Source organism: Streptomyces sp. NPDC037054 (assembly GCF_055606745.1).
Window position 1 is genome coordinate 513167 of the sequence record NZ_JBVJSJ010000003.1, and the last position, 57671, is coordinate 570837.

The 57671-nt window shown below is 71.3% G+C and carries 47 protein-coding genes and 3 pseudogenes (1 of these 50 cut by a window edge); 29 read left to right on the top strand and 21 right to left on the bottom strand.

The genetic code is table 11. The features are described from left to right. Positions 1-367 precede the first annotated feature (367 nt). Positions 368-1093 carry a DUF4241 domain-containing protein gene (locus ACZ7D7_RS10475; RefSeq protein ID WP_470823602.1) on the bottom strand — a complete coding sequence of 242 codons (726 nt, stop codon included), beginning with the start codon at positions 1091-1093 and terminating at the stop codon, positions 368-370. Between the two features lie 394 nt (positions 1094-1487). On the opposite strand from ACZ7D7_RS10475, the gene ACZ7D7_RS10480 reads away from it, so the two are divergent. Further along, positions 1488-2045 carry a dihydrofolate reductase family protein gene (locus ACZ7D7_RS10480; protein ID WP_470823603.1) on the top strand — a complete coding sequence of 186 codons (558 nt, stop codon included), beginning with the start codon at positions 1488-1490 and terminating at the stop codon, positions 2043-2045. A gap of 120 nt (positions 2046-2165) precedes the next feature. On the opposite strand, the gene ACZ7D7_RS10485 is transcribed toward ACZ7D7_RS10480, so the two are convergent. After that, complete coding sequence (locus ACZ7D7_RS10485; RefSeq protein ID WP_470823604.1) at positions 2166-2414, bottom strand: hypothetical protein; 249 nt, start codon at positions 2412-2414, stop codon at positions 2166-2168. 88 nt (positions 2415-2502) lie between these two features. Continuing rightward, entirely contained in the window at positions 2503-4002 is a 1500-nt protein-coding gene (locus ACZ7D7_RS10490) for a SulP family inorganic anion transporter (RefSeq protein WP_470823605.1), read from the bottom strand. 397 nt (positions 4003-4399) lie between these two features. Here ACZ7D7_RS10490 and ACZ7D7_RS10495 point away from each other — a divergent pair, with 397 nt between their 5' ends. After that, complete coding sequence (locus tag ACZ7D7_RS10495; RefSeq protein ID WP_470823606.1) at positions 4400-5917, top strand: SulP family inorganic anion transporter; 1518 nt, start codon at positions 4400-4402, stop codon at positions 5915-5917. A 25-nt stretch (positions 5918-5942) separates the two neighbouring features. Here the strand turns inward: ACZ7D7_RS10495 and ACZ7D7_RS10500 are convergent. Together ACZ7D7_RS10500 and ACZ7D7_RS10505 are read right to left on the bottom strand one after the other, a co-directional pair. Then, positions 5943-6221: pseudogene (locus ACZ7D7_RS10500) on the bottom strand (arsenic resistance protein); the annotation flags it as partial. A gap of 7 nt (positions 6222-6228) precedes the next feature. After that, entirely contained in the window at positions 6229-7437 is a 1209-nt protein-coding gene (locus ACZ7D7_RS10505; protein ID WP_470823607.1) for a S8 family peptidase, read from the bottom strand. A 374-nt stretch (positions 7438-7811) separates the two neighbouring features. On the opposite strand from ACZ7D7_RS10505, the gene ACZ7D7_RS10510 reads away from it, so the two are divergent. From ACZ7D7_RS10510 to ACZ7D7_RS10520, 3 genes are read left to right on the top strand one after another with little or no spacing between them, the layout of a single operon-like run. Then, complete coding sequence (locus ACZ7D7_RS10510; protein WP_470823608.1) at positions 7812-8672, top strand: ABC transporter ATP-binding protein; 861 nt, start codon at positions 7812-7814, stop codon at positions 8670-8672. After that, positions 8669-9652: an iron-siderophore ABC transporter substrate-binding protein gene (locus ACZ7D7_RS10515; RefSeq protein WP_470823609.1), complete on the top strand. Its 984-nt coding sequence runs from the start codon at positions 8669-8671 to the stop codon at positions 9650-9652. Before ACZ7D7_RS10510 ends, ACZ7D7_RS10515 begins: the two co-directional genes overlap by 4 nt. A 4-nt stretch (positions 9653-9656) precedes the next feature. Then, positions 9657-11720: an iron ABC transporter permease gene (locus ACZ7D7_RS10520; RefSeq protein WP_470823610.1), complete on the top strand. Its 2064-nt coding sequence runs from the start codon at positions 9657-9659 to the stop codon at positions 11718-11720. 69 nt (positions 11721-11789) lie between these two features. Here the strand turns inward: ACZ7D7_RS10520 and ACZ7D7_RS10525 are convergent, their stop codons facing one another. Further along, positions 11790-12368: a TetR/AcrR family transcriptional regulator gene (locus ACZ7D7_RS10525; RefSeq protein WP_470823611.1), complete on the bottom strand. Its 579-nt coding sequence runs from the start codon at positions 12366-12368 to the stop codon at positions 11790-11792. 91 nt (positions 12369-12459) lie between these two features. Here ACZ7D7_RS10525 and ACZ7D7_RS10530 point away from each other — a divergent pair, with 91 nt between their 5' ends. Further along, positions 12460-12900, top strand: coding sequence for an anthrone oxygenase family protein (locus ACZ7D7_RS10530; protein WP_470823612.1), 441 nt, complete (start codon positions 12460-12462; stop codon positions 12898-12900). A gap of 57 nt (positions 12901-12957) precedes the next feature. Here the strand turns inward: ACZ7D7_RS10530 and ACZ7D7_RS10535 are convergent, their stop codons facing one another. Next, positions 12958-13455, bottom strand: coding sequence for an SRPBCC family protein (locus ACZ7D7_RS10535; RefSeq protein WP_470823613.1), 498 nt, complete (start codon positions 13453-13455; stop codon positions 12958-12960). 63 nt (positions 13456-13518) lie between these two features. Between ACZ7D7_RS10535 and ACZ7D7_RS10540 the strand changes: the two genes are divergently transcribed. Beyond that, positions 13519-14118 carry a TetR/AcrR family transcriptional regulator gene (locus tag ACZ7D7_RS10540; protein ID WP_470823614.1) on the top strand — a complete coding sequence of 200 codons (600 nt, stop codon included), beginning with the start codon at positions 13519-13521 and terminating at the stop codon, positions 14116-14118. A gap of 147 nt (positions 14119-14265) precedes the next feature. Here ACZ7D7_RS10540 and ACZ7D7_RS10545 read toward each other — a convergent pair whose 3' ends face one another. From ACZ7D7_RS10545 to ACZ7D7_RS10565, 5 genes are all read right to left on the bottom strand, one after another. Next, positions 14266-15558 (bottom strand): FG-GAP repeat domain-containing protein, encoded by a 1293-nt coding sequence (locus tag ACZ7D7_RS10545; RefSeq protein WP_470823615.1) that lies wholly within the window; start codon positions 15556-15558, stop codon positions 14266-14268. Beyond that, positions 15555-16400 (bottom strand): myo-inosose-2 dehydratase, encoded by an 846-nt coding sequence (gene iolE, locus ACZ7D7_RS10550; RefSeq protein WP_470823703.1) that lies wholly within the window; start codon positions 16398-16400, stop codon positions 15555-15557. Before iolE ends, ACZ7D7_RS10545 begins: the two co-directional genes overlap by 4 nt. After that, positions 16304-17425, bottom strand: a complete 1122-nt coding sequence (locus ACZ7D7_RS10555; RefSeq protein ID WP_470823616.1) for a hypothetical protein — start codon at positions 17423-17425, stop codon at positions 16304-16306. The genes iolE and ACZ7D7_RS10555 overlap by 97 nt, the downstream gene beginning before the upstream one ends. 426 nt (positions 17426-17851) lie before the next feature. Then, a complete protein-coding gene (locus tag ACZ7D7_RS10560) occupies positions 17852-18232 on the bottom strand; it encodes a MazG-like family protein (RefSeq protein ID WP_470823617.1) in 381 nt (126 codons plus the stop codon). Between the two features lie 77 nt (positions 18233-18309). Beyond that, positions 18310-20256 (bottom strand): ATP-binding cassette domain-containing protein, encoded by a 1947-nt coding sequence (locus ACZ7D7_RS10565; RefSeq protein WP_470823618.1) that lies wholly within the window; start codon positions 20254-20256, stop codon positions 18310-18312. A gap of 407 nt (positions 20257-20663) precedes the next feature. On the opposite strand from ACZ7D7_RS10565, the gene ACZ7D7_RS10570 reads away from it, so the two are divergent. Continuing rightward, complete coding sequence (locus ACZ7D7_RS10570; RefSeq protein ID WP_470823619.1) at positions 20664-21308, top strand: TetR/AcrR family transcriptional regulator; 645 nt, start codon at positions 20664-20666, stop codon at positions 21306-21308. A 133-nt stretch (positions 21309-21441) separates the two neighbouring features. Continuing rightward, positions 21442-21669: pseudogene (locus tag ACZ7D7_RS10575) on the top strand (MFS transporter); the annotation flags it as partial. A gap of 389 nt (positions 21670-22058) precedes the next feature. Here the strand turns inward: ACZ7D7_RS10575 and ACZ7D7_RS10580 are convergent. Continuing rightward, on the bottom strand, positions 22059-23546 hold the full coding sequence (locus ACZ7D7_RS10580; protein WP_470823620.1) for a hypothetical protein: 1488 nt from the start codon (positions 23544-23546) through the stop codon (positions 22059-22061). Positions 23547-23810: 264 nt separating this feature from the next. Here ACZ7D7_RS10580 and ACZ7D7_RS10585 point away from each other — a divergent pair, with 264 nt between their 5' ends. Then, positions 23811-25289 (top strand): hypothetical protein, encoded by a 1479-nt coding sequence (locus ACZ7D7_RS10585; protein WP_470823621.1) that lies wholly within the window; start codon positions 23811-23813, stop codon positions 25287-25289. Between the two features lie 88 nt (positions 25290-25377). On the opposite strand, the gene ACZ7D7_RS10590 is transcribed toward ACZ7D7_RS10585, so the two are convergent. Together ACZ7D7_RS10590 and ACZ7D7_RS10595 are read right to left on the bottom strand one after the other, a co-directional pair. Further along, complete coding sequence (locus ACZ7D7_RS10590) at positions 25378-27054, bottom strand: HAL/PAL/TAL family ammonia-lyase (protein WP_470823622.1); 1677 nt, start codon at positions 27052-27054, stop codon at positions 25378-25380. Positions 27055-27278: 224 nt separating this feature from the next. Continuing rightward, positions 27279-28520 carry an MFS transporter gene (locus tag ACZ7D7_RS10595; RefSeq protein WP_470823623.1) on the bottom strand — a complete coding sequence of 414 codons (1242 nt, stop codon included), beginning with the start codon at positions 28518-28520 and terminating at the stop codon, positions 27279-27281. Positions 28521-29111: 591 nt separating this feature from the next. Between ACZ7D7_RS10595 and ACZ7D7_RS10600 the strand changes: the two genes are divergently transcribed. Continuing rightward, positions 29112-30041, top strand: a complete 930-nt coding sequence (locus ACZ7D7_RS10600; RefSeq protein ID WP_470823704.1) for a TauD/TfdA dioxygenase family protein — start codon at positions 29112-29114, stop codon at positions 30039-30041. Here ACZ7D7_RS10600 and ACZ7D7_RS10605 read toward each other — a convergent pair. Then, entirely contained in the window at positions 29981-32215 is a 2235-nt protein-coding gene (locus ACZ7D7_RS10605; RefSeq protein ID WP_470823624.1) for an acyltransferase family protein, read from the bottom strand. The two genes, ACZ7D7_RS10600 and ACZ7D7_RS10605, sit on opposite strands and share 61 nt — an antisense overlap. Before the next feature lie 140 nt (positions 32216-32355). On the opposite strand from ACZ7D7_RS10605, the gene ACZ7D7_RS10610 reads away from it, so the two are divergent. Then, entirely contained in the window at positions 32356-33048 is a 693-nt protein-coding gene (locus ACZ7D7_RS10610; protein ID WP_470823625.1) for an RNA polymerase sigma factor, read from the top strand. Next, positions 33045-33995 carry a CU044_5270 family protein gene (locus ACZ7D7_RS10615; RefSeq protein ID WP_470823626.1) on the top strand — a complete coding sequence of 317 codons (951 nt, stop codon included), beginning with the start codon at positions 33045-33047 and terminating at the stop codon, positions 33993-33995. Before ACZ7D7_RS10610 ends, ACZ7D7_RS10615 begins: the two co-directional genes overlap by 4 nt. 34 nt (positions 33996-34029) lie before the next feature. On the opposite strand, the gene ACZ7D7_RS10620 is transcribed toward ACZ7D7_RS10615, so the two are convergent. Further along, complete coding sequence (locus tag ACZ7D7_RS10620; RefSeq protein WP_470823627.1) at positions 34030-35451, bottom strand: hypothetical protein; 1422 nt, start codon at positions 35449-35451, stop codon at positions 34030-34032. 228 nt (positions 35452-35679) lie between these two features. Between ACZ7D7_RS10620 and ACZ7D7_RS10625 the strand changes: the two genes are divergently transcribed. The 10 genes from ACZ7D7_RS10625 (at position 35680) to ACZ7D7_RS10670 (ending at position 47747) form a co-directional block, all read left to right on the top strand. Then, complete coding sequence (locus ACZ7D7_RS10625; RefSeq protein WP_470823628.1) at positions 35680-36309, top strand: GNAT family N-acetyltransferase; 630 nt, start codon at positions 35680-35682, stop codon at positions 36307-36309. A 264-nt stretch (positions 36310-36573) separates the two neighbouring features. Further along, positions 36574-37251 carry a hypothetical protein gene (locus ACZ7D7_RS10630; protein WP_470823629.1) on the top strand — a complete coding sequence of 226 codons (678 nt, stop codon included), beginning with the start codon at positions 36574-36576 and terminating at the stop codon, positions 37249-37251. A gap of 924 nt (positions 37252-38175) precedes the next feature. Next, positions 38176-39603 carry an aspartate aminotransferase family protein gene (locus ACZ7D7_RS10635; protein WP_470823705.1) on the top strand — a complete coding sequence of 476 codons (1428 nt, stop codon included), beginning with the start codon at positions 38176-38178 and terminating at the stop codon, positions 39601-39603. Further along, on the top strand, positions 39597-40694 hold the full coding sequence (locus ACZ7D7_RS10640; RefSeq protein ID WP_470823630.1) for an NAD-dependent epimerase/dehydratase family protein: 1098 nt from the start codon (positions 39597-39599) through the stop codon (positions 40692-40694). Before ACZ7D7_RS10635 ends, ACZ7D7_RS10640 begins: the two co-directional genes overlap by 7 nt. Positions 40695-40879: 185 nt before the next feature. Next, the gene (locus tag ACZ7D7_RS10645) at positions 40880-41941 is read left to right on the top strand and encodes an endonuclease/exonuclease/phosphatase family protein (protein ID WP_470823631.1); all 1062 of its coding nucleotides are present in this window, start codon (positions 40880-40882) and stop codon (positions 41939-41941) included. A 56-nt stretch (positions 41942-41997) separates the two neighbouring features. Continuing rightward, positions 41998-43134 carry a glycosyltransferase gene (locus ACZ7D7_RS10650; protein WP_470823632.1) on the top strand — a complete coding sequence of 379 codons (1137 nt, stop codon included), beginning with the start codon at positions 41998-42000 and terminating at the stop codon, positions 43132-43134. A gap of 188 nt (positions 43135-43322) precedes the next feature. Continuing rightward, entirely contained in the window at positions 43323-44189 is an 867-nt protein-coding gene (locus tag ACZ7D7_RS10655; RefSeq protein ID WP_470823633.1) for a UbiA prenyltransferase family protein, read from the top strand. A 53-nt stretch (positions 44190-44242) separates the two neighbouring features. Continuing rightward, positions 44243-45616 (top strand): glycosyltransferase family 4 protein, encoded by a 1374-nt coding sequence (locus ACZ7D7_RS10660; RefSeq protein ID WP_470823635.1) that lies wholly within the window; start codon positions 44243-44245, stop codon positions 45614-45616. Beyond that, entirely contained in the window at positions 45609-46580 is a 972-nt protein-coding gene (locus ACZ7D7_RS10665) for a lysylphosphatidylglycerol synthase domain-containing protein (RefSeq protein ID WP_470823636.1), read from the top strand. Before ACZ7D7_RS10660 ends, ACZ7D7_RS10665 begins: the two co-directional genes overlap by 8 nt. A gap of 159 nt (positions 46581-46739) precedes the next feature. Further along, positions 46740-47747 (top strand): winged helix-turn-helix domain-containing protein, encoded by a 1008-nt coding sequence (locus tag ACZ7D7_RS10670; RefSeq protein WP_470823637.1) that lies wholly within the window; start codon positions 46740-46742, stop codon positions 47745-47747. Between the two features lie 65 nt (positions 47748-47812). On the opposite strand, the gene ACZ7D7_RS10675 is transcribed toward ACZ7D7_RS10670, so the two are convergent. The 3 genes and pseudogenes from ACZ7D7_RS10675 to ACZ7D7_RS10685 form a co-directional block, all read right to left on the bottom strand. Further along, positions 47813-48085: an alpha/beta fold hydrolase gene (locus tag ACZ7D7_RS10675; RefSeq protein ID WP_470823709.1), complete on the bottom strand. Its 273-nt coding sequence runs from the start codon at positions 48083-48085 to the stop codon at positions 47813-47815. Positions 48086-48248: 163 nt separating this feature from the next. Beyond that, positions 48249-48404 (bottom strand): annotated as a pseudogene (locus ACZ7D7_RS10680) (alpha/beta fold hydrolase); the annotation flags it as partial. Positions 48405-48564: 160 nt separating this feature from the next. Next, the gene (locus tag ACZ7D7_RS10685) at positions 48565-50118 is read right to left on the bottom strand and encodes a glycoside hydrolase family 32 protein (RefSeq protein WP_470823639.1); all 1554 of its coding nucleotides are present in this window, start codon (positions 50116-50118) and stop codon (positions 48565-48567) included. A gap of 158 nt (positions 50119-50276) precedes the next feature. Between ACZ7D7_RS10685 and ACZ7D7_RS10690 the strand changes: the two genes are divergently transcribed. The 4 genes from ACZ7D7_RS10690 to ACZ7D7_RS10705 are packed head-to-tail and all read left to right on the top strand — an operon-like array spanning position 50277 to position 54901. Beyond that, a complete protein-coding gene (locus tag ACZ7D7_RS10690; protein ID WP_470823640.1) occupies positions 50277-51680 on the top strand; it encodes an extracellular solute-binding protein in 1404 nt (467 codons plus the stop codon). Further along, a complete protein-coding gene (locus ACZ7D7_RS10695; RefSeq protein ID WP_470823641.1) occupies positions 51677-52627 on the top strand; it encodes a carbohydrate ABC transporter permease in 951 nt (316 codons plus the stop codon). The genes ACZ7D7_RS10690 and ACZ7D7_RS10695 overlap by 4 nt, the downstream gene beginning before the upstream one ends. Positions 52628-52643: 16 nt before the next feature. Further along, positions 52644-53498 (top strand): carbohydrate ABC transporter permease, encoded by an 855-nt coding sequence (locus tag ACZ7D7_RS10700; protein WP_470823642.1) that lies wholly within the window; start codon positions 52644-52646, stop codon positions 53496-53498. Further along, positions 53495-54901, top strand: coding sequence for a glycoside hydrolase family 32 protein (locus ACZ7D7_RS10705; RefSeq protein WP_470823643.1), 1407 nt, complete (start codon positions 53495-53497; stop codon positions 54899-54901). Before ACZ7D7_RS10700 ends, ACZ7D7_RS10705 begins: the two co-directional genes overlap by 4 nt. Here the strand turns inward: ACZ7D7_RS10705 and ACZ7D7_RS10710 are convergent. Further along, positions 54861-55925 (bottom strand): LacI family DNA-binding transcriptional regulator, encoded by a 1065-nt coding sequence (locus ACZ7D7_RS10710; protein WP_470823645.1) that lies wholly within the window; start codon positions 55923-55925, stop codon positions 54861-54863. The genes ACZ7D7_RS10705 and ACZ7D7_RS10710 overlap by 41 nt on opposite strands. A gap of 412 nt (positions 55926-56337) precedes the next feature. On the opposite strand from ACZ7D7_RS10710, the gene ACZ7D7_RS10715 reads away from it, so the two are divergent. Further along, entirely contained in the window at positions 56338-56601 is a 264-nt protein-coding gene (locus ACZ7D7_RS10715; RefSeq protein WP_470823646.1) for a hypothetical protein, read from the top strand. A 274-nt stretch (positions 56602-56875) separates the two neighbouring features. Beyond that, a protein-coding gene (locus ACZ7D7_RS10720; RefSeq protein WP_470823647.1) for a glucose 1-dehydrogenase crosses the window boundary here: on the top strand, positions 56876-57671 show its 5' portion. The gene runs 251 nt beyond the window's last position; 796 of the gene's 1047 nt are visible here — the first part of the coding sequence; its start codon is at positions 56876-56878; its stop codon lies beyond the right edge, outside the window.

A 57671-nucleotide genomic window follows, 5' to 3' on the forward strand; every position in this document is an offset into this window, starting at 1 on the left:
GGAAGACCGTCGGATCCGGGTTGGGTCCCTCGTTGGCGCCGACGACGCCGGGCTGACGGTTGCGCTTGGCCGTTCGCTCGTGCCGCTCGCGAACGGGGCCGCATTCGGGCTGATGGCCGACCTGGTCTTGGCACTCATGTACGCCGTCATGGACGGGGCGCGCCACGCAGACCGTCGCGCGTCCGCATGCGGATGGTGAACGCTCTCGCGAACGGGCTCCTGGACGGCTCGACGATCAGGCGAAACCTCTCGTCCGCGCCGCTTCTCGGGTAGCCGGGAGAGCCAGGGTTGACGCCGACACGGTGACGGGGACCTTGACCTCGCCGGGGACCGGGCTCGGGGCCGGCTCGGGCGAGGTCGGGCAGGGTCAGGCCTTGGCGCCGGGCAAGCCGCTGGTGACGACGATCGCGGCCACGTCTGCGGACCCGGTACGGCCCAGCCAGACGACGCCCCCCGACTGCGCGGTGAACGTCACCAGGTCGGCTTGATGCGACTCGTCGCTCACCCGCTCGCACCAGTCGGGCAGCTTCTCGGAGTCGCGCGGCACCGGCATGCCGTCCACGTACGCGCGAAACGGCGCGGCCAGCGCCGTCCACGCGCCGGCGTCGGCGAAGCAGCCCACATTGGCGTCGGAGAAGAAGCGGACCTGCTCGCCCGGCTGAAGCCGTTCGATGTCGTCGTCGACGCCCAGGCCCATCTCCCACCCGATCACGGGGTCGTCACTGATGCGCAAGCGCGTGGCGGCGCACGCGACGCCGTCGTGCTGCTCCCCGAAGAACTCGTACGGCCCCGCCGTCCACGCGAGCTCCACCGGGTATGCGCCCGCCGGAATGCGCACGGCAAGCTCGCGCGGTGGGCTCGTCGGCAGTCCTCGCTCGTAGTCCCGGGCTTCGTCGTCGTGCCACGGCGCATCCACGACGAGACGGCCGCTGGGCACGCGGATGGTGGTTATTTCTTCGATCCCCGTGACCATGACCGGCGTCGTCGGATCGTCGTACACCGTCCCGAGCTGCGCCCCGGGTGTGAACGCCGTGTCGAGATACCAGGCGGCCTCCGGCCCGGCCGCCAGCCGGGCGTCCCCGATCCACTCCACGTCCCATCCTTCCGTCGGCCACCCCCGCCGGGCGGTCCACCGAAACGGTACGCGGGCCCACTGACATCGGCAGTTGGCACATCGGACCACACGGAGCTCTCGTCGCCCAAGGCCGTCCACCACGCCGACCGGGCCTCCTCGCTCACGCCGGCGTCCGCGCTGAGCACTCGGCGTTCAACGCCGGTACCGCGGCGGGCTCGTGGTCTGCGGCGGGCTTCCCCCTCGAACCGACGCTCGGCGCGACGGGCCCGCTGATCGGCGGGACGCCGTCGCGGCGCTGTACCTCGTCCCGCCCGGCCTCCTGGCGGCCCGCGATCGACAGCGCGCAGGTACTGCTGGGCGAACTATGATCCGTACGAGGCCCTCCAACTCCTTGGAGAAGACGTGAAGCCCCATGAGTGACGAGACGACCGCCGGCACCGGCAAGGTGGCCGTGATCAGGGCGATGTCGCTGGACGGATTCATCGCCGGGCCCGACCACGCGATGGACTGGATCTTCGAGCACATGACCGCGGACATGTTCCCGGAGGTCATGGCGGCCACGGGCGCGATGCTGGTCGGCCGGGGCACGTACGAGGTCGCCAAGCGCATGGCCGACGAGGACACCGCCTACGACGGGGGACCGCAGTTCGTCCTCACGCACGAGGCTCCGGACGAGCCGGACCCCACCGTCACCTTCCTCAGCTGCGACATCGAGGAAGCCGTCGCCACGGCACGCGGCGCGGCGGGCGGCAAGAACCTGGAGATCCTCGGCGCCGACGTGGCAGCGCAGTGCCTGCGGCGCTGTCTCGTCGACGAGATCGTGGTCTACGTCCTGCCGGTCCTCCTCGGCGACGGCGTCCGCTTCTCGCCGGCGGGCCTCGGCAGGATCGACCTCGAGCCCTTGAGCAACGTCCGGTCGGGCGCCGTCACAATGCTCCGCTTCCGCGTGCGGAAAGAGACGCAGAAGTAGACGAGGAACGCCGTCGGTCGGTCCCCGACGCGGTGCACGGCCGAGGCCCGGTGGGCAGCTCGACGAACCGGTCGCGCGGCGGCGTGCCCATGTTCCGGCAGCGGAAACGCGGTCACGCCGTCACCCCCGCCGGGCCGAGGCCGGCGCCGGAGCGAAACGCAGCTCCGGATCGACGACGCTGTCCGCGCGGAGCAGTCTGACGTCGTCCCGGTAGTCCATCGACGTCAGCCACGGCATCCGGTCGCCCTGGCGGGGCAGGGAGTCGACGGCGCGCCGGATGCAGCCGGCGCCGAAGTCCAGGAACGGCCGGGTCGCCATGCCGGGGTCGGCCGGCTCCGGGCGGCAGATGCCGGACCCGTGGGTGTCCATGTGCTTCAGCAGCCGGCAGAAGCGCTCGCAGAGCAGGCCGGCAGGTCACGGCCGGTCACCACCGCAGCGTGTGTCCCGCCGGCAGCCCCTAACGCAGTTCGGCCGGACGCTCCTCGACCACGCTTCCGAGCCTGTCCCGTTGCTCGTCGCTCGCGAGGGCGATCAGCCTGTCCGCCACGTGCGGGGGCAGGTCCTTGAGGCCGAGTTCTACGCCGTCCTTGTGCGAGTGGTCGATGAAGGTCAGCAGTGCCTTGGCTCCGGACATGTCCATGTACGTCACGTCCTTCAGGCTCAGCGACAGGTTCGACCGGTCGGTGCGCAGTGCGGTGAAGACGTGGTCGACGGAGAGGAAGGACAGGGGGCCTTCGATGCGGTAGGTCTCGGCGCCGTCGTGGACGATCGCGGCTTTCCGGCGCCGGGACTTCAGGCCGTGCACGACGAGGGCCAGGAGGACGCCGACGGCGACCGCCACGGTCAGGTCGACGACGACCGTGACGATCATGGTCACGAACATCACGACGACGTCGCCCCTGGGGGAGACGTGCGCCTTGCGGAGGCTCTCCCAGTCGAACATGCCGACCGCGGTCAGGATCAGGATCCCGGACAGCACCGCGAGGGGGATGTACTGCACGACGGCCCCGAGGCCGACCACGAGGGCGAGGAGGATGACGCTGTGCGTGGCGGCCGACACCGGGGTGCGGCCACCGCTGCGAATGTTGACCACCGACCGGACGGTCGCACCGGCGCTGGCCAGGCCGCCGAACAGCCCGCTGACGGCGTTGCCCAGCCCCTGGCCGATCAGCTCCTTGTTGCTGCGGTGCCGGTTGCCGGTGATGTTGTCCATGACGACCGAGGTCAGCAGCGAGTCGATGGAGCCGAGCAGGGCGATGCTGAGGGCGGGCAGGAGGAGCGTGGCGACGAGCGATCCGCTGAACTCCGGGACGACGATTGACGGAATCGACTCCGGGATCTGTCCGATGTAGTCGATCGTGGTGTTGAGCGCGACGGGTCCGACGTGCAGGTCCTGCAGCGCCGCGTCCACGAGCCGCAGGATCAACGTCATGATCACGAGCGCGACGAGGCTCGCCGGAACCGACTTGATCACTCGCGCGGACACGAGCATGAGCACAATCGTTCCTGCGACCACCAGGAAACTTCTCTCCACCTGGTCCAGTTCGCCCAGGATGATGATCAGCGCGATCCCGCCCATGAAACCCGACACCACGGGGTGGGGTATGTAGCGGATGAGCGAGCCGAGCCTGCACACTCCGAACAGGATCTGGAACGCGCCGGCCATGACGAACGCGAGGAACGCGCCCTCGAGTCCGTGCTCGGCGATGACTCCGGTGGAGACGACGGTGATGGGGCCCGTGGGGCCGGTCACCTGGCCGGGCGTACCGCCGAACACCGCCGCGAAGAATCCGGCGAAGATCGCTCCGTACAGCCCGACGAGTGCGCCCTCGGGAGTGCCGGTCGCCGTGATGCCGAAGGCGATCGCCAAGGGCAACGCCACGATGGCCACGGTCAGCCCGGACAAGGTCTCTCGCGCGATGCGCTGGAACATGGTCACCTTTTCGGTCGACGACATGACTGAATCGCCCCCTGTCGAGGGGCGATTGCCGACCAGGCTTCCCGGCACACCGTTGGTAAAGGTGACGTACAGATCGCGTCAAGACAAGGCCAAAGATCGCCAAGCAGAATGCGCCACTCGCCGTGGCGCCGTGCGGTGTCGCGGCCGGGGCTCCACCCTGCCCCCATCTCTACCCTCACGTCAGGATAGAGTTGTTGCGGTCAGGGCCGGGTGAACATGTCCGGTGAACGTACGGCCCCCGACCCTGCTCCGGCCCCAGCCCTTGCCCGGGCCTTCCGCAGAATGCCGTCCGACACCCCAGGCCCTCGGCCCGCAAGCCCGCAAGCCCGCAAGTCCCTTTCGCGCGCCCCGCTCGCCCGACGGCCGCGCCCGAGCACGACAGGCAGTCGCTCCCTTGTCCTTCACCGCGTCGTCCGCCACCCCTTCTCCCGGCAGCCGGTTGCGCTCCCTTTGTCCGGACTGGCTGCGTGACCCGAAGGTGTGGCGCACCGAGGTGCTGGCCGGGCTGGTGGTCGCGCTCGCGCTGATTCCCGAGGCGATCTCCTTCTCCGTCATCGCCGGGGTCGATCCGGCGATCGGCCTGTTCGCCTCGTTCACCATGGCCGTCACCATCGCCGTCGTCGGCGGACGCAGGGCGATGATCTCGGCCGCCACCGGAGCGGTCGCCCTCGTGATCGCACCGCTGAACCGCGAGCACGGCCTGGGGCACCTCGTCGCCGCGGTCATCCTCGCCGGCGTCCTCCAGGTGATCCTCGGCGCGCTCGGCGTGGCGAAGCTGATGCGGTTCGTCCCGCGCTCGGTGATGGTCGGCTTCGTCAACGCCCTCGCCGTCCTCATCTTCATGGCCCAGGTCCCCGAGCTGACCGGTGTGCCCTGGCCGGTGTATCCGCTGATCGCGGCCGGTCTGGCGCTGACGGTGTTCTTCCCGAAGGTCACCACGGTGGTGCCCGCGCCGCTGGTCTCCATCGCCGTCCTGACCGCACTCACCGTCGCAGCCGGCATCGCTGTGCCCACGGTCGGCGACAAGGGCCAACTGCCCTCCTCGCTGCCGGTGCCGGGCCTGCCGGACGTGCCCTTCACGCCGGACACCCTGACGACCATCGCCCCGTACGCCTTCGCCATGGCGCTGGTCGGCCTCATGGAGTCGCTGATGACCGCGAAGCTCGTCGACGACCTCACCGACACCCACTCCAGCAAGACCCGCGAGTCCATCGGGCAGGGCATCGCCAACATCGTCACCGGCTTCTTCGGCGGCATGGGCGGCTGCGCCATGATCGGCCAGACGATGATCAACGTGAAGGTGTCCGGGGCCCGCACCCGGCTCTCGACCTTCCTGGCCGGCGCGTTCCTGATGGTGCTGTGCATCGCCCTCGGGCCGGTCGTCTCCGACATTCCGATGGCCGCCCTGGTCGCGGTCATGATCATGGTGTCGTTCGCGACGTTCGACTGGCACTCCGTCGCGCCGAAGACCCTCAGGCGCATGCCGGCCGGGGAAATCGCCGTCATGGTGATCACGGTCGTCTGCGTGGTGGTCACCCACAACCTCGCCGTCGGCGTCGTCGTCGGCTCGATCACCGCGATGGCGGTCTTCGCCAAGCGGGTCGCCCACCGGGCGGAGGTCACCGCGGTGACCGATCCCGACGGCACGAGCGTGGTCTACCGCGTGAGCGGTGAGCTGTTCTTCGCCTCCTCCAACGACCTCGTCGGCCGGTTCGACTACGCGGGCGACCCCGACCGGGTCGTCATCGACCTGTCCGCCGCGCACATCTGGGACGCCTCCTCGGTCGCCGCCCTCGACGCCGTCGAGACCAAGTACGCCCAGCGCGGCAAGAGCGTCGAGATCGTCCACCTCGACGAACCGAGCGCTCATCTCCACGACAGGCTCAGCGGCGAACTCACCGCCGGGCACTGACGCACCGCCCGCTGCGAGAGGTGCGTCAGTCCTCCCGCGCCGGAGCCGTCAGCTGCCGCCCCGCCGCGAACTTCCGGCGCCAGGCGAGCGAGACGTACACCAGGGCGACCAGCACCGGCACCTCGATGAGCGGGCCGACGACGCCGGACAGCGCCTGCCCGGACGTGACGCCGAAGGTGGCGATGGCGACCGCGATGGCGAGCTCGAAGTTGTTGCTCGCCGCGGTGAACGCGAGGGTGGCGGTGCGGTCGTAGGCCAGGCCGACCGCCTTGCCGAGGGCGAAGGTCCCGAACCACATCACCGCTGGGCGGTCAGAAGAGCGAGTGCAGCAGCTTGTTCGGTGAGCCGCTGCCGGCCCGCTGCACCACGCCGTTCGTGGCGTTGGCCGTCAGGGCGTCGGCGACCTGCGCCGGGGTGGCCGACGGGCGACCGGCCAGGTGGAGCGCGGCGACGCCCGCGACGTGCGGCGTGGCCATCGACGTGCCGCTGATCGTGCTGGTGGCGCTGTCGCCGGTGCTCCACGCCGAGGTGATGCCGACGCCCGGGGCGAACAGGTCCAGGCACGTGCCGTAGTTGGACCAGGACGCCTTCGTGTCGGTCCTGTCGGTCGCGCCGACGGTGAGGGCCTCGGGGACACGGGCCGGTGAGTACTTGCAGGCGTCCTGCGCCCTGCCACCGGTGTTGCCGTTGCCCGCGGCGATCGCGTAAGTGACGCCCGAGGCGATGGAGTTCTGCACCGCCGTGTCGAGGGTGGAGTTGGCGCCGCCGCCGAGACTCATGTTGGCCACCGCGGGCTTGACGGCGTTCGCGGTCACCCAGTCGACGCCGGCGACGACACCCGAGAAGGTGCCCGAACCGTTGCAGTCGAGGACCCGCACGCCGACGACCGAGGCGGCCTTGGCGACGCCGTACGTCGATCCCGCGGCGGTTCCGGCAACATGGGTGCCGTGGCCGTTGCAGTCGTTGCCGTTCTGGCCGTCGCCGACGGTGTCGGTGCCGATGCTCGCGCGACCGCCGAACTCGCTGTGGCCGACGCGGACTCCGGTGTCGATCACGTACAAACGGACCCCGGACGCCGTGGTGTTGTACGTGTACGAGCCGTCCAGGGGAAGCAGGCGCTGGTCGATGCGGTCCAGGCCCCAAGTGGCGTCGGCCTGCACGGTGTTGATCCTGACCCGGGCGTCCTGCTCGACGTAGTCGACGCGCGGGTCGGCGGCGAGCCGGTGCGCCCGGGCGGCGGTCATCCGCGCGGCGAATCCGCGCACCGAGGAGCGGTAGACGTGGGTGACGTCGGCGTTGTGCGCCGCGGCGAGGTCACGCGCGGCGGCGCGGACCAACTCCTGGGGCGTGTCCTTGAGGACCACGATCCAGCCGTCGGACACGGCGGTGCCCACCGGGGCGAGACGGACATCGGGAGCGGGAGCGGCCGTTGCCGGGGCGGCGGGGGTGGCCGCGAGGAGTCCCGCGGCGAGAGCGGTGGCGGGAACGAGCGCGCGGAGTCGTCGAGTGGGGAATCTCATCGGTCAACCAGACCCTTCGTTGTCCGGGTTGCGGGCAAGTGCAGGCCGTGCGGTGGAACTGCCGCCCGGGGTGGCCGGGTGGCTTCGGCGGACGGTTGGTCAGGCCCTTCGCCGGGACGCGCGTCGTCACGCGCCCGCCGGTTCCGTCGTCCGGGCGGGCGGGGCGACGCCGCGCAACATTGACATGCGCACATCGGTGGCGGCAAGGGTGCGGCGCCCTTCCGCCGCGCGTGGGGGAGGGGAGACCTCCGGTGCGCCGGAGTCCTGTCGGCATCCTGCGGGGCCATCGCTTCGGACTCGGCCGGATTTCCCCTTGCGTTCGACAGCCGACCCCTTGTTCCGTGATGTGCTTAGGTTAGGCTAACCTCTGCGGCGTGCGAGTTGATGAAGAGACCCCGGCAGCCGTCCGGCCACGCGGTCATGAACTTTCGGCCACGGGCGTCACCGTGGCGTACGACGGCGTCGACGTCGTCCATGACGCCTCACTGGCACTGCGACCCGGTGAGGTGACCGTCCTGGTCGGGCCGAACGGCAGCGGGAAGTCGACACTGCTGCGCACCATCGCCCGCCTGCAGCGGCCGCGGACCGCCACCCTCGTCATCGACGGCGACACCGACGGACTCGCCCTGAGCCCGCGGGAGTTCTCCCGCCACACGGCGCTGCTGACGCAAGGCCGCCCCACCCCCAGCGGCCTGACGGTCCGGGACGTGGTCGAATTCGGCCGCTACCCGTACCGGGGCCGCTGGGGCAGGGCCGACCCGGGAGGCCGCGCCGCCGTCGACCGCGCGCTCGCCCTGACCGGCGTGGCCGAACTCGCCGACCGGGGCGTCGAACACCTCTCCGGCGGACAGCTCCAGCGGGTCTGGCTCGCCGGCTGCCTCGCCCAGGAGACCGGCGTGCTCCTCCTCGACGAACCGACCACCTACCTCGACCTGCGCTACCAGGTCGAACTCCTCGACCTCATGCGCGACCTGGCCGACGACCACGGCATCGCCGTGGGCGCCGTCCTCCACGACCTCGACCAGGCCGCCGCCGTCGCCGACCGGATCGTCCTGCTGCACGCCGGACGCGTCGTCGCCGAGGGTTTCCCCGAGGACGTCCTGACCGCCGAACGCCTCACCGAGACCTACGGCATCCGCATCGAGGTCGACCCCGACCCCCTCACCGGCCGGCTCCGCACCCGTGCGATCGGCCGGCACCACACGCGAAGCGAAAGGCTCAGCACCTCCTCATGAGACGACAGCTCCTCACCGCCGCGGTCGCCGCGGCGGCCCTCACCCTGACCGCCTGCGGAACCACCGAGCCCGCCGCCGACGACAAGACGAAGAAGACCGCCGAGAAGATCACCCTCACCGACGCCACCGGCGCGAAGGTCGAACTCGACGGGCCCGCCAAGAAGGTCGTCGGCACCGAGTGGAACGTCGTCGAGAGCCTCGTGTCCCTGGGCGTCGACCCGGCCGGCGTCGCCGACGTCAAGGGCTACAAGACCTGGAACACCGCCGTACCGCTGAAGAACGACCCCAAGGACATCGGCACCCGCGGCGAGCCCAGCATGGACACCGTCGCCGCCCTCAAGCCCGACCTGGTCATCGCCACCAACGACCTGCCGCCGGCCGCGGTCGAGCAACTGCGCAAGGTCGCCCCCGTCCTGACGCTGAAGGCCGCCGACGCGGCCGACCCGGTCGGGCGGATGACGAAAAACCTCGACCTCATCGCCCGGGCCACCGGCACCACCGCGAAGGCCGACGAGCTCAAGAAGGAGTTCGAGGCGAACGCCGAGCAGGGCAAGAAGGCCCTCGCCGACGCCGGCCTGGCCGGGGCGCGCTACGCCTTCGCCGACGGCTACATCGTCTCCAATCAGGTCTCCGTCCGGCCCTTCACCGACGGCTCCCTCATCGGCGGCGTTAACGAGATGCTCGGTCTGAAGAACGCCTGGACCGTCAAGGGCGACAAGGCGTACGGCCTCGGCGCGACCGACGTCGAGGGCCTCACCAAGCTCGGCGACGACGTCCACTTCGCCTACATCGGCAACGACGGGGACAAGAACAGCACCCCCTTCACCGGCGTCCTCGCCAAGGACAAGGTGTGGACCTCCCTGCCGTTCGTGAAGAACGGCGACGTCCACCGACTGCCCGACGGCATCTGGATGTTCGGCGGCACCGGGTCGATGAACAAGTACATCGACTCCGTCGTCACCGCCCTGACGAAGAAGTAGGACCATGGCCGTCACCGCAACCACCCCCGCCACCCGTCCGTCGGCGGTCACGTCCCGGACGGGCGCGACCGCGGTGACGGCCGCGCTCCTCCTCCTCGTCACGGCCCTCGCGCTCGTCGGCATCACCCAGGGCACCGCCTCCGTCGGCGCGCCCGAGGTCCTCAAAGCCCTCACCGGCAGGGCCGATCCCGCCGACGCGTCCGTCGTCATCGCCTCCCGGCTGCCCCGGACGGCCGCGGGACTGCTCGTCGGGATGGTGCTCGGCATGGCCGGCGCCGCCCTCCAGGCGGTCACCCGCAACGTCCTCGCCGCGCCGGACACCCTGGCCGTCAACGCCGGCTCCTACCTCGCCCTCGGGACCGCCGCCGCGACAGGCCTCTCCCTGCCGCTGCTCGCCTCGTCCGGCATCGCCTTCGTCGGCGGTCTCGCCGCCGCGGCCGTCGTCCTCGGCCTGTCGGGCCTGGGCACCGGCACCGTACGCCTCGTCCTCGCCGGCAGCGCCCTCACCCTCGGCCTCACCGCCGTCACCGAAGGCCTGCTCCTGCTGTTCCCCCAGCAGACCGAGGGCGTCTACCACTGGAACCAGGGCAGCATCTCCCAGAGCGGCTTCGACGGCGTCCTCCAGATGGCCCCCATCGGCGTCCTCGGCCTCGCCGGACTCCTGTTCCTCGCCCGCCGGATGGACACCCTCGCGCTCGGCGACGACGCCGCCCGCGGCCTCGGCGTCCCCGTCCGCACCACCCGCATCACGGCCGTCGTCCTCGCGGCCCTCCTCTCCACCGCCGCCGTCACCCTGGCCGGCCCCGTCGGCTTCGTCGGCCTCTGCGCCCCCGCGCTCGTCCGCCCCCTCGCCCGCCGCATCCGCGCCTACGCCAAGACCCGCGTCGGCATCCCCGTCGCCGGTCTCGTCGGAGCCGCGCTGGTGCTCGGCGCCGACATGCTGCTGCGCGCCCTGGTCCCCGCGGACACCGCCGTCGCCGTGCCGACCGGCGTCGTCACCAGCCTCGTCGGCGCGGCCTTCGTGGTGGCCATGGCCACGCGGCTGCGGGACACCGGCGGCGTCACCGCCGACCGGCTGCGCATCAGGAGCCGGACCGCCTTCCTCACCACCACGGCGGTCCTGGCCGTCGTCCTCGTCGGCGTGACGATCGCCGCCGTCCTGCTCGGCGACGCCAAGCTGCTCCTGGGCGACGTGACCAACTGGGCCCTGGGCCGGGCGGGACAGACCGTCGGCTTCGTCCTGGACACCCGCGTCCCCCGGGTCCTCGCCGCGCTCCTCGCGGGCGCCGCCCTCGCCCTCGCCGGCACGCTCGTCCAGGCCGTCACCCGCAACCCGCTCGCCGAGCCCGGCATCCTGGGCGTCTCAGGCGGCGCCGCGCTCGGCGCCGTACTCCTCGTCACCACCGTGCCCCTCGCGGGGTCGTGGAGCGTGGCCGCCGCCGCCTTCGGGGGAGCCGCGGTCGCCTCCCTGCTCCTCTTCGGCCTCGCCGCGCGCGGCGGATTCCAGCAGACGAGGCTCGTCCTCATCGGCTTCGCCATCCACTCGGGAGCCGCCGCCCTCGTCAGCCTGCTCATCATCCTCACCGACCCGTTCAACGCGACCAAGGCGCTCACCTGGCTGTCCGGCTCCACCTACGGCCGCACCCTGCCCGACGCGCTGCCGCTCGCCGTCGCCCTCGCCGTGGGAGTGGCCGTCGCCGTCGCCCGCCGCACCGAGCTCGACCTCGTCTCCCTCGACGAGGACACCCCGAGGCTCCTCGGACTGCCGCTCGGCCGCGGGCGCCTCGGCTTCCTCGCCCTCGGCGTGGTCCTGAGCGCCGCCGCCGTGGCCGCCGCCGGCACGATCGGCTTCGTCGGACTCGTCGCCCCTCACGCGGCCCGCGCCCTCGTCGGCCGGCAGCACGCACGCGTCGTCCCGGTCGCCGTCCTCCTCGGCGCCGTCCTCGTCTGCACCGCGGACCTGGTCGGCCGCACGGTCATCGCACCGGCCCAGCTCGGAGCGGGCCTCATGACCGCGGTGATCGGAACGCCGTACTTCCTCTACTTGCTGGTGCGCAGCCGCCGTTAGGCGACGCCGGCCGTCCGGGGCCGGGCCCGAGCAGATCCCGGCGAAGGCATCCGTCCTTCCCCTCATCGGTCAGATCGCGGCGAGGCGGCTCACCAGGAGCTCGACCCTGCTCGCGGTGTCGGCCGGTGGCAGCCGTCCCGCGCGGGTCAGGGTGGCCAGGCCGTGGAGGGACGCCCAGAACACCTCGGTGAACAGGCCCGGCTGGACGCCGTCCCCGGTGACCTCGGTGAGGGTTTCCTTCAGAGCGGCGAAGCCGTCCTTCAGCGGTTCCGGAGTGCTCTCCTCGGCGAACGCCAGGCCGGTGTCGAGCTGGAACATCGCGTCGTACACCGCGGGACGGCGCTCGGCGAAGTCCAGGTAGGCGCGGGCGAGGGCGGTGACACGGGCGCGCGGACCGTCCGCGGTCGCGGTGGCGGCCCGCAGCGTCGCGGCCAACTCGGTGGCGCCTTCCAGGGCGACGGCGCCGATGATCTCGCGTTTGCCGCGGAAGTGGCTGTAGAGGACGGGCTGGCTGTACTCGATGCGCTCGGCGAGCCGGCGGGTGGTGACGGCGTCCCAGCCCTGCTGCTCGGCGAGTTCACGGGCCGTCGCGACGATGAGGCGCTCGCGGTCCGCCCGTTCACGCTCCCTGCGTTCCTGTACCGACATGACTCGATCCTAGCGCTGCTAGACAAGCGAGCGGCAGTAGAACTAGCATTGCTTCATCATCTAGCAGTGCTAGATCTCTGGAGGGGTCGTCATGCTCAACGCACTTGAGGTGTTCACCACCGTGGTCGTCGGCCTGATGGTGGGGGTCGAGTTCTCCGTCGCCTTCGTCATCAACCCGCTCCTCAACGCGCTCCCCGAGGACAGCGGCGTGCTCGGCCGTGCCCACGGGGGCCGGATGCTCGGCGCCGTGATGCCCGTCTGGTACATCACGTCGCTCGTCCTCACCGGCGTGTGGGCCGTCGCGGAGTGGCACCGCCCCGGCGTCGGCCTCGTCGTCACCGCCGCCGCGCTGCTGATCCTGAGCGTCGTCATGTCGCTGCTGCTGCTCGTCCCGATCAACAACCGGAGCAAGACGTGGACCCCGGGGAATCGCCCCGAGAACTGGAAGGAACAGCGCAACCGCTGGGACCGCTTCCACTACGTCCGCGTCGCCGTCGTCGTCGCCGCCTTCACTCTGCTGGCGACGGCATGAAGACGGCCCTGTCCAGCGGCGGGGGTGCTGGGCGGGTCGTCCTCGGCGTGAACGCCGCTACGACAGCCGTGGGCCGGCCGCGACGCGGCGCAGCAGTCGTGCGTACCGGCTCCAGCGCGCCGGGTCGGCGACCGTTCCGGCGCAGGCCTGTTCGGCGCGGTCGAGGCTGTCCTCCAGGCACGCGTCGTGCAGCGGCCGCCACACGAGGGGCCAGCTGAGGCGGGCCGCCCCGCGCGTGTTCATGGCGAGGACGTGACGCAGCACCGTGTGGTCGTCGTCGACGCCGAAGACCGCGTACTCGTGGAACCCGTCGAAGCCGCGCGGGCCGGTGAAGGTGAAACGCACCCAGGTGGAGGGGACGTACGCGGCCACGGTGTAGCGCACCGGCCCATGGCCGCCGGCCGCCCCGGGGGAAAGGGGGCGGTCGAACTCCATCGGTGGCCACAGCCGGTGGGGCCACAGCATGTCGCAGTCGCCGGAGAGCGTGTCGAGCAGAGCGCCCACCTCGCTCCGCTTGGCGGGCAACAGGCGCTCGTGAACGTCGTAGACAGCCATGCGGCCTCCCGTGGCCAGTTCTAGAGAGTGTTCTCTATTATTGTGGATAGTACCCTCCAGGGCATGGCGAGACCAGCCCACTTCGACACGGACCGCTTCCTCGACGCCGCGGTGCGCCAGGCCTGCGAGCGTGGCCCCGCCGCGGTGAGCATGTCGGCGGTGGCCAAGGACGTGGGCGCCCCGAGCGGTTCGGTGTACCACCGGTTCAGCGGACGGGCCGACCTGCTCGCCCAGTTGTGGCTCCGGACGGTCGAGAGGTTCCAGGAGGGCTACTTCAACGCCCTGGAAGCGAAGGCCGATCCGCAGCGGGCCGGCCGTGCGGCGGCACGGCACGTCGTCTCCTGGAGCCGCGCCCACCCGGAGGAGGCGGCTCTTCTCCTCTACGGCGCCGCCGACTTCGGCTCCGCCGAATGGTCCGAGGAGCACCTGGGCCGCGCGGACCGGGGGAACCAGCGCGTGCACGCAGCGATCGCTTCCCTCGCCGCCGCCCTGGGCGCCGAGGACCCCCGGGGGGTCGAGCGGGTCGCGCTGGCCCTGGTCGATCTGCCGCTGTCCCTGGTACGCCGTCATCTGAGGGCGGGTACGGGACTCCCGGCCCATGCCGAGGACCTCGCCGAGGAGGCCGCCGCCGCGCTCCTCGCCTCACGCCCCCCGGACTCGTGACCTCCGCACATGGGCGTAGGCGCACCGGCCCCCCGGCTGGGGCGAGCTGCCGTTGACGCGAACTCACGCCGGCCGTGGACGACATGGCATGGTGCCGTGCTCCCGCGGAGTGGAGCGCAGCGCGGGAGCACGGGTCGGTGGGTGTGGTCAGCCGTTGCTGCCGGGTGGGGGTGTGACGGGGCCGGGCCAGGCGAAGGTGTTGGTGTAGAGCCGCACCTTCGGGTCCTCGATCGTGTAGTAACCGACCGTGTCGTACGAGGTGGTGGCGAAGTCCAGCCGGCCGTCGCCGTTGAAGTCGGCCACGGCGATCCGGGCCGTGGACTCGGTGCCGATCTGCTGCTCGACGAGGACGTTCCCCTCGGCGTCGAGCTTGTAGTAGAAGACGCCCTGCGCGGGGGCGGGGCCTCGCATGCCGATGAGGAACTCGTCGTCCCCGTCGTTGTCGAAGTCCGCCACGACCACGTGGTGCCCGACGGCGTCGTACTCGGCGCTGGGTCGCGGGAAGGTCTTCAGCCGGGTGCGGCGCCAGGGCTTGGTGAAGGGGGACGCCGTTCCGTTGGGCCGCACGTAGGCGGCGACGGTGTTGCCGTGGAAGGGCTCCATGGTGACGATCACCGCACAGCGGCGGCCGCCGATCCGCCCGACCGCGAGGTTTCCGCTGCCGCGGAACCAGCGGTCGAGCTCCTCGGACTTCTGGGGCGGCACGCCCGCGCCGATCGTGTAGTGCTGCCAGGGGCTTTCGGGGGCCGGCCCGGGACCCGGGCCCAGCCAGCTGATCCCCTCGGCGGAGGCGAGCAGGAACGACTCCCGGTCCGGTCGCGGGGTGCCCGGGTAGCGGTCCGTCGCCACGCCGTGCACGACGGTGAAGTGGCTGGTGTCCACGGCGCGGCCCGCCCACTCCTGCGCGCTCGTCACGTCGTCCGGCAGGTCGTAGATCATGACGTGCACGGGGGAGTTGACGCCCGTCGCCCCTCCCTGCGGCCCGACCACCGGAAACGCGGCGAGCTGCACGCGCCGGTCCGTGGTGAAGTGACCGAGGCGCAGCCGGTGGGCCGACACCAGGTCGGCGACGTGCCTGCGGGTCCACGGCGTGTCGGGCCTGCCCGGTCCGGGGTTCTGCAGCCAGGAGATCTTGCCGTCCTGCGGGCCGCAGTTGAACATGCAGTTGCCGTAGTCGTGGCTGAGGACCAGGTCCGGCAGGCCGTCACCGGTGAGGTCCGCCGCGTCCAGGGCGACCGGCTTGCGGTCGGTCAGGGACACGATGGTCCGCTTGGTCCAGTCCGGATTCCGGTACCAGACGACCTGGCCCTTGGTGAGGCCGGAGGCGACCAGGTCGGGACGGCCGTCGCCGTCGATGTCGACGGCCTGGAGGAAGTACCCGTCCTGGGGGTCGGCATCGATGACCGACTCGGTGAACTTCGGTGTGGCGTAGGTCGTCATCGGATCAGCCCCTGGAGGTAGTCGGCGGCCACCTTGGCGTACTGCAGGGGCGGACGCGGGCCGTGCGGGTCCTGTTCGGCCTCGACCACCAGCCACCCCTTGTACTGCCTGGACGCCAGGGCGCTGAGGATGTCGAAGAAGGGAACTGTGCCGGTGAAGTCGCCCGGCACGGTGAAGATGCCCGCCCTGACGAACTCCTCGAAGCTGCCCGAGGCGAGGCCGGGCCGGTCGCGGACCGCGGGGCGGATGTTCTTCAGGTGCACGTGCTTGATGCGGCTGCCGTGTGCGTTGATCACGGCCACCGGGTCGCCGCCGGCCCAGTAGAGGTGGCCGGTGTCCAGGAGCAGGTGGACGTACTCGGCGTCGGTGCGGTGCATGAGCGTGTCCACCTCGCCCTGGGTCTGGACGCCGGTGCCCATGTGGGGGTGGTACACGAGTTGGAAGCCCCGCTCCTTGGCGAGCTTGCCGGCCTCGTTCAGCCCTTCGGTCAGCAACCTCCACTGGTCCTCGGTGAACTTGGGCTTGGAGTCGCTGAGGCTGATCGGCATGAGGTGGACGGAGTTGCCGAATTCGGCCACTCCGATGCTCGTCGTGGGCACCGGCCCCTTGATCTGGGAGAGGAAGTCCATCCGCTCCTCGAAGGCGGCGATCGTCCTCTTCTCCATGCCGGGCACGGTGAAGAAGGTGCTCACCCACGGTTCGGTGATGCTGAGGCCGCGCAGCGCCAGGGCCGCGTTCAACTCGTTCACGTCCGTGGGGAACTTGTGGCCGATGCTGCAGCCCTTGAAGCCCGCGAGGGCGAGTTCGCTGACGCACTGTTCGAAGGGGATGTCGTCGCCCAGCCCCGGTCGGCGGCCCGGCGAGACTCGTCAGCGGCGCTCTGTGCGGGCTGACGGGAGGTCAATCGCGTGTCCAAGCCCACGAACTTGGTGAACTCGTAGGAGCGCCCGTCCCGCACCGGCACCGTCGCGGCCTGATGCGCGGTCAGGCCCTCGCCGCGGCGGACCCAGCCACGCACCGGCACGCCCCTGTCGGGGCGCAGGGTCGACACGACCGCCCCGGCGACGCCGGTGCCGTCGGTCCGGAACGGCACGGCGATCCGGTCGCCCCCGGAGCCGCCCGGCCCGTCCGAGGTCGCGGCGATCCGCCGTGCCCCGCGGCCGTCGATCAGGTCGGTGACGGTGGCACTGCCGCGCCAGTGCGGGGTCATGCGCAGCCGTACGGCGCCGACGTGCCGGTACCTGCGGTCGGCGACGACGTCGTAGACCAGGTCCGTGGCCCGCCCGTCGCGGGTGGTCCAGGTCAGCGAGGTGCGGACCAGTCCGCAGCGCAGGAAGACGGTCTGCCGGTAGTCGCTGATCCGGTCCGTGGGGGTGGACGGGTCGAACGTCTCGCGCCCGGCGCCGACGGTCAGCCCCGACCAGGTGGGCAGGGCCGCGGCGACGTGCCGGTCCTCGGCGGTCTGCTTGTTGTGCGCGTACAGACCGGCCACGAACGCGCCGTCGTAGCGAGGGGTCTTCAGGGGCCAGCCCGTCTTCCGCTCGGAGTCGGAGTAGCCCGTGCCGGCGGGCGGAAGGCTCTGCCCCAGATAGCCGTTGGCGACGTAGGCGTGGTGGTCGTTCTTCGGGTCCGTCGATGTGAGCGCCCAGTCGGGCGGCGCCGCATGCCCCTCGGTGGGGCATTGTTGGGCCGACGCCCGCGAAAGCCGTACGCCGGCCCCATCGCCTCCTGCCGAGGCCTGAGTCGGGGGAGCGGCGGCCGCGAGGGACGAGGCGCCGAGCAGGGTGCCGATGAGCAGAAGGATCGTCAGCCGGGTGGGGCGTGGCCGTGGTAAGGCCGACGCCGCCCGCTTGTGTGCGTGCGACATCAGGGAACTCCACTGTGATGTGGGACGAGTGGGTGTCGGACGCGCGGCGTGTTGCGGGCACGTGAACACGTGCCCCGGCATGCACGCCGACGCGCGAGGCGGCCGGGGCGCCGAACGGCGCGTGCCGCGACTGGCGGGAATCGTCAGCGGACTCGTATGTCCGGTGTTCCCGAGAGGCGGCCACGAAGGCCGGCTATCCAGGGACCGTTGGGCCGACGGACGGCGACGTCCACACCCTTCGCAGTCATGCCTGCTGCCCTCCCCGGGGTGGCGGCCCCTCTCGACTGCTCGCTACCCAAAGAGACTTGACGGTAACCGTACGTAGTGGAGCGGGCGGAGTGAACATGCGGCGCATCCGCCGATCACACGTGCGCGGGAGCGAGAGCGAAGGTCGGCACCAGGGCCGGGTCGTTGCGGTACGTGCGATCAACGTTGCTGTCGCGCGGTCGGGGTGGGGCGGCCGGTCGCGGGCCGGGGGTCGGCCGGCTCGCCTCGCGGCGTCAGGTCCCGTGAGGCGATGCGGTCCATGTGGCGTGCGAACACCGCCTGCGCGTCGGGGTTCATGCGGGCCAGCGCGACCATGCCGGTGACGATGACGTCGCAGACCTCGGCCTCCACGTCGTCCCAGCTGTGGGAGTGACCTTTGCGGGGGTTCTGTCCCAAGGCCCCGATCACCGCCTCGGCGACCTCGCCCGCCTCCTCCTGGATCTTGAGGAGCTGGAGCAGGACGCGTTGTTCGCGGGGAAGGGTCGAGTGGGCTTCCAGCAGGGCGGCAAGACGGGCGATCGTCTGCCAGGTGTCAGTCATGCGTGTCTCTCTTCCTGTTTCCGCGGGAAGGGGATGCGGGGGACGACCCCTCTGCGACGCCCGTGCACCGGTACGCGTCACCGGTCCTGAGCCAGAGCGACCAACTCCGCGAACAGGCCACCGGAGCCGACCAGTTCCTCGTACCCGCCCTGCTCGGTGATCCGGCCCTTGTCCATGACGACGATGCGGTCGGCGAGGCGGGTGTTCTCCAACTGGTGCGTGACCACGATGGTGATGCGGTCTCGGGCGCCGCCTTTGACCTTCTCGAAGATCTGATGCTCGCCCCGGGCGTCCATCTGGGAGGTGGGTTCGTCAAGGATGAGCAGTTCGGGGCGCCGGTAGATCGCGCGGGAGCACGCCAGGCGCTGCCACTGCCCGCCGGAGAGTTCGGCGCCCCCGAACACTTCGCGGGCGAGCAGCGTCTCGATCCCGTCGGGCAGCGCCTCGACGGCCTCCCGCATGCCGACGGCGTCGATCGCTGCCCACACCGGCTCGTCGTCGCGGGTGCGGGGCTGGCCGAGGGTGACGTTCTCGCGTACCCGCAGGGGCCATTGGGCGAAGAGCTGCGGCACGAGCCCCGTGCGGGCCCAGACGCTGTCCTGGTCGAGGGCGGCGAGGTCGGCGCCGTTCCACAGCACGCGGCCCTTGTCCGCCAGGTAGATGCCGGTGATCAAGCGCAGGAGGGTGGACTTGCCGCTGCCGTTCTCGCCGACGACGGCCAGGATCTCTCCTCGGCGCAGTGTGAGCGAGACGCCGTCGACGGCCGGGCGGTCCTTGCCGGGGTACTGGTAGACCACGTCGTCGATCCGGATGTCCTCCAGGATCGCGGGCGCCGGCGACGTGCCGCGCTGCGGGGCCCGCCCCGCGGCGTCGTCGAGGAACGTCTGCATGTCCGTCAGGTACAGGCTGGTGTGGAACAGGGCCGCGCCGTTGATGACGACCTGGGAGAGCGCCGCGAGGGTGGTCTGAACGGCGACGACCGCGGTCGCGGCGACGGCGAGTTCGACACGCCCGGTGACGGCCAGCCAGGCGAGGGCGGCCCAGGCCAGCAGCAGGAAGAAGCCGCCGGCCGTCGAGGTCAGCAGGGTGATGCGCAGGGTTCGCGGGGCCACGTCCAGGAGCCGGCGGTCGATGCGCCCGGACAGAGACCGGTACCAGAACAGCAGATAGCCGGTCATGCCGTTGGCGCGGACCTCGTCGCCGTGCTTCGGTGTGGTGGCCCACCAGCGCATCATGTGGCGCACGTTGCGGTCGGAGACGTTCGCGTAGTGCATCTCGTAGTCGACGCGCGCGGTGAGAACGGCGCCGACTCCGGCAGGCAGGACGGCGAGGAGGAGCAGCGGCAGCATCGCCCAGTGCAGCACCGACAGAACTCCGCTCGCGGCGGCCATCCTGATGAGAGCGGCCATGAACCGCTGCGCGTCGTTCACCATCACGTGCGTGCGGGTCACGCCCATCTCGGCGGCTTCCTGCCGGTCGGCGAAGCCGTCCTGGGCGTAGGCGGCGGCTTCGACCCGGCACACCGCCTCGACCAGCGCGCTGTCCGCGTACGTCGTCAGCAGCGGGGTGAGCCTGCGGTCCGCGTACGAGGCGAGCGCGCCGGAGAGCCGCGCGAGCGCCGCCGCGCCGGCCACGACGAGCAGCGCGGGGAGCGCCTGCTGGAGACGGTCGGCCACGGCTCCGGGGCCGAGGATCGGGCGCATGGCGCGGGCGGTCGCGGCCAGCCCCACCGCGGCGGCGGCACCGGTGACCACCTGGCAGGCGGCGAGAAGGAGAACGGCCGTGCGGTCGAGCCGCCATGCCATCCGGCAGATGCGACGCAGCACGGACGGCAGACGGGCGCACATGTGCGTGAAGGACACGTCGCCCAGCGGGTTGACGGAGTATTCGCCGCTGTAGCGGATCTCCGCAGGTGGCGGAGGTGGCGGTGTCGCATCGTTCACTTTCGAGGCGTCAGTCACAGTCACCTGTGTCCCTCCTGCGGGTCCGGTGCCGCACCTGCGTGGTTCGGCGGTGCACGGCATAACGACCCGGCACCGGAATCGAACGCGCTCGATTCCGGACGCGTTGCACCCCTTGAAACGCAAGGGGGCGAGCGCGGAGACGCAGTGTTGGGGCGGTTCTCGAGTGTGGAGTGGTGTCCGAATCGCCGACGGCGGAGACAGCTGTGACGAATGAGGTTACGAGCGGGCGTTCGACGGGTGCGCGATGCCGCGGGCAGTGCAGGCTCCGCACGTGCGTCGTCTCAAGCGCGGCGGAGCGGTCGGCGGCGGGATCGTCTTCCTGCTCCGCCGCAAGCGCACCTGAGATCCCGGACCTCACCCCGATCTCCGCCACCCGGGCAGCCCCGCCCGAGTGGCGGACCTCGGCGCCCGACACCGCTTGTCCACAGGCTGCTCCACGCATCACGCGGCCCTGCCAGACTTGCGTCATGGCGGCACACACGAACAGGACCAGCGCCCTTGACGCCGAGACAGCGGCACCCGATCCGCCCCGCGTCGCCTGGCGCAAACACATGAGACAGCGCGTCCTGGACGCCGCCCGCGAGTTGACCTGCGCCTCGGGCTGGGACCAAGTGAGCCTGTCCGCCGTCGCCGCCGCGGCCGAGGTGTCGCGGCCCTCCGTCTACAAGGAGTTCGGCAACCGCGCGGGCCTCGGCCACGCCCTGGTGGTGAGGGAGACGCACGAATTCCTGGAGAGCGTGGCGCAGGCCCTATACCCCGGGCTCCCGGACACCCGCGCCTCCCTGGAGGAGGCCATTCACTTCGTCCTCACCGAGGCGCACGAGAATCCGCTGATACGGGCCGTCGTGATCGCCGCCCGGGAAGGCTCCGACAGTCTGCTGCCCTACCTCACCGCCCGCGCCGACCCCATCTTCGACGCCGCCCAGCTCCTGCTGCGCGCGTGGTTCACCGAGCGCTTCCCCGAACGGGACGAGGCACTCGTCGACACGGCAGCGGACATCACCGTCCGCATGACCATCAGCCACCTCGTCCTCCCGGGCGACGACCCCCGACGCACGGCACAGCGGCTATCCGAGGCGGTGCTCAAGGTGCTGGCGGCCGGCGAACGCTGAGGTCATGCCTGGCGGGTTCTGCCCGGCCCGCCGCGGGGCCGGGTGATTCTCGGCCGTGGCCGGGTGGGCGAGCCCGGTGAGGTGCCCATGGACGGGGCCACGGATCAGGCACAACGGGCTAGAGCGGGAACTGATCGCGGCCCTGGCCCCCACCTACTGGCTTCTGCTCCTGGCCCGGCCGCTGACCGCCCTGGCTCAGGCGCTGCTCTGGGCCGTGGTGGGGCCGGTCGCGGTGGGCCTGTTCGCTCGCGACGTCCGCGGGCGTGTGGTCGGGGCGGTGTCCGTCGCCGGCTCGCCGGCCCTCGTGCTCGGCGTGCCCGCCGGTACCTGGCTGGGCCGGCACGGCGGCCGGCAGGCGCCCGCCGTCCCCCGGCCACTGCGCCGGACGGTGAACTGGTCACGCGTCCTCAGGCCCGGCCGCCCGTCTCGCTCGAGCGACGCTTCACGACCCGGGCCCCGGATCGCCGCCGCGCTTGAGGCATTCGTTCGCGGCGTCGAGCCAGTCACCCGCCGGTTCAACGGCCTGCTCGCGCTCGACGCCGGAGTCCACCTTCCCGTCGGAAGGGCGGGCGTCGTCAGCGATGGCGCGGGCCTGCACCCGGGGCGCGCCGGCCGGCTCGGCACGGATCTGACGACGGGCCGGACACCGGAGGCCGCCCTGCGGTGCGTCAGCCGCGCCGGGTGGCCCAGGGTTCCGCCGAAGGACGAAGGGACCAGCATCAAACGACCAGCATCAAGCGGAACACCCGTTCACCGCTGCCCGCGACGGCGCCAGATGCCGTACGGGACGGCCGCCAGGACAAGGACAAGAACGCCGGCGGCTCCGACACCAGCGGCAAGGCGGCCCCACCCCATGCCCCCACTTCCATCGTCGTCGGTGGTCTTCGCCGTCTCCTCGCGGCCGTTCACGGTGATCGCCGCGACGTTGTTGTCCTTGTCCGGATCACGCTCCGCGTAACCGCCGTCGACGAGCGCCTGCACGCGCCCCGCGGCTCCCGCTCCCGTCTCCTCGTCGATACGGAATCGCAGCACCTCGGTGTCCGACTCACCGGACCTCAGCCCTTTGCCGGCGCAGGAGTACCGCTTCGCACCCGGCTCCCAGGGGCCGCAGATCCAATACGGTTCCTCGTCCGCCTCCGGGTCCGGGGACGGCTTCTCCGGCGGGATCAGGGTCGTTCCCTCGGGCGGGACGACCAGGTAGCGAAGGTATCTGCCGCTGACCTGACCCGGGCCGCCGTTACGCAGCCCGACCTTCAGCTGGACGATGTCTCCGGTCCGGCCACGGAGATCCCCGGCCACGGCCTGGATGTCAACGTGCTGTGTGGTGACGACGGGGACGTGAGAGAAGTCGGGGCTGAAGCCTTTGGGCTCGGTCGGCTTCAAGCCCAGTTCGGGTCCCGTTCCGGGGACGGTGTATTCGGCCTCGTTGAAATAGGGTCCGGCGTCCTGACCCGGTGCGAAGATGTTCACGATCACCGAGCTCTTCGTCAGGTCCTTCCCGCCGCGCAGGACGAACGGCGCGTCGAAGTCGTATGCCTTGCCCGGCTCCACGCGAGTGTCGAAGAAGCAGTACGCCCTGGACTGGCTGGTCTCGGTGTAGCGGCAGTTGCGGTGTCCGCGGTCGATCTCCAGCCCCGGGCCGGCCGACACCGTCACCCCGAACCCGGTTGCGGCGATGGATCCGTGGTTGAGTATGCCGCCCCGCATCACCACGGGCTTGTCCGCTGCCGCGTCCTCGATGGAGAGCTTCCTGCCCCACAACTCCGGTGACCCCGCCGTCATCACCGTCTCGGCCTCGGCCCGCTGCCCGTCAGGGCCGGTGGCGGTCAGGCGCACAGTGCCGTGACGGCCCGGTTCGGCGGCCTTGTCGGCGCCGAGGACAACCAGATCCACCATGCTGAAGTGCTGCCGCGAGGAGGTGAGACGGCAGGTGAAGACGTACCCCGCGCCCTCCGTGCAGGCCCGCTTGGCATACAGCCGCACCACGCCCTTCACCTCCGAGGCGTCCACAGTGAGCGTGACACCCCGCACGGAAGCCCCGCTGCCCGCATCGACCGTCACCGGCAGCGCCACGCGGACCGGGTCGGACACCTGCGTGTAGTACGCCCCCGGGACGTGGACCGTCAGCCCGTCCCCGTCCCCGTCCCCGTCACCATCGGCCTGCGGCGCGCCGACCGCTCCCGTCGCTGACGCCCCCAGCACGGCGGCCGCCACAACAGGCCCCCATCTCCTCATCATTGCCTGAGCATGCACAGCTCCGGACAACGTGAAGATCACGCGGCCGAATCGGTTGTGCCTCAATGCCCGTACACGCGACGAGGCGCGACCAGTGCCGACCGCTGGTCGTGGAGCCGAGCCTGCCGCAGAAGATGACTGTGAGAATTGACTCTGCGAACGCTCCGCCCTCCGGAGGGAGCCGTGTGTCACCGTCCGGTACCGGTCGAGTTGCGCTGTGGGTTTCCCTCTGGTTCGGCTCTCGTTCAGTGGTGTGAGCTGGCCGGCATGATGTCTCGTGCCTCGGCCCGGAGGGCCGCCGTCTGTGTCCTGTTCGCACTGCTCGTCGGATGCGGAGACAACGGCGGTGGCGGCGGGACCGACGACGGGGCGGCCCGGCCGGATGCCTCCGGCCCCGTGCCGGGCGAGAGCCGTGGGCCGCGGACGGGCACCGGTTCGAAGGACCCGGACGACGTCAACGGCGACGGGCACCGCGATCTGCTGATGACCGTGCCCGTCCGTACACCGGGCAGCCAGGGCACGGAGACCCGGCTGGCTGTCGTCTTCGGATCGGAGAACGGCCTCGACCCGACACGCCGCACCGTCTACAGTCGCCCCGATCTGGGACTGCCCACGCACGGGAGCGAGAACGGCGGAGACTCGGCCACGTCCACCCGCACCCTGTACGGAGTGACCACCGCGGATCTCGACGGGGACGGCTTCCCGGACTTCGTGACACGGGTGGGCACACGCCCGACCCGGGAGGAGGCCCGCCGGACCGGGGTGACGACGAGCTCCCGCCCAGACACGTACGTCTCGTGGGGAGGACCCACGGGGCCACGGCACGGTGCCGAGGCGGTACGGCTGCGGCTGCCCGCCACGGCCGCCGCACAGGGCCTCTCGCAGCTCACTCGCGGCGATTTCGACGGCGACGGCCACATGGACCTGGCGGGAACCCGGCAGGACGGCACGAGCGTGGACCTGCTGTACGGGCCGTTCACCCGTGGCGGAGTCCCGTCCCGGGTGGGCAGCAGGTGGGTGTCCGAGGAAGGGGCCGCCTCGTACGGCGGGCTGGTCGCGGACGAGCCGGCGACATCGGGAAAGCCCCGCGCGACCAGCCTCTTCGTGCACTTCGGCGACGACGGTGAGCAGCGGGGCGGCGTGCTGTTCGCCGCCGGGAACGGTGGCGGAGGCGGCATCGCCGCGACCGGACGCCCGGTACGGGCCGGGAACACCTTCACCTTCGGGGACTTCGACGGCGACGGCGCACGGGACCTGGCCGTGGGGGACAACGGCAGCCGCAACAACGAGCCCGGCTACGAGACCGAGCCGCCCGAGGTCGACGGTTCGTACGCCGTCTACTTCGGCAAGGGCGGCGCCCCAGGCGTCCACCGGCTGCCGAAGGCACCGTCCTCGTCCCGCACGTTCTTCGCCTTCGACCCCGACGGCGACGGAAGGGACGGGTTGTTGGTGGCCGAGGCGGCCGGACCCGCCGTCCTGCTCGACGGCGAGCGCGAGGCGGGGAGCCTGTCGCGGTCCGGACCGGGCAACGTGGACGGCCGCCGCATTCCGGCGAACGCCCGGAGCGCGACCGTGACCGCCGTCGCCGACTTCGACGACGACGGCAGGGACGAGGCAGTCCTCAACTGGTCGCCGAGGACACTGAGCGCCACGTACGGCTCGGTGCCGATCCGGTGGTGGATCACGGACGGACTGACGGGCAGGGACCGTGCGGCTTTCCCCGTGGAGGCGTTCGCGCGGGACTGACCGGCGGCGACGGCGTCTCACTGACCCCTGGGCGGATGCCTCTGTGCCTGATTCGCCGGAAGGCCCGAGGCACGCGGACGGGGCGGGGTCACCGGGTCGCCAAAGTGTTCTGTCGCACCAACTCGGTCATCGTCGCGATGTCCGGGGACAGCCAGCGATCGTCCTTCAGCGGTGGGACGCTCTGGCGGATGAGGTGGTGCAACCGCTCGGTGTCGGCGTCCAGGCGGAGGCCGTTCATGTCCTCCTTGATCAGGTCGATCCCCTGGGCGTCCATCATCAGCAGCACCGCTAGGACTGTTTCGAAGCGGTCGAGGTTCTCGTGCAGGTTCCGTGCCGAGGCCATGGCCATCGTGTTGTGGTCCTCTTGGCCGTCCTTCTCGGGCCGCGACAGTACGCCCGCGGGCGCTGCCCTGGTCTGCATCTCCGGAATGAGCGCCGCGGCCGTCGTCTGGGCCTGCACCATCCCGGAGTTCAGGCCGACCGGCGGGTGGGCCAGGTTGGCCGGCAGGCCGTAACTCCACCGCGTGGACAGCAGACGCGCGGAGAGTTCGTGGGCCAGCACGGCGACATCGGTGATCTGGGCGTTGAGGCTGTCCAGGGCGTGGCCGATCTGGGCGCCGTCCCAGTTGCCGCCCATGACGAACTCGTAGCCTCCGCCCTCCTTCTCGAACAGCAGCGGATTGGAGGTGGAGGCGTTCGCCTCGCGCTCCAGGGTCGTCCGCGCCTCGCGCAAGGTCTGGGTCAGCGTGGCGGCGATGTGCGGGGCCGCCCGTACGGACACGGCGTCCTGGACGCGTGGATGGTCCTCGCCCAGACGCTTTCGGCCTTCATCGGTCATCCACTCGCTGTCACCGGTCAACTCCCGCAGACGCGCGGCGACCGCGATCTCGGCCGGGATGCGCCGCTCGTCATGGGTACGTGCGTCCAGGGAGCCCTTCTCCGCCCGGGTCGCCTCCATGAACAGGGCGAAGGCACCCTCGAACTGTGACTCCAGCGACGAGGCCCGGTCGACGGCGTGTACGTAGCGGGCCGTCAGCAGTCCGCTGCCGCTGATGATCGGCAGCGCCTCACCCGCCTGAAGAGTGAACGACGTGTCGAGGCCCGCCCTTCTCAGCGTGACGTCGGCCGGTGCCGTGCGTCCCCGGTAGCGGGCCGGGGCCTTCTCGCCGGTCAGTACGAGTCCGGCCGCGGCCATCGGCTGGAGGTTACCGGTGCCGAGTGAGCCGATCTGCGGCATCACCGGCGTGACGCCGGCGTTGACCAGCGAGAGCATCCGCTCGACCAGGGCCGGCCGTACGCCCATCTTGGCGCGGGCCATCGCGTTGGCCCGCAGCACGAGCGCGAGGCGGGCCTCGCCGTCCGGTACGTCGGGGCCCACTCCGGCCGCGTGTGAGCGCAGGATCCGGCGCTGGAACTCCTCTTGCTGCTCGGGCTCCAGAGGGCGGTCCTTCAGGGGGCCGAGCGCCTGGTTCCAGCCGTACACGCGCTGGCCCGCTCCCAGGGTCCGCAGCGCCCCTTCGCGGGCCTTGCGCATCCGCTCGGCCGCCTCCGGAGCCAGCCTGAACGTGACTTGCTCACCGCGGACGACGCGCCGCATGTCCGTGAAGGTCAGTGAATCTCCGTCGAGTACCACCTCCCGGGCGGAGGAGACCGAATACGCGGACCGCTGCGGTGAGTCCGCCGTGGCGGGAGCGGATCCGGTCAGCGGTGTGAGACCTAACGCGGCGATCAGCGTGAGAGCAATGCCCGTAGAACGAAATGCCATGCGCGAAGTATGGGAAGCCGTCACACGGGTTGTCGGCAACGGCGCGCAGGGTGCCGCGATTTCACCGGAACGGGAATACGAGCCGACGGCTTCGGTGCAGAGTTCGGCTTCCTCCACCCCGTCACGGGTCTGATGTGCGGGGCGATCACGGGTACTCGAGCCGGCCGCCGGCCGGTGATCCTCGCGGAGACGGACCAGGGACCCCGGGTGCCCGGGAGCGGGAGTCAGTGGGCGGTCTTCGTGAAGTCCAGGTCGGCGTGGCGGACGGCGTGGGAGGCGGTGGAGACCGTGGCGCCGAGCATGCTGACGCAGCCGAAGAGGAGAAATGTGGGGCCGGCGCCCCACCCTTCCACCAGGAGGCCGAAGAGCGGGAACATCACCGGGGTGATGCCGACCGCGCTGAGCGCCTGGACGGAGGCGACCCGGCCCTGGAAGGCGAGGGCGGTGTTGGCCTGCATGAGGGCCAGGGCCAGACCGCCGCAGAGGCCGGAGACCAGTCCGGAGACGAGCGCCACGGCGACCGCGAGGGCGAGGTTCGGCATGACGCCGATCAGGCCGATGCCGGCGGAGGCGACGAGCAGGGTGATGTTGTGCCAGTGGCCGGCCCGGGGGAAGCGGCCGCGCACGACGAGCAGGAGCGAGGTCGTGCAGACGCCGGCGCTGAGGGCGGCGTTCACCCAGGCACCGCCGGACGGGCCCCAGCCGCGTTCCTCGGCGAGCACGATGACGCCGATCGCCATCGGCGGGATGCAGCCGATCATGGAGAGCAGTCCGGAGAGGACGAGCGGGCCGACGACGGGCTCGTGGCGCAGGTAGACGATGCCGTCGACCAGGTCGCGGCGGGCGGTGGAGTCCGCGGCGGGCTGTTCCTCGGGCGGCAGCGGGGCGAGCCGGACCGCGGCCAGGAGGAGCAGGGAGAGCGTGAAGAGGACGCCGGTCACGGCGAACGCGGCGGCGGGGCCGCCGAGCCCCATCGAGAACCCGGCGAGCGGCGGACCGGCGATGTGGCCGGAGCGCTGCACCAGGTTGCGCAGGCTCTGGACCCGCATCAGCTGGTCCCGGCCGGTGATCCGGGGCGGCATGGCTCCGACCGCCGGCATGAACAGGGCGTCCACGACGCCGAAGACGAGGGCGAGCGCGACGAGCAACCAGAGGCCGGGCGTGCTGAACGCGAGCGCCGCGGCGGCCGCGAGGATCACCACGGCACGGACCGCGTCGGAGGAGATGACCACCAGGCGCGGGCCGAACCGGTCGGCGATGACACCGCCGCCGAGCATGAGGATCGCCCGGGGTATCGCGCCGACCGCCATCACCAGGCCGACCTGGGCCGGCCCGGCGACCTTCTGCGCGGCCCAGCCGAGCGCCACGAAGTAGGCGGCGTCACCGACCACGGAGAACGTGTAGGCGATGAGCCAGCGCAGAACGTTGCCGTCCCGGTGCACCGGAGTGGACGGGGTGACGGCCACGGCGGGGGCGGGCGGGGTGGCCGCTGCGTCAACGGGTTGATCGGCTCGTGAGGTCACAAGCGCGCATGATCTCCCACAACGACGCCCCCGACAACGGAATTACCGGCGGGACACCCTGGGCGCAAGTCGAGGCGGCGGTCCGGTAGCAGGCGGACAGTCGGGGCGGTGGCTGTAAAGCGGCCCACGCCGCCAAAGGCCGTGTTGACAGGGCGAACGGGCGGCTCCCACAATCGCGAGCATGACTGAGCACTGGTTCGCCACCGCGGGTCCGCTTCGCGCCCCGGACCGGACCGGGTGTGAGCGTTCCGGACGTTGACCGAGCTGCCGCCGAGCCCCGTACACGCCGCCGCGCGCCGCGGCCCGGACCGTGCCGGTCCTCCTGCTGTCAGCCGTGACCATCTGTCACGGTCCCGGCATACCCTCGCACCTGCCTTTGTCATGCGCTGACCGACGCTGCTCGGCACATGACCGGACTTCTCCTTCCGGCACGCACGGGCTCCCACGGGCACCCGCGGGCGTGCGGTTCCCCGCCGAACGGTCCTTCGCCGTCGGCGTCGCCACCAGGTCCAGAGAGGAATCCGCATGACTGTCATGAACGCCGCCGTCAGCCCCGCACTGCGCGAGGCGCAGACACCGCCGGACGGAGTGTACGAGGGGGAGCGCGTGCTGCGTCGCCTGCCCGACGGCTGGGAGGAGCGACCCTACGAACGTTTCGACCTCGTGCCGCAGGGACGCACCCTCGGCGCCGAGGTCCGCGGTGTCGACCTGTCCCGCCCTCTGGACCCCGCACTGCGCGAGGAGTTGAACCGCGCCCTGCTGGAGTGGAAGGTCCTCTTCTTCCGCGGACAGCACCTCACCTCCGACCAGCAGCGCGATGTGGCCCGTAACTGGGGGGAGCTGGAGACCAACCCCCTGCTCGCCCGAGGCGCCGGCGACGACGTGGTCCGCTTCGACAAGGCAGCGGGCACCGTCCCCACGTTCGAGAACGTCTGGCACGCCGACGTCACCTTCCGTGAGCGGCCCGCGCTCGGCGCCCTGCTCCAGCTGCGGGAAGTCCCGCCGTTCGGCGGCGACACCATGTGGGCGGACATGGCCGCCGCGTACGACAACCTGCCGCAGGACGTGAAGGACCGCATCGACGGCGCCACGGCCGTGCACGACTTCATCCCCGGCTTCGCCCGCTTCTACCCGCCCGAGCGGCTCGCCCCGTTCCAGGAGGAGTTCCCGCCCGTGGAACACCCCGTCGTGCGCACCCACCCGGAGACCGGACGCCGACTGCTCTTCGTCAACACCTCGTTCACCACCCGCATCACGGGCATGGACCGCGCCGAGAGCGACAGGCTGCTCGGCTACCTGTGCCGCCAGGCGCATGTGCCGGAGTACCAGGTGAGGTTCCGCTGGCAGGCCGGTGACATCGCCTTCTGGGACAACCGCGCCACGCAGCACTACGCCGTCTACGACTACGCCCCGCACCGCCGGGTCGCCGAACGCGTCGCCATCGCCGGCGACCGGCCGTACTGAGGGGAGCGGGCCTCCGCGGAGGCGCCCGCGCCGCCCCCGTCACCCGCGTAAACCCATGCCCGCCAAAGGCGGGACGCTCCCGCCGGACACCGGGCCGGGTACGGTCGGCCCACCAGCCGTTCACGCGACCGGTCGGCGGGGCGAGGGCTCGCGGCGCGTCCCAGCTCGCCGATTTCCCTGCGGAGCACCGGCGTCAGCGCTCGCGCGTAGGCCTCCGCCACATGGCTCCGGTCACGGTAGACGAAGGTGTCCGCGACGACCGTGGGGCATCGGCCCGCCCGCGGGCACAGCCACGGCTCCGGGTCGACGACGGAGGCGCCGGCGCGGCGGGCCGCCCTGACGGCGGCCTCCCGCAGAGTCGGTGACTTGATCGCGTCCCGCTGGTCCGCCTCGCAGTTCTCCAGCCGCAGCGGATGCCGCGCCGCGCACTCGACGGCGTCCCCCCTCGGCCACGGATTGTCGAGCAGCACAGCCACCCGGCCGGCGTCACCGGTCAGTCGCCTGAACACCCGCTCGTACCCCGCCGTCCAGTCCCGCGCCGGGTCCTCCATCCGGTCCACCGGTTCGGCCGCCTCGGACGAGGCGGCCACGACCAGCGCCGGCCGCAACTCCGCGATCCGCCGCAGTGCTTGCTCCCGCCAGGCGTCGCACGCCCGGTAGGCCCTGCCGTTGGCGCGTATCGTGACGTCGGCGGTCTTGCAGGACGCCTTCGTCAGCGACACCAGCCGCCACCCCTGCTCGCGGCCCCACCGGTCGAGCGCGGGGAACCACTGCGCCGCGTGGGAGTCGCCGAAGAGGACGACGACCTGCCGCGCGGACGTGTCCCCGTAGACGCACGCGGGGGAGCGTGTGGCGGCGTAGCCCACGTGACAGCCGTCGCGGTAGACGGCGGAACGCTGCTTCTTCACGTCCGGCAGCGACGGGGACAGGTTGGCCGGCAGCTCGGTTCCGGACGTCGCGATGAGGCCGGCCAGCCGGCCGCGCGGGTCCTGTGCCGTCGCGAGTGTCTCGGCCAGCTCGGGGGAGCGGACCGAGGAGCTGATCGTCGGCGGGAAGGACGCCGCGACGAGGCAGACGCACACGACGCTCGCGGACAGGCCGAGGCCGAAGGCCGCCGACGCCGTGGGCCTGCGCCGCAGCGAGGCGCGGAAACGGACCGGGTTCTCCACCAGGTGCAGGGTCGCCCAGGCCAGCAGCAGGGCCGCCGCGCTCAGCTGCAGGGACAGCGAGAGACCGGCCGTGCGGTTCAGCGCCGCGGGACCGAGTACCAGCAGCGGCCAGTGCCACAGGTACCAGCCGTACGACAGGTCCCCCACCCAGGTCGCGGGACGCAGCGCGAGCAGCCGCGCGGCGCCGGACGGGGACGGCCGGCAGCCGCCGGCGATCACCAGGAGCGCCCCGACTACGGGCAGACAGGCGAAGTGGCCGGGGAAGGGCGTGTCGGCGTCGTACAGGACGGCCGACGCCACGATCGCGGACAGGCCGAGCCAGGAGGCCGCCGCGGACACGGGACGCGGCACGCGCGCCAGTGCCGCGGTGGAGAAGGCCAGCAGGCCTCCGGCTCCCAGTTCCCACAGCCGGGTGTGGGGGCCGAAGTACGCCCAGGACGGCGCGGACTCGGTCGCCCGCACGCTCAGGACGAAGGAGACGAGGCAGAGCGCGCCCAGGGGCAGCGCCCTCAGCCATGGACGCCGCAGCACCTTCCAGGTCCCCAGCAGGAGCGCGGGCCACACCAGATAGAACTGCTCCTCCACGGACAGCGACCAGAACTGCTGGAACGGCGACGGGGTGCCGTCCTCCCGGAGGTAGTCGGTTCCCGAGACCGCCAGGTTCACGTTCATGACGTACAGGGCGCTGCTCAGCGCGTCGTCGAGGAACTCCTCGTAACGGATCTTCGAGGCGAAGAGCCGGCAGCACACGAGGGTGGACAGACAGGTCAAGGTCGCCAGCGGGAGGATGCGCAGCGCGCGTCTGCCGTAGAAGCGCCGCAGGGACGGGAGTTCGTTCCGTCCGGTTTCCCGCAGCAGGCCGGAGGTGATGAGGAAGCCGGAGATGACGAAGAAGACGTCGACGCCGACGTAGCCGCCGGCGACGAGCGGGAGTCCGGCGTGCGCGAGCACCACGAGGGTGACGGCCAGGCCGCGCAGTCCCTGGACGTCGTGTCGGAAGGCCATGGGGGTGCGTGTCACACCCGGGACTGTCCGCGGGCGTGGAACGGTTACCGTCGCGCGGGTCACACGGCTTCCCGCTCCCGGCATCCACCCGTATGACGCACGTCACTGAAGCGCTGCCGACGCTGCGGACAGTTACAGGCGTGGAGCAATCACTGCGCGCCCGCGTCCGGGCCGGGGACCCCGAGGCCTTCGGCCGGCTTTTCGACACCTACGCCTCGACGGTGCACCGGCATGCCGCACGGGTCACGGGCAGCTGGTCGACGGCCGAGGACGTCGTGTCGCTGACCTTCCTCGAGGCCTGGCGGCTGCGTGGACGGGTGCTGCCGGCGGGGGAGAGCCTGCGGCCCTGGCTGCTCGGCATAGCGACGAACGTCACGCGCAACATGGCGCGGACCGCCCGCCGGCACCGCGACGCGCTCGCGCGGCTCCCTCCCGCCGCCCCGGTCCCGGACTTCGCCGACGAGGTGACGCAGCGCCTCGCCGACCAGGCCGAACTGGCCGCCGCGCAACGGGCGCTGAGCGGAATGCGGCGCGCCGACCGGGAGGTGTTCACGCTGTGCGTCTGGGAGGGCCTCGGCACCGCCGAGGCGGCCGAGGCACTGGGGGTGACGGCCGGCGCGGTGCGGGTGCGGCTGTCGCGCGCCAGGAAGAGGCTGCGCGAGCTCACGGACGCGGAACGCGGGCGGGAGCCCGCCACGGACCGGGAGCCTGCCACGGGTCGGCAGCCCGCGACCGACCGGGAGCCTGCCGTGGGCCGGCAGCCGGTGTCCGGTGCCCGGACAAGTGAGCGGCACGATCGAGCGGATCAGTGTGCGGAGGAGAGGAAGCGATGACCGCGGAACGGCACCACGGGCCCGAGCACCCCGAGCACCCCGAGCACGAGGAGTTGGCCCGACTGTTGCCGGCCCCGGGCGACCCGCAGCTCGGCCCGGAACGGCACCAGGTCCTCAGGCAGCACCTGATGCGGGAGATCGGCAGGGAACGGGCGGCCGTACGCCGGGCGTTCCCGCCTCGCCGGCTCCTCGTCTGGGCGGCGCCCCTGGCCCTGGCGGCCACCGTCGTCACCGGATCGGTCGTCGTCACCGAACTGCGGGACGGACTCGAGGTCGTGCAGACACCAAGCCGGCCCGCCACGACGGTCGGTGAGCCTCCGCCGATCACGATGGGCCGGGACCAGTTCCTGTACAAGCGCCGGGTGATGTCGGGGGACTACACCTCCTTCGGCGGCGGCGCGGAGGTGGTCCGGCGCGAGGACTGGCTCGCCGTGGACGGGCGGAGGGACGGCCTGGTCCTCACCGGGCCGGGGGAAACGGTCACGGACCGCCTGGATCCGGACGCGCCGACGACGGAGCGCATGGCCATGTACGGCGAAACCGACCACCGGGAACTGAAGGAGCTGCCCACCGACCCGCAGAGGCTGCTCGACCACCTCTACCGGGAAACGGAAGGCCAGGGGCCGACCCATGAGGAGGCGGTCTTCGAGACCGTGTCCGCCTTGGCCGAACCGGCTGTCCTGGTTCCCGGCCTCAGCGAGGCGCTCTACCGGGCCGCGCGCCGGATCCCCGGCGTCGTCGTCGAGCACGGGGTCCGCGACCGGGTCGGCCGCACGGGCACCGGGCTGGCTCTCCGGGCGTCCGGCCCCGACGACCGCGCCCTGGTCTTCGACCCCGCGAGCTTCGTCTTCCTCGGCGTCGAGCGGACGACCGCGCTGCTCGAGATCGGCGTCGCCGACCGGCCCGGTGAGCCGCCGACCGAGTCCTGGCGACTGGCCACTGGATGACGCCCCGCGACGCCGTCCGGACCGCGGTGCGGTGTCAGCGGCCCACGCCCGCTTCCCACTTGCGTCGCCGCAACACGTAGTCGCTGAAGAGGTGCCGGCTCCGGTCGAGCAGTTCACCCACCTCCGTGTCCCCGCGCCGCTCGTCCGGCGACGGATGCCAGCGCTGCACTGATTGCGCGGCCCAGGTGCGCAGCTTCATGTCCGGGTCATCGAGCAGACCGACTGCCGCCCGGAGGGCCACGACGCCGCCGCGCGCGTCGAGCAGCCGGAACGCGCCGACGCGGACGTGCCGCGGCCGTCCGTGTCCGGTGCGCTCCACCAGCCAGTCGGCGGGCAGTTCCCTGGCGGAGGGCAGCAGGGCGGTGGCGGTCTCGCGGACGACGCCGGCGGCAGGGTCGTCGAGGAGCGGCAGCAACTGCTTCGTATCCGCGCAGTCCAGTGCTCGTAGCCCTGCCACGGCTCGCGCCCGCACCCCGGCCGCCGGGTGCGCGAGCAGCGGCCGCAGCAGCCCGGCGTCCGCGCGGTTCCCGCACTCGGCCAGCCCGATGACCGCACCGGGTGGCAACTCGGGGTCGTCCACGGCCGTGCACCGCTCCCGGTACCAGGCCGCCGGGTCACCATCGTGTTGTCGTACGACATACCGGGCGCAGGCGCGCACCAGCGCGGAACGGTCGCTGAGGAACGGCTCCGCGTGCTGCGACCGCCCTGCCCGGCGCAGCGCGGTGACTCCGGCCGAACGGACACGTGGGCTACGGGCGGACAGCAGCGGAGGCAGAACGCCTTCGCAGAGCCCCTCATCCCCGAGTGCCGTGAGCGCCGCTGTGGCACACAGGTCCTGGACCACGGTGTCCTGGTCCCGGGCGGCCGCGCGGGCCAGCTCGGCGGGACGGAGCAGTCGGCCCTCGACGGCCAGCCGGTAGGCGAACCGCCGGACGACGCGGTCGGGGTCGGCGAAGAGTGCGGCGAGCTGCCCGTGGGACGCCCGGCTCAGGACGCGGCCGAGCGCATCGACGCCGAAGGCGCCTCTGTCGCGGCGGCCGACGCGGAGGACGAGCGGCGCGAGGCCGAGGGCAGAGTCCACGTTCAGGGCTTCGCACAGCAGCCGCCGGGCGTGCTCGCGCACCGGCGCGACCCAGTCGGTGCAGCGGATCACGACCAACGGCAGCAGACGGGGGTACTGGACCGACTGGCGCAGCGCCTCCTGGCGGATCCGCCCGTCGCGGTGGCACAGGGCGAGTGCGAGCCGGGACTCGCCGAGCTGGGCGAGATCGGCGGGCAGCGGGGCGGAGTGCTCCCACTCCGGCAGGAACTGCGGGCGGTACCAGGCCACCTCACGCACCGCTGTATCCAGCGCGAGCCAGTCAGCGGGGTTGGCGACGTCGAGTGTGCTGTGCAGCGGCGCACCTGTCGCGAGCCGCGTCGCTGCCTCTGCCCTGTCCTTGATGTCCTCAAGCATGTCCGCCCTCCGGCACTCGTGCCAGGCGATCGTAGAAGGCGGGATTCGCCTACGGCGCGCGGTTTTCGGCCCCTGACCGCCGGGCCCGCAGCCGGCCCGGAAAGGCCACGGCCAATGAGGCGGACTCACCGCCCGGCGGCGCGTACGGCGTCACCGCGGACGTATGCGCCCCGACCGCCCGGATAAACGGATGGTCGGGGGCGAGCGTGACGCGGCAGGATGCCCCGCATGACCTTGCCCACCCCCGAGCTGCACACCGCCCGCCTGAGACTGCGGCCGTTCACCGACGCCGACGCGGTACCGCTCTACGCCCTGCACAGCAGCGCCCACGTGCTGCGTTACTGGGACTCCCCGCCGTGGACCGAACCGGCTCGCGCCCAGCGCTTCATCGCGACCTGCCGGACGATCGAGGAGGAGGGCACGGGAGCCCGGGTGGCCGTCGACCGCGTCAGCGACGGGGCGTTCATCGGCTGGTGCGGCCTGACCAGCTGGAACCCGGACTTCCGCAGCGCGTCCCTGGGCTACGTCTTCGACGCCGCCGCGTGGGGCCACGGCTACGCCACGGAGACCGCGCGGGCCGTCCTGCGGTGGGCGTTCGACACCCTGGACCTGAACCGCGTCCAGGCCGAGACCGACACCCGCAACGTGGCGTCCGCCCGGGTTCTGGAGAAGCTCGGCTTCGTCCGCGAAGGCACCCTCCGCGAGGACTGCGTCGTCAACGGCGACGTCTCCGACTCCTGGGTGTTCGGCCTCCTGCGCCGCGAGTGGCAACCGACGGCCGGCCGCTGGAGGGGTGGCCCGTCCAGTCCCGACGGGCCACCCACGTCAGCCCAACCGCGTATTGCTGATACAGGGTGAAAGGGCGCAATGTCAGTGCCGTGCTGTTCACTTGGCCGCGTGGACGCCTCTGCTCTGCGCGCCCGTCTGAACGACGCCTGGCGCGCGCCCGAATTGCACTGCCCGCTGCCCATGCATGGGGCAGGGCATGTCTGTGTGCCCAGTGACGCGGAGGATCTGGCTGAGCTGGAGCGCGTCGCTGCGGACGTGGTCGACGGGGCGGGTCTGCCTGTACGTGCGTGGGTCGTCGGGGGTAGGGCGACAGGGGTGCCCGACGGTCCGCCGGTGGGCGGGGAGTGTGGTCTCCCCATCGGCGGGGCGGGCGGGCTGCTGGAGCTGCGCGGGTGGGTGCTGGCCGAGCACTGGTTCGGATACGGCGTGACGGTCTCCGCCGATGGCCCGCGCCGCGTCGTGATCCTCGCCCGGCGCGCCTTCACCCGTCCGCCCGGCGCCGGGTGGGTGGCGTTGTTGCGGGAGGCCACCGGGTGGACGGAGCCCGATCGGTGCGGCGTCGACTGGGCCGCGACGGAGGCGGCGCTGTGCACCGCGCTGCCCCGTGACTTCAAGGACATCGTCGACGCCTTCGGCGCGGGCAGCTTCGACGAGTACCTGGACCTGCTGGTGCCGGGTGCGCTGGGCACGGATCTGGTCTCCTGGGGCCAGGACATGGCGCGGTACGCCGACCTGTACCGGCCATACCCGGTCCACCCCGCGCCCGGCGGCGTGCTCATATGGGGGACGTCCGAGCAGGAGGTGACCTTCCACTGGCTGACCGGACCGGCCGATCCCGACGACTGGCCGGTTCTGGTGCAGTACCTGGACGGTGAGTGGCAGCGCTTCGACTGCGGCACCGGCGAGTTCGTGCTGCGCCTGCTCACCGACCGCACCCCGCCGTTCGCCTTCCCGCCCTCCGCCGGGCCGTTCCCCCACTGGTTCGCTTCATGGGAGCTGCCAGAGCGCTGACCCCCTCCTAACCCAGCTGTCAGCGCCGCTGACCACGCTCGGCGAAGCTTCCGGGCCGCCGGGACCGGCCGTTGCGGTGTCCGGGGGCGCGGCGGATCGTTCCGTGACCTTTCCGGGGCGCATTCGCACCATGTGCCAGGAAGCGGAAGCTGGCCGCCCGCTGCAGGATCGTCCCGACGGACGTACAAACCGCGAGCCAGCCGACGGGAAGTGCGTTCCAGGATCTCCGCCCACTGGCGCAGGACGACGAAGCCAACAGCCGACAGCGGCTCGCGGGCGACAACTGGTCGCCGGCCTCGCCGCCCGCCGGACTCGCCCGGCGCCTCCAGGAGCGCGAACACCCTCATCCGGACCGGTCTGGAAGGTGGCGTCGAACACCGGCTGTGTGGACCTGGGACGGTCGCCAGGGGCGGCTTGTTGCGCGTGGCCCGGTTCCCGGGCTCCAGTCCCGGACCGCAGTTGACTTGCACTATTCGGACGACGTCGAAACCTTTGCGGCGCTCCGGGCCGACTGCCCACCATGGGACCGCAGTAAGCATGCCGAGTCACAGCCGTCACAGGGGGGGACAAGGAAGGCTCAGACCAGGCATGTCTGCGCCGGAGCGCTCGGACAGCCCGGTGCAGAGGGGGGAATGCCGCTTGGACGTGCTCTCACGCCAGGTAGGCACCTATCAATTCCGTTTGCCGTTCCGGTGCCGTCTGCCGGCGTCACGACGAGTGAGATCGCCGGTGCAACCGATCTGATCGGCATTTCAGGGCTGGGATACACGCACCAACGATGCAGGGGGAGAGGGGCACATCCAGTCCGCAGGTATTCACAGGATTTCTTGATACCCGAGGTTGCGGCCCTCTGAGGCCGTCCCGAACTGGCACGACAATTCGCCGCGGATGTCGGGGAATCCAAACGTCGAATCGGAAGGACCCATGGCACATCTCATCAGCCTCGAAGAGGCCGAGAAGCTGGACATCAAGGACGTACACGAACTCCACCGCAATTACATCAACAAGAGCCAGGTCCGGTTGATGACCTCCTTCGGCTTCGGCCGGGAACTCGTCGACCATGCCGAGGGTGCTTACATCTACACGCGCGACGGCCGGAAGATCCTGGATTTCACCGGGGGAGTCGGCGTGCTCAACCACGGGCACAACCATCCGCGCATTCTCGCCGCACGCCGACGCTTTCAGGAACAGCGGCGCATGGAGACACATAAGACCTACTTCTCCCCGTATCTCGCCGCCCTGGGGCACAACTTGGCAGCCGTACTGCCCGGTGACCTGAACCGATCGTTCCTGCCGAATTCCGGTGCGGAGGCGGTCGAAGGCGCGGTCAAGCTGGCGTACAAGTACCACGGTGGCCGGCGGAACCGGATTCTGCGGGCCGACAACAGCTTCCACGGCAAACTCCTCGGTTCCGGCGGACTCACCGGCGGAGCGCAGAACCACTTCGCGTTCCCCACCATTCCCGGCATCGGCACCTTCGAGTACGGCGACATCGGCTCGGTTCGACGGGTCCTCGCAGAGAACAGGGACGCTCGAGGCCGCAGCGAAGTGTACGCACTCCTCATCGAGCCGTTCAGTGCGTCGACCATGCGCTGGTGCTCCGAGGAATTCTTGCGGGAACTCCGTGAGTTGTGCACGGCCGAGGACATCGTGCTGATCTTCGACGAGATCTACACCGGCTGGGGCAAGACCGGCAGCATGTTCTACTTCACCCGGTACGAGGGTCTCGTGCCCGACGTGGTGACGACATCGAAGTCGTTCGGCGGCGGCAAATCCTCCATCTCCGCCTACGTGGCGCGTGAGCCGGTATTCCGCAAGGCGTACGACAACATGGGCGACGCGATGATGCAGAGTACGAGCACGACGTACTACGGCTTCGGCGAGGAGGCCGCGACAGCCATCGAGGCCGTCGCCGTGGCTGTCGAGGACGACTACCCGGGCCGGGCCCGGGCTCTGGAAGCGGTACTGCAGCCGGGTCTGGAGCGCCTCATGAAGAGCCATCCCGACCTGATCACCGACGTGCGCGGCTCCGGTGCGCTCTACGGGGTGTTCCTCTCCGGCGGGCCCAAGGTACTGGACCTCATCGGCAAGCTGCCGGCCGGAGACCTGGCCAAGGACCCGCTGATCCGTACGAAGATCATCACCGCGGCGGTCATCGACACGCTGTACCGCAAGCATGACATCTACACCTACAACACCCTCAACGGCCGTAGTCCGCTGGTCGTGAGTCCGCCGCTGGTGGCAGTCCCCGAAGAGGCCGAACGGTTCCTCGGCGCGCTGGACGCCACCCTCACCGAGGGCATGAACCGGCTGCTCGGACGCTTCATACGGGAGCGGGTGAGCTCGTGGTGACCGACCCCCTGCACGGGCTGCCGTCGCCGGCTCGAACCGCTCTCCCGAAACATGTCGCCGTCACCGGTGCAGCCGGCGTACTCGGCGCACACCTCGTGAACCGCCTGCTGGCGGTGGACAGCGAGGTCCGCGCGTTCGACCTGAAGCCGCTGCCCACAAGATCCGCGCTGAAGCCGTTCACCGGCGACATCCGCGACGCGGACGCTCTCGCCGAAGCCTTCCGCGGCGCCGACGCCGTGGTGCACTGCGCCTCCGCGCTGCCCAGCTACCCCGCGGCGGACATAAGATCGATCATTGTCGAAGGCACCACCACGGTCCTGGAGGCGGCCCGCGCCGCGGCCGTGCCCAGAGTGCTGCACATCTCCTCGACCGCCGTCTACGGACTGCCCCGGCTGGTACCCACGCCCGAGGACCATCCGCTTGAACCGGTGGACCCCTACAGCTCCGCGAAGGCGGAAGCGGAGAAGGTCGTCGAGCGCTACCGGGCGGCGGGCATGTGCCTGCCGGTCCTGCGGCCCAAGACCTTCCTGGGCCCCGGAAGGATGGGGCTGTTCGACATGCTCTTCCAGTGGGCCGAGGAAGGCAGGCACTTTCCCGTGCTCGGGAAGGGCGACGTGCGCATCCAGATGCTGGGCCTGGACGACCTCGTCGACGCGGTACTGGAGGTGCTGCGCGCCCCGGACGAGGTGGCCTGCGACACGTACAACATCGGCGCCGCCGAATTCGGCACCCTGCGGGAGGACTTCCAGCGCGTGCTGGACACCGCGGGGCACGGCAGGCGTGTGGTGTCGGTGCCTGCCGGACCAGCGGTGGCGGTCCTGCGCGTACTGGAGCGGACGAAGCTGTCCCCCGTGTACGGCAGGCTCGTGTCCAAGCTGCTCGCCGACTCCTACGTCAGCGTCGACAAGGCCCGGGAGAAGCTTGGCTTCCACCCCCGGTTGACCAACCAGGACGCCATTCTCCGCACCTACGACTGGTGGCGCACACAACGGGCGACAGCGGCAGGCGAACCGGCGGGCAAGGGCGGTGGGCGGACCAGCCGGGACCCGTGGCGGCAGGGCGTGCTCGGCCTCGCGAAGGTGTTCTTCTGATGGCCGCCACGGACACGCCGGGAGGTGACTCCTCCGTGCTCCCGGCCAAGGGGGACACCGGAGGGGACGTACCGGTACCCGCAGGGGACGCACCGGTACCCGTACCGGACGCACCGGTACCCGTACCGGACGCACCGCAAGGCGCACTGGCCGGACGCGGATGGTGCCGGGGAACGCGACTGCTGGTGGCCGGCACCGCGGTCTGGGCGGTCTTCCTCGCCCTGCACGTCCTGCTCACCGGCCGCTGGTGGCCGTGGCACGTCGTCGAGATCATGCCGCCGCTGACCGCGGTAGCGGTGCCGCTGCTGCTGCTCACCCTCGTACCGTTCGCGCCGCCGGTGCGCCGCCGGCTCTCCGTGGTCCTGGTACTCCTGTTGCTCGCCGGAGCACATCTGGCCGGCTTCGGATGGACGGGCACGACCGCGGGCGGCACCCGGGGCACCGAGGTCAAGGTCTTCGCCTGGTCCGCGGACTACTGGCAGATGGCGGCCGACAACAAGGAAGACTTCTACGCCTTCCTGCGCCGCCAGGACGCCGATGTGTATCTCCTGCACGAGTACCTCAACTGGAACTACACGCACAGGGACGAGCGGAAGCGGTGCACAAGTCCCGTCCGTATCGACGACTCGGCCCGGTTGCGCGCGCTCTTTCCCGGCTACCGCCTGCTCGTGCAGGGCGAGTTGATCACCCTGACCCGGTTGCCCGTCGTCGCGGCGCCCCATCAGGACGTCCCGGCCACGGGCGACGACTGGTACTGGAAGGGGTCGAAGGCGCAGCGGACCGACATCCGGGTGGGCCGGCGCACCGTCTCCTTCTACAACGTGCACCTGCCGATCCGTTTCCGGCCCTGCGACCTGCAGTACGGGTGGAGCCGCTTCCACCGGGCCAGCACGGATCAGGGGAAATGGTGGCTGCGGGAATACCGCGACCTGCGCGCGGACCTGGCCGACAACCCCCACCCGGCCGTCGTGGCCGGAGACTTCAACAACGCCTGGATGAACCGCTATCCGCTCGGAGCCGGCAGCCGGCCGCACAACCCGACCGGCTCCCTGTTCCCCGGCCACTCCTGGCCCGCCTGCGACGGCACCTGCTCACTGCCCGGAACATGGCGCCTGCTGCCCCGGCTGTGGCGCTTCGACTGGCTCTTCACATCAAAGGACCTGGGCGTCGCCAGTTACCGCCTCGGCGGTGGCGAGGCCCTCTCCGACCACTCGGCTCAGAAGATCCGCCTGATCGTCCCGGACTAGAGCCTTTCCGTCCGCCGGGAGACACCAGACCAGACACAGAAAGAGGGGGACGCACCGTGCTGCAACCTGACAGGTTCGATGTGACGGTGATGCTCGACTACTACAGCCCGTACGTCAGCGGTCTCACAGAAGCCGCGCGGCTGACCGCCGAAGGGCTCGCCGGCCGTGGCTGGAAGGTCGCGGTGGTCTGTGCCCAGCACGATCCGGGGCTCGCCCGTCACGAAGTCGTCAACGGCGTCCACGTCTTCAGGGCGCCGGTACTCGCCCGGATCAGCAGGGGCTTCATCAGCCCTCAACTGCCCCTGCTCGCCAGACGCCTGGCGGCCCGCTCGAACATCGTCCACGTCCATCTGCCCAACCCCGAAGCCGCGTTCGTCGCCGCCCTCAAACGCAACGCCCGGCTGGTCGTCACCTACCACATTGACGTCTTCCTGCCCGACAGCCCCATCAACCGCTTCGGGATGTGGGCCGTCGACCAGTCGTGCAAGGCGGCCGTACGGAGGGCGGACCTGGTCATCACGAACAGCGAGGACCAGGCACGCGGGTCCCGCATCTGGCCCACCATCAGGCGCCGCAGGCTGCTGCCCATTTCCTCGCCCTGCGTGGACCGCGACGGCGGCACGCCCCGGCTGCGCGACGGGAACGGGCTGCACATCGGCTTCATGGGCCGCATCACCGTGGACAAGGGCATCGAATACCTCATACGGGCCTTCCGCTCCATCGACGACCCCCGCGCACGACTGCTGATCGCGGGGGACTACACCACCGTGGCAGGCGGCAGCAACATCGCCCAGCTCCGGCAGGAGGCCGGCGACGACCAGCGGATCCGCTTCACCGGCCTGCTGCGAGGCGAAGCGGTACGAGACTTCTACGCCTCGATCGACGTTTTCGCGCTGCCCTCCGTCTCGGAGTCCTTCGGCATCGTCCAGGTCGAGGCGATGATGGCCGGCATCCCCCCGGTGAGCACGGAACTGCCCGGTTCCCGCTACCCCGTCGCGGCCACGGGCTTCGGACGGCTCGTACCACCCAGAGACCCGCAGGCGTTGCGTGCGGCGATCCTGGAAATGGCCGAACTCCCCGCCGAGGACCGCCAGTCGGGACGCGAAGCAGCGACAAAGCTCTTCGGCGGAGAGGCGTTCCTCGACGCGCACGAAGAGGCGTTCCGGGAGCTCCTGAGCGGCAGTCGGCCGTGAAGCGGCTGAGCAGCGGAGACACCGTGAGCGACCAGGGCGCTCCGGCCACAGCCACACCGTCCGGTGCCGGGGTCCCCGTACCCTCGACAGCGCCTGCGACGGCTCCTGCCGAACCGGCCCACGCGGCGAACGGCCCGCACGCCTCACTCCGGCACGGCACATCACGCACCACGCCCCGGCGCTCCCGCATGCCGGCAGCGCTGGTGCTGCTGCGCCCCCGCCAGTGGGTGAAGAACGTCTTCGTCCTCGTCATCCCGTTCGCCGTCGACCCCGCGGCGCTCCTGCACCACTTCGCGGGGGCACTCGCCACATTGGCCGCGTTCACGGCGGCCTCCGCCGCGGTCTACGTCGTCAACGACTGGCTCGACCGCAAGCAGGACCGGCTGCACCCGGTCAAACGCCACCGGCCGCTGGCCAGCGGCCGGGTGGGCCCACTCGGCGCCGCGCTGCTGGGTGCGGGCTGCCTGACGGTACTGGCCGTCTGCGGCGCACTGCTGCCGCCGGCGGTGCAGGCCGTCACAGCCGCATACGTGATGCTCAATCTGGCCTACTGCCTGGCACTGAAGCACTTCCCGCTGGTCGACGTCAGCGTGATAGCGATCGGCTTCGCCCTCCGGGCGGTGGCGGGCTGCCTGGTGGTCTCGGCCCCGTTCAACCCGCCGCTGATCATATCCGTGTACTGCGCATGCCTCCTGATGGCGCTCGGCAAGCGACGCCACGAACTCGTCGCCGCCGGCCTCCAGGAACGGGCGGCTGCGCAGCGGCCCGCCCTCAGGGGGTACTCGGTCTCCCTGCTCGACCAGTTGATTGCCCTGCTGCTGGCCGCCACGCTGATCGGCTACGAACTGTTCGTCCTGTCCGCAGCGCATCCGCGCGCTGCCGTGACGGCCGTCGTCACCATGCCTCTCGCCATCTTCGCCCTGTGCCGCTACCTGCAGCTGACAGCAATGCGCCGCACCAGTGAAGAGCCGGGCCGTGACGTCCTCACGGACCCACCGCTCGTGATCAACGCCATTCTGTGGCTGTTCAGTCTGACCGCCGGCCGGTTTCTGTGACCCCGAGGCTCCGCAATCACACCCATGAGGGCCGCCAAGAGAGGATGATCCACTTGAGTCGCCCAAGCCCGGCCGCCGGCACCGGCCCACCAGGCTCCCCGCTGCAGCGGGTGATCATGGTGTGCCACCAGTACCCGCCCTGGACCGCAGGCGGCCTGGCGGAGTACGCACAGCGGTTCGTCCAATGGGCGCAACGCGAGCGCGACGACGTGCCGTTGACGCTGTACACCCTGAACTGCCCGGCGAACCTCCCCCGCCGGGAGAGGCATGGCTCCGTGACGATCCGGCGGCCCTGGCTGCCGCGCCGGCTCAAGCGGCGCATCGAGGCACCGAAGAACCATCTGGCACCCAGCGGCCGGGCCCTGTTCGCGCTCTCCCTGCTCGCCTTCAACCTGGCCGTACTGCCCGCACTCGTGCGAGCCCGCCGGCCGGGCACCGTGGTGGCCGTGCACGACTGGCAGAGTGCCCTGGCCGGAATCCTCGCGGCCACCGTGCTGCGACTGCCCGTGGTCTATCACGTCCACAACACCGAGACGACCATGGTCGAACAGCCCGACGTGACCGATTCCTTCCGGCTGATCGACACCACCCAGCGGCTCCTCGCCCGAGTCGCGGCCCGGATCGTCGTGCCCACACCGGAGCTGAAGCACCTGGCTGTCGCGCACGGCTGGCGGGCGGAGCGCATCAGCGTCATCCCGCACGGCTGCGACACCAGTGCGGTCCCGCTCGGCTGCGACACCAGTGCCGTACCGGCCGGCTCGAAGTCGCACGACGAGGAGCTCAAGCACGAACGGGAACGAGCACGAGCCGGGCTCCGAGCGGAACTCGGGCTTCCCCCCGACACCCCCTTGCTGGTCTTCGCCGGCCGGCTCAGTCCGGTCAAAGGCGTCCCCACGCTGCTGCACGCCCTGCCCGCGGTCGCCCGCCGCCATCCCGGCGTTCACCTGGTGATGCTCGGCGTCGGCCTCGTCGGCACGGACCAGGACGCGGCGGTGGACCGGCTGGTCACCGGACTCGGCATCGAGGACCGGACACACGTCTACCATCGCTACCTGCCCCAGGAGGACGTACGCCGCCACTATCTCGCAGCCGACGCCTGCGTCTTCCCCTCCCGCTACGAGCCGTTCGGGCTGGTCTCCGTCGAGGCCATGGCCCTGGCAGCCCCGGTGGTGCTCGGACCCGGCTTCTCCGCGCTGATCTCCGACGCCGAGGGCGGCCACGGCCCGGCGGCGCTGAGGATGCGCGACGACACCCCCGACGAACTGGCAGCTCTCGTATGCCGACTGCTGGACGACCCCGCCGAGGCCGCACGCCTGGCCGCCCGCGGCCGGATCCACGCCCGCCAGAACTTCCGCTGGCCGGGCACCGTCACTCGCACTCTCGGCCTGTACGAGAGCCTGACGCGCCGGGAGCCCCGTCATGGATGACACCAGCAGCCGCCGACGGCGCTCGCGGCCTCGCCGACGGCCATCGGCGGGCTGGGCACTGGCCTGCCTCATCGCCGCCGGGCTCGTGCTGGCCCTCCGTGAACAGGACTGGTCGGCCACACGCGCTCTGGTGACCCTTCGGGCCTTGCCCTTTCTGCTGATCTCCTGCGCGGTCAATGTGGCAGCACTGCTGTGCGCCATGATGTCCTGGCGCAGTCTCCTCGCCGACCTGGGGCACCCCCTGCCCCGCCGCACCGCCGCCGGCGTGTACTTCGTCGGAATGAGCGCCAAATACGCACCCGGAGCGATCTGGGTGGCTCTCACGCATGCCCGACTCGCCGAAGGCGTCGGTGTCGGAGCACTGGTCACCGTCGCCGTCTGGCTGCTCAACGTCCCGGTCGTGCTGCTGACCGGAATGGTCGTCGGCAGCCTGGCAGCACCCCCGATGCTCGGCCCCTGGACCTGGCTGCTGCTGTTCCCGGCCGCGTCGCTGGCCTTCGTGCTGGTGCGGCCGTCACTGGTGGGGCGGGCGGCCCAGGCAGCCGCCCGCCTGCTGCGCCGGGAGCTGACGGCATCCGGCTCGGGACGGCAGATCCGCGCGGCCATCGGGTGGCAGCTCGCCTGCCGTCTGGTCTCCGGCCTCCATCTGTGGGTGCTCACGCTCCCCATGGGTGCTCCCGCGGGGCAGTCTCTGGTGATCAGCATCGGAGCGTTCGCACTGGCAACGGGAATCAGCTCGGTGGTCGTGGTACTCCCCGACGGCGCCCTGATCCGGGAGATGGTCCTGATCGGAACCCTCTCCCAGGTGCTGCCCGTCACCGCGGCCACAGCCGTGGCGTTGGCCAGCCGCGCCGTCTGCCTGTTGACGGACCTGCTGGCCAGCGGCGTGTGCGCGCTGGCCATGGCATCCAGACTCTGGCGCCCCGACACCATCACGAAGCACAGCGGGTCGTCCGCGTCGTGAAGTTCACCACAGACCGTTGCACCAACGGGAAGGACGAACGCGGCTCGGCAGCCCGACCGCGCCGGGCCCACGACCCCGAACCGCAACGGCGGATTTTGGCCTGCCGCTTTCACACCGGGCCCCCTGAAGATGGTGGCGTTCACAGGCCACGGGGGGCACATGCCGTACAGGATTCACTTCACCGTCGACGACCTCGCCCGAACCCGGATTGCGGCGAAGCCCAACCCCTTGCTGGAACTCAGCATCGCCGTGCGGCAGTTGCAATGCATGAAACACACGATGTACCTGCAGGCCTGGCGCCGCGAGGTTGCCAGGACGCTCAATCCTCAGGCCCGTATGGTGCTGGACCTGATCCCCGTACGGGGATGGGCTCCGGGCTTCCTCGTCCCTGCCGGACAGGGCACGCCGGAGGAACTCCTCGAGCGGGTGGTCGCGACGCCGCGTGCCCAACTACGGGCCGAACTGGAACATCTGGCCGAAGGCCGGAAGTTGCCGTCATGGGTGCGTCACCTCGCAGACGATCCCGACACGCTGCGCCGGCTCGGCGGAGCCCTGAACCACACGTACGACTCCCTTGTGCGGCCGTACTGGCAGCGCATCACGGCTCTGACAGCGGCGGACAGTGCCGTACGGGCACGGCACGTGCTGTCCGGCGGGATGGCGGGCGTCCTGGCCCGGGTGAATCCGCGCTGGGTGCGGTGGCGACCCCCTGTACTGGAAGTCACGATGGCCTCCGGCATCGACGGAGATCTGCGTCTGCAGGGCCGTGGTTTGCTGCTCATACCATCGGTGTTCGGGATCGACGCCTCTGTGATCGACCCCGACGCCGAACCCCAGCCCTTCCTCACCTTTCCCGCCGGAACAGGCCGCGGCTCGGCCGGGCGCCCGCTCCATGACGTGCTGACTGGTTGTCTGCCCACGGCCTCCCGTTCGCTGGCCGCGATCCTCGGCCGCACCCGGGCGACCGTACTGATGACCGTAGTGAACCGTCCGGGCTGCTCCACCACGGAGCTGGCGGCGACCGTGGGCATCGCGGCGGCCAGTGCGAGCGAGCACGCGGCCGCCCTGCGCGGTGCCGGGCTGCTCCACACGGTCCGGAACGGCAAGATGGTCGCGCACAGCGCCACCGCCGTAGCCCACGCCCTGCTCGATGCCTCAGGTGCGTGAGTTCAGCCCACCGCACGGCACGACACCCGTGTGGCCGTCTCCACCTCACGGCCTGTGACCGCGGCTCATGGTCGGCGGGCAGGACGGACGCTCTCCTGCAGGAACGCCGAAACCACCTCGGTGAACGGCTCCGGTGCCGCGCGGTGGATCGGGTGTCCCACCGGGATGGTGACCACTCGCCCGCCGGGGATGCGGCGGGCGAGCTCGGCGACGCCGTCCTGGGGAACATGGCTGTGCGGGCCCCCGGCGAGCACGAGCGTCTTGGCGGTGATCCGGCCGAGTCGCTCCAGCCACCCGGGATCGGGCTGGTCGATCTGCCGCCTGACGGCCAGTACCATCTCCCAGTCGAAGGCCAGGGCCCCGTCCGGCCTGGCCGGGGTACTCGGCTCCCGGGGCCGCGGGATGGGACGTCCGTTGGAGCACATCGGCCTGCATGAGTTCGAGCGAGTAGTCCCCCGGCCAGTCGCTTCGCCCGTGACCGCGAAGATCGAGGGCATACACCCTTCGGCTCCGGGCGAGGGCGGGCACAACCGCCTCCCAGTCGGTGGCATCCTCGCCCAGCGCGTGCAACAGGACGAGCGGCGGAGCATCCGGCGGACCCGCCACCCGACAAGCCAGCCGGACCCCGCCGACGTCGACCGATCGTTGGTCAACCATGGCCGGAGGACAGGCGGGTGATCCCGCCGGGGGACCCGCGTTCACCAGCGGCCGAACCACTCCGTGTGGGACGGTCCGGAGAACCGGGCTGACGTGGAAGTGCAGGTCGTCGCCGCCGACAGCGCGCGTCCGCGGCGGTGACCGCGCCGGGCCTGCCGCCTCACACCGTGAACTCGCGGATCACCACGTCACGGAACACCGCCCCGCCTCCGATGGTGAACAGGGCGAGCCCGGTGTCGATGAGATACGGGAACACCTCGGAGGTGTGCACGTACCGGCCGTCGTCGACGAACATCTCCACCGACGTCCGGTCCACCAGGATCCGCAGCCGTGCGCGGCGCGCCGCCGGGTCGAACGGGCTCTTGCTCTCCTGCCACTTCCCGGAGGTGTCCGGGTTGGCGGCGGTCCTGCGGTTGAGGAAGGCGTAGTCCTGGTACACGCCCGCGTCGACGTGGCGGCTCCCGTCGCCCGACCGGCGCAGCTGAAGCCCGGCGCCGGTCACCTGGTCCCAGGTGATCTCGCAGCTCACCTCGTACGCCGTGCCCTTGTAGTCCAGCACCCGGATCCCGTTGACCTCCAGGTCGCCGAGCCGCACGGTGCGCGACACGTACGAGTCCAGCGCGGACACCGGCCGTGACGCCAGGTAGTACGCGCCGGAGGACGCGCGCTCGAGGGTGACCTCGCGGACGATCGAGTCGGTGCCGTTGAAGCCGTCGGTGTCGATCGTGGGCGTGGTGTTCGCGTAGTCCCAGTTGTTCAGCCAGCCGATCGCGTGGCGGGTGCGCTCGTCGAGGCGGCCGGCCGCGTCCCGCTTCTCGAAGGTGACGGCGCCATACCAGTCCCAGCCGTGGTCGAGCCACTGCGGGTCGGCGGTGTCCGGCGTGAAGGTGGTGCCGTCGAAGGCGCCGGTCCAGTAGGCGTAGGTGTTGGGCTGCCCGGACGCCTTGGCGTTGGCGCTCACACCCAGCACCCACTTCGCCGAGCCGTCCTCGGCGGTGATCCGGAACAGGTCGGGGCACTCCAGGACCCCGATGCCCTCCTTGACGAAGCCGCCGACGTACGTCCAGGACTTCAGGTTCTCCGAGTGGTAGAAGCCGACCTTGGTGTGCTCGGCCAGCACCATCACCCACCGTCCGCGTTCCTCGTCGCGGATCACCTTGGGGTCGCGGAAGTCGCGCACGCCCGGGTTGGGCAGCACCGGGTCGGTGCCGTGGTGGGTGAAGGTGCGCCCGCCGTCGATGGAGTAGTACAGGTACTGGGCCTGGCTGTTGGTGCCCTCGACGGGCTCCATGGTGGCCAGCACGACGACCGCGCCCGCGCCGAACCCGGCCGTGTCGCCGGTGTCCACGACCGCCGAGCCGGACCACACGTCGCCGTTGGGCGTGGTGTCCTTGGGCACGGCCGTGCCCCGGTCGGTGAACCTGACGAGGTCGGTACTGGTGACCAGCCGCCAGGCGGTGCCGGACGTGGTCCCGCCGGTGAAGTAGTCCGGGTTGTACAGGTAGTAGTAGTGGTACTCGCCGTCGATCCAGATGGGGCGCTGCGGGTCGTTCTTCCACTGGTCGGGCACCGTGAAGTGGTACCGGGCGCGGTAGCTCGCGCAGCCGGCGGCCCCGGCCCGGGGCTTCGCCGCGGCGGGGCCTGCGGGCAGCAGCGCTGCCGTCGCCCCCGCCGCCGAACCCGCGAACAGCGCTCTCCTGGACATGCCACGCATCACACATCAATCCCTTCGTCGGGACGGCGGCTCATGTGAACCAGGACTGTAGACCTAACTCGTTAAAGGTCAAGTCGTTCCAGGCTCTTGACAGGCGTGTAACGCGGTTCTCATCATCTGGGACATCAGCACCCGACTAACACGAGTTAGGCTCGCCGATGAACCATCTCACCCGCCGCACACTGCTGCGGTACGGCGCCTACGGAGCCGGGGCGGCCGCGGTGACCGGTACCGCCGCCCGCTGGGACCGGCTCACCGGAGCCGACATCCCGGGCCGCGACGACGGATCCCTCGTCGTCGCCACCCTCGGCTCCGCCTTCGACCAGGCCGCCGTCCGCTTCCTCGGCGAGGGGTTCCGCAAGATTCACCCCGACATCAAGCTGCGGGTCAACGCGGTACAGGCGGTCGACTGGTCCGACTTCTTCGCGAAGATCCTCACCCAGATCGCCGCGGGCACCGCCCCCGACCTCGTGTACGTCGCCACCGAGGGCGTGCAGCTCTTCGCCCGGCGCCTCGGCGTGCCACTGGACCGCTGGGTCGAGCGGGACGCCGCCGAGCTGCGCGAGTACTTCGCCGACGTCCACCCCTCGCTGGTGGAGTCGATGATGTACGAGGGCAGCCTCTACCAGCTGCCCGTGGAGTTCAACGCCGCCGACATCTACCTCAACCGGCAGGTGCTGCGCCGGGCCGACGCGGACTTCCCGCCGCCGGACTGGACCCGCGACGACTTCACCGACCTGCTGCGCCGGATGAAGCGCACCAGCGGCTCCCACTTCACCCCCTACTTCTGGACCAACCGCCTGTGGGGCGGCGTCGTGCCGTGGCTGTTCGCCAACGGCACCAACCTCCTCACGGAGTCGAAGGCACCCGGCGGCGACTGGCTGTGGAACAGCTTCTACCCGGCCGACCAGCGCCAGGGCCGCGGCGGAGGCTTCCGCTGGACCACCCCCCAGGTCACCGACGACCGGGTCGAGGAGACGTACGAGTACCTCGCCTCCCTGATCCGGGACGGCCTGTGCACCCGCCCCGAGGGCGGCAACGGCAACAACCTGGTCGGCGTGTTCTCCACCGGCCGCGTCGGAGTCACCCCGGCGGGCGGCTTCTGGGCCGGCGGCCTGAGCCTGGCCGGGATGAAGCCGACCGGCTACGACGTGCAGTACTTCCCGCGCTGGCGCACCCGGCGCCACCAGTTCGGCGCGGCCGGCTACGCCATGCTGCGCACCTCAAAGCGGCAGGACGAGGCGTGGGAGTTCATCAAGTACGCCGCCCGCAAGGACACCCTCACCCGGCTGTTCCAGGCCAACCAGACCACCCCGGCGCGCCGCTCGATGCTCACCGCCGAGCGCTACCGGGAGACCGGCCCGAAGCACTGGGACGTCTTCTACGGCACCCTCGACCAGTTCCCCGACACCGGACCGATCCCGGCGCCCCCACAGGTCGCCGAGGTCGAACAGGTGCTGCTGAAGCACACCGGCACCGCCCTGGCCTCCCCGCGCTCGGTGCGACCCGCGCTGCGCCGGCTGCAGGGCGACCTGGAGAAGGCCATGGAGCGTGACGCATGACGAACACCGGGATCCCGGCCGTCCGGCCCGAGCAGGCCGCCCCGCCCGCCGCCCCGGTAGGGCCCTCGGCGCGCGAGCGCGGCACCCGGCTGCTGGCGACGCTGTTCCTGGCGCCCACCGTCGTCGGCATCGTGGTCTTCACGGTCGTACCGATCGTCGGCTCGGTGGTGCTCAGCCTGTTCCACTGGAACGTGATCGACTCCCCGAGCTTCGCCGGCGGGGCGAACTACCGGGAGGCGTTCACCGACTCCACCGTGCTCGTCTCCTTCGGGAACACGCTGCTGTTCATGGTGCTGGCGGTGGCGCTGCAACTGCTGATCGCGCTGGTGCTGGCACTCGCCGTGAACGGGCGGATGCCGGTGTGGCTGCGCTCGGCGTTCCGGTCGGCGTTCTTCTTCCCGCTGGTGCTGTCCGCCGCCTCCATCTCAGTGGTGATGAAGTACCTGTTCAACCAGGACTTCGGAGTCGTGAACTGGCTGCTCGGCCTCGTGGGAATCGCCCCCGTGCCCTGGCTGACCTCCGAGAGCGGGGCGATGGCCGCGGTTGTCCTGGTCTACGTCTGGCAGCAGTTCGGCTTCTCGTTCCTGCTGTTCGTCGGCGGCCTGAACAACATCCCCAAGGAGATCCACGAGGCCGCCTCCCTCGACGGCGCGACCGGCCTGCGCAAGCACCTGCACGTCACACTGCCGCTGCTGTCACCCACCCTGCTCGTGGCCTCCGTGGTCGGCATCATCAACGCCCTCCAGGTCTTCGAGCAGCCCTACGTGCTGACCAACGGCGGCCCCGGCGACTCCACCCGCACCGTCGTGATGGTCATCTACGAGACCGCCTTCGAGCAGCTCCGCTTCGGTACGGCGTCCGCGGTGGGCGTGCTGCTGTTCGTGCTGATCATGGCGGTCACCGCCCTCCAGTTCCGGCTCAGCCGGCGTTTCGTCCACTACCAGTGAGCCGGGTGTGAGTCCCATGAGCCAACCGACCCCGACCGCCGCCCGCGTACGGCACTCCCTCGCGCCGTGGGCGCGGATCGCCGGACTGACCGTGTGCGCGCTGCTCACCCTGGGCCCGGTCATCTGGACCGTGTCCACCTCGCTGCGCACCCCCGCCGAGTCCTTCGACCTGCCCCCGCGGATCATCCCGACCAGCCCGACCACCGAGGCCTACAGCGGCGTCTTCGACCAGATCGACGTATGGCTGCTCGCCCTGAACTCCACGCTGGTGACCGCGCTGATCGCGGTGGGCCAGATGATCACCGCGGGACTGGCCGGATACGCCTTCGCCCGCCTGGAGTTCCGCTTCAAGAAGTCGCTGTTCGCCCTGGTGCTGGCCACCATGATGGTGCCGCTCCAGGTCACGATCGTGCCGGTGTTCCTGGTGCTGAAGTCGATGAGCCTGACCGACACCCTGCTCGGCCTGATCATCCCGGCCTTCCCCACCGCGTTCGGCACCTTCCTCATGCGCCAGTACTTCCTCGGCATGCCCAAGGACCTCGGTGAGGCGGCCATGCTCGACGGGGCGGGGCCCTGGCGGGTGTTCCGGTCCGTGTACGCACCGCTCGCCGCGCCCGGACTCGCGATCGTCGGCGTCCTCGCCTTCAACTACCACTGGAACGAGTTCTTCCGCCCGCTGATCCTGGAGACCTCCGCCCAGAACTACACGCTGCCGCTGGGCCTCGTCTCGCTCCAGGGCAACCTCGGCACCGGCTCCATCTCCGTGGTGCTCGCCGGCGTCGTGCTCTCCATGATCCCCGCCGTCGCCGTGTTCGTCGTCGGCCAGCGCCCTCTTCGTGAGGGCATCACCTCCGCAGGAGTCAACCGTTGAGCCCCGCCCCGTCCCAGGACCCGAACGCCCCCCGCTTCCGGGTCCGCCCGCCCGCCAACTGGATCAACGACCCCAACGGCCCGTTCCGTTGGCGCGGCCGCTACCACCTCTTCTACCAGCACAACCCGGACGCCCCGGTGCACACCAACGTCCACTGGGGCCACGTCTCCAGCCCCGACCTCGCCCGCTGGCAGCACCATCCGATCGCGCTCACCCCGACCCCGGGCGGCCCCGACGAGGCGGGCTGCTGGTCCGGCTGCGTGGTCGACGACGACGGCGTGCCGACCGCCGTCTACACCGGCGTCGACCGTGACCACACCGGCCTCGGCACCATCTGCCTGGCACCGGCGGCCGACCCGGACGACGAGGCGCTGACCGAGTGGAAGCCGCTGCCGACGCCGGTGGTGGCGGGTCCGCCGGACGGGCTGGACGTGGTGATGTTCCGCGACCCGTTCGTCTTCCGGCACGGCGGCAGACGCTGGGCGCTGGTCGGCGCCGGCCACGCCGACGGCACGCCCTCCGTGCTGCTGTACGACTGCGTCGAGCTGTCCGACTGGCGGTTCGCCGGTGTCCTGGCCGACGGCAACGACCCCGTCGCCACGGCCGCGTTCGGCGCCGGGGCGGTCGGCTGGGAGTGCCCGCAACTGTGCGAGACGCCGGACGGCGACTGGGTGCTGGTGGTGTCGCTCTGGGACGACGAGCCGTGCGGCACCGGTTACCTGACGGGCCGTCTGGAGCCGGGCCGGGACGGCGGACTGCGCTTCGCGGCCCATGTGGGCGGGCGTCTCGACCACGGCCGCGACTTCTACGCGCCCGCGGTGCTCCAGGAGGCGGATCGCGCCCTGATGTGGGGCTGGTCATGGGAGTCCCGCGAACAGGACGAGGTCGACCGCGCCGGCTGGGCCGGCGTCCTCACCGTGCCCCGCGTCGTCGACGTCCACCCGGACGGAACCCTGCGGGTCACCCCCGCCCCCGAGCTCCAACTCCTGCGCTCCGTCGAGCCGTTCGCCACGACGCCGGCCCCGACAACCCTGCCGCGGGCCTACGACCTGACCGTCACCGCCCGCGAAGCGACCACCGTACGACTGCTGCGTTCGGCGTCGGGCGCGGAACTGACCGTCCGCGTGGACCCCGGGCAGGGCACCGTGACCCTCGACCGCGGCGGCTGGCCGCGCACCGCGCACCAGGACGACGCACCGGTCGTCGCACGCGTACCGGGCGGGGCGGAACTCGCGGTCCGTGTCCTCGTCGACGGATCGCTCTACGAGGTGTTCGCCGGCGACCGCGCCATGATCACCGAGCGGGTCTACCACCGCCCGGACGACGTGCCGGAACTCCTCGTGACCGGCGCCGGGGCGTCCGTCACCGGGTGGGAGCAGGTCCCACCGACTCCCGGTCGATGACAGGGCAGGCCAGGCGCCGCACGGTGGGGCTCGGCGCCCGGCCCGTTCCGATGGCGTCGAGCAGCAGCCGCACCGCTGCCTCGCCCATCGCCCGGTGCGGCAGCGCGACCGTCGTCAGGGGCGGGGACAGGAACGCCGCCATGTGCTCCTGGTCGTCGTAACCGACGACCGACACGTCACCGGGCACGTCGAGACCGAGCCGGGCCGCGGCGTGCAGGACGCCCGCCGCGACCCGGTCGTTGTAACAGAACAGCCCAGTGGGGTGCGCCCCTGCGGCCGCGCCTTCGAGCAGCCGCAGGGCGCCCTCGTACCCGCTGGAGATCTCGCCCCCGGTCCGCACCACCCATTCCCGGGGGACCGTGACCCCTTCGGCGCGCAGCGCGTCACGGAAGCCCTGCAACCGCTCCACCGAGGCGATGTCGTGCGCGCCGCCGACGACCGCGACCCTGCGGTGACCTTGATCGAGGAGCAGCCGCGCCGCCGCACGGCCGCCGGAGCGTTCGGCGGGGACGACGGCGGGCAGCGAGCCGTCCTCGGGCAGGCAGTTGGCGAGGACGGAGAGGGTGCGGTGCAGGCCCTCCGGGACGCTCACGCGACGCAGGGACATCGCCGCGTAGATGATGCCGTCGACCCGACGGTCGAGGAGCTCGGCGACGGCCGCGTCCTCCTTGGCCGGGTCGCCGCCCGAGTCCACGGTGAGGACCAGGTGTTCGCTGTCCCAGGCCGTCTCCATGGCGCCGCGCAGCAGCCGGCCCGCGAACGGCGTCGAGGCGATCTCGTCGGTGACCAGGCCGATCACGGCCGTGCGGCGGCGGCGCAGGCCGCGGGCCACGGGGTCGGGGCGGTAGCCGAGCTGGGCGGCGGCGTGCCGGATGCGTTCCTGTGTGGCGGGGGAGAGGTTGCCCTCGGCGCGGCCGTTGAACACGAACGAGACGGCCGTGTGCGACACCCCGGCGAGCCGGGCCACGTCCCGGGACGTGGGGCGCCCGGACCCCGACGTGTGCTTGTCCTGCGCGCCTGCCATGCCGTCCGCTGCCCTCGTCCCACTCGTATGCCGACCTGCGGTCACCCTATCCGGCACCGTGTGCCCGGGGCGGCGCGAGGGAACGACCGCGGGCGCCCGGCGGGCGGGGCGGGCTTGCGTCGCCTGGTGCGCCAGAGACGCCTACCTGCCCCCGGGGGGCATGTGGCGGGTGTCCAGGTTGCCGGGCACCGGAAAGCACTCACGCAGGTCGTCTGCCGTGCTCGACAGGTGCAGGGACCGTGCCAGGGCGGTCATCATCACGAGCCGGGGCCCGGCGTTCTGAGGGCCGCCGGAGTGAGACTGGGGCTGGAAGGCGAGGATGCTCGGGACCGTGGCAGAGGTGCTGGACGGAGCCGTGGACGTACTCAGCGCGGCTATGGGCCTGGGGTGCGTGTGGTTGGGATGGCGGGCCGTGCTCCGACCCCGGCGGCCACCGGAGCCGATCCAGGGACCCGTGTGGGCGGTCCGCGCCTGGGGGCTCGGCTATGTGCTGCTGGGGATCGCCCTCGCCGTCCAGTCGGTGGCCCTGGTCGCCGGCGGGGAACCGGGCCGGCCGGTGGACGTGATCCGCTGGGTCGCGGGACCGCTCGTGGTCGGCTCGGTTCTGGCGGCGTTCCTGTCCCGGCGGTGGGAGCGCCGTCGCAACAAGGCCGTGGATGGGAATCGGCCGGCGTGAACCGGGTCGTCCCGTGGAGCGAGGCGGCTCGTGGCTGTTGCAGGCCGGCTGCTAGCGGTCCGGGACGCGGAGTGCTGTGCTGTGGGCGGGCCACCGCTTTCGGCCGGGAGCGGTCGCAGGCCTTGCGGGGGACTGTCGTGCTGGTCGGTTCTCGTCGACGTCTTGCCGCGCGTCTTGCACGAAGTCGTGCTGAAACTCTCCGAGCGGGACACACGTCAAGCAGCGGCGCGCGCACGACATGAGGCGCCGCACGACGAGAGGGACGAGGCTGGCGATGCGTGCGTTGACCGTGCGGCCCGGTGTGAAGGAGTCCGTCGAGGTGCGGGAGGTGCCCGACCCCGTCCCGGCGGACGATGAACTGCTGGTGCGGGCCCTGTCGGTGGGGGTGTGCGGAACGGACAGGGAGATCGCCCGCGGCGAGTACGGCTGGGCCCCGCCCGGCCGTGAGCGGCTGGTCCTGGGACACGAGTCCCTGGGGCGGGTGCGGCAGGCGCCGCCCGGCAGCGGCTTCTCGGCCGGTGACCTGGTCGCCGGGGTGGTGCGCCGGCCGGACCCCGAGCCGTGCGGGGCCTGCGCACGGGGAGAGTTCGACATGTGCCGCAACGGCCGCTACACCGAACGCGGCATCAAGGAGATCGACGGCTACGGCGCCCAGGCCTGGTGCGTGGAAGCCGACTACGCGGTGAAGCTGGCGCCGTACCTGGAGCGGGTCGGTGTTCTCATGGAGCCGGCCACCGTGGTGGCGAAGGCGTGGGAACAGGTCGAGCGGGTCGGTGCCCGTTCGTGGTTCGAGCCGCGTCGCGCTCTGGTCACGGGTGCCGGGCCCATCGGTCTGCTGGCCGCCCTCCTGGGCGCACAGCGCGGACTGCAGGTGCATGTGCTCGACCGGGTCGCCGAAGGGCCCAAGCCCGCGCTCGTGCGGGACCTGGGCGCCACCTACCACGCGGAGGACGTCGAGCAGGTCGTCTCCGCCGTCCGCCCGGACGTCGTCATCGAGGCCACGGGCGCGAACACGCCCGTCCTCGCCTCGCTGACCGGCACTCCGCCCTACGGAGTGGTGTGCCTGACCG

Coding starts and splice junctions, on each gene's coding strand:
- ACZ7D7_RS10480 (WP_470823603.1), top strand. CDS start 1,488: ATGAGTGACGAGACGACCGCCGGCACCGGCAAGGTGGCCGTGATCAGG.
- ACZ7D7_RS10485 (WP_470823604.1), bottom strand. CDS start 2,414: ATGGACACCCACGGGTCCGGCATCTGCCGCCCGGAGCCGGCCGACCCC.
- ACZ7D7_RS10490 (WP_470823605.1), bottom strand. CDS start 4,002: ATGTCGTCGACCGAAAAGGTGACCATGTTCCAGCGCATCGCGCGAGAG.
- ACZ7D7_RS10505 (WP_470823607.1), bottom strand. CDS start 7,437: ATGAGATTCCCCACTCGACGACTCCGCGCGCTCGTTCCCGCCACCGCT.
- ACZ7D7_RS10515 (WP_470823609.1), top strand. CDS start 8,669: ATGAGACGACAGCTCCTCACCGCCGCGGTCGCCGCGGCGGCCCTCACC.
- ACZ7D7_RS10520 (WP_470823610.1), top strand. CDS start 9,657: ATGGCCGTCACCGCAACCACCCCCGCCACCCGTCCGTCGGCGGTCACG.
- ACZ7D7_RS10525 (WP_470823611.1), bottom strand. CDS start 12,368: ATGTCGGTACAGGAACGCAGGGAGCGTGAACGGGCGGACCGCGAGCGC.
- ACZ7D7_RS10530 (WP_470823612.1), top strand. CDS start 12,460: ATGCTCAACGCACTTGAGGTGTTCACCACCGTGGTCGTCGGCCTGATG.
- ACZ7D7_RS10535 (WP_470823613.1), bottom strand. CDS start 13,455: ATGGCTGTCTACGACGTTCACGAGCGCCTGTTGCCCGCCAAGCGGAGC.
- ACZ7D7_RS10540 (WP_470823614.1), top strand. CDS start 13,519: ATGGCGAGACCAGCCCACTTCGACACGGACCGCTTCCTCGACGCCGCG.
- ACZ7D7_RS10545 (WP_470823615.1), bottom strand. CDS start 15,558: ATGACGACCTACGCCACACCGAAGTTCACCGAGTCGGTCATCGATGCC.
- ACZ7D7_RS10555 (WP_470823616.1), bottom strand. CDS start 17,425: ATGTCGCACGCACACAAGCGGGCGGCGTCGGCCTTACCACGGCCACGC.
- ACZ7D7_RS10560 (WP_470823617.1), bottom strand. CDS start 18,232: ATGACTGACACCTGGCAGACGATCGCCCGTCTTGCCGCCCTGCTGGAA.
- ACZ7D7_RS10565 (WP_470823618.1), bottom strand. CDS start 20,256: ATGCCGTGCACCGCCGAACCACGCAGGTGCGGCACCGGACCCGCAGGA.
- ACZ7D7_RS10570 (WP_470823619.1), top strand. CDS start 20,664: ATGGCGGCACACACGAACAGGACCAGCGCCCTTGACGCCGAGACAGCG.
- ACZ7D7_RS10580 (WP_470823620.1), bottom strand. CDS start 23,546: ATGATGAGGAGATGGGGGCCTGTTGTGGCGGCCGCCGTGCTGGGGGCG.
- ACZ7D7_RS10585 (WP_470823621.1), top strand. CDS start 23,811: ATGATGTCTCGTGCCTCGGCCCGGAGGGCCGCCGTCTGTGTCCTGTTC.
- ACZ7D7_RS10590 (WP_470823622.1), bottom strand. CDS start 27,054: ATGGCATTTCGTTCTACGGGCATTGCTCTCACGCTGATCGCCGCGTTA.
- ACZ7D7_RS10600 (WP_470823704.1), top strand. CDS start 29,112: ATGAACGCCGCCGTCAGCCCCGCACTGCGCGAGGCGCAGACACCGCCG.
- ACZ7D7_RS10605 (WP_470823624.1), bottom strand. CDS start 32,215: ATGGCCTTCCGACACGACGTCCAGGGACTGCGCGGCCTGGCCGTCACC.
- ACZ7D7_RS10615 (WP_470823626.1), top strand. CDS start 33,045: ATGACCGCGGAACGGCACCACGGGCCCGAGCACCCCGAGCACCCCGAG.
- ACZ7D7_RS10620 (WP_470823627.1), bottom strand. CDS start 35,451: ATGCTTGAGGACATCAAGGACAGGGCAGAGGCAGCGACGCGGCTCGCG.
- ACZ7D7_RS10625 (WP_470823628.1), top strand. CDS start 35,680: ATGACCTTGCCCACCCCCGAGCTGCACACCGCCCGCCTGAGACTGCGG.
- ACZ7D7_RS10635 (WP_470823705.1), top strand. CDS start 38,176: ATGGCACATCTCATCAGCCTCGAAGAGGCCGAGAAGCTGGACATCAAG.
- ACZ7D7_RS10655 (WP_470823633.1), top strand. CDS start 43,323: ATGCCGGCAGCGCTGGTGCTGCTGCGCCCCCGCCAGTGGGTGAAGAAC.
- ACZ7D7_RS10665 (WP_470823636.1), top strand. CDS start 45,609: ATGGATGACACCAGCAGCCGCCGACGGCGCTCGCGGCCTCGCCGACGG.
- ACZ7D7_RS10670 (WP_470823637.1), top strand. CDS start 46,740: ATGCCGTACAGGATTCACTTCACCGTCGACGACCTCGCCCGAACCCGG.
- ACZ7D7_RS10675 (WP_470823709.1), bottom strand. CDS start 48,085: ATGGTACTGGCCGTCAGGCGGCAGATCGACCAGCCCGATCCCGGGTGG.
- ACZ7D7_RS10685 (WP_470823639.1), bottom strand. CDS start 50,118: ATGCGTGGCATGTCCAGGAGAGCGCTGTTCGCGGGTTCGGCGGCGGGG.
- ACZ7D7_RS10690 (WP_470823640.1), top strand. CDS start 50,277: ATGAACCATCTCACCCGCCGCACACTGCTGCGGTACGGCGCCTACGGA.
- ACZ7D7_RS10695 (WP_470823641.1), top strand. CDS start 51,677: ATGACGAACACCGGGATCCCGGCCGTCCGGCCCGAGCAGGCCGCCCCG.
- ACZ7D7_RS10700 (WP_470823642.1), top strand. CDS start 52,644: ATGAGCCAACCGACCCCGACCGCCGCCCGCGTACGGCACTCCCTCGCG.
- ACZ7D7_RS10710 (WP_470823645.1), bottom strand. CDS start 55,925: ATGGCAGGCGCGCAGGACAAGCACACGTCGGGGTCCGGGCGCCCCACG.